Genomic DNA, 57,671 nt, shown 5'->3' with positions numbered 1-57,671 from the left:
GGCCTTGACATTGCAGCGGACGGAAGTCTAATTTCTTCTTTTGCAGCAACAAGTTTAACGGTAAGCTACCTTGTATTTAAAGCATTTACAAGTAACTTAATTATTTCAATTCCAATTCTTCTGGTAGTTATAGCTGGAACCTGGGTAGTTATGAGTAAATTAAGTAAAAAGAGAGCAGAAATATTAGCAGTAAGAGAACAGTAAAATAGATAGCAATAGGGGTTGTTACAAAACAAAGAATTCTATTTTTTGAAGAACTATATTTCAACATACAATATATAAACTATTTCTGAAATATAGTTACTTCATAAATATAATAATAGATTCAATGTATTTGGAGATAACCTCTTTTTTTATAGGAGGAATATTATGGTAAGAGCAATTGATAAATTAGAACCATTTCAAAAAGCCATATCCAAAGCACACTTAGCATCTGCCGGGATATCGATTGATTCCCTTGATCACAAACCATTAATCGCAATTGCAAATAGCTGGAATGAAATATGCCCTGGACATGAACCACTTAGACAATTAGCACAAGAAGTAAAAAAAGGTATCCTGGAGGCAGGGGGGGAACCAATAGAATTTAATACAATCGCTATGTGCGATGGTATTGCACAAGGACATTCCGGAATGAGATATTGCCTTCCACATCGTGAGATTATAACGGATTCCATTGAAGCCATGGTTGTTGGAGAAGGAGTATTCGATGGAATTGTATTTCTTGGTGCGTGTGATAAAATCATACCCGGCATGCTTAATGCGGCAGCAAGAATTAACCTTCCTTCCATCATAGTAACTTCAGGACCTTGCTACGCACAAATAAAACCAAATGATTCTAAGGATCTTCGTCAACAATTTTTAAAAGGAGAAATTACAGAAAGACAGCTAATAGAAGGTACATTGGAATATTATACCGGACCTGGTATTTGCCCATTTCTTGGAACGGCAAATACAATGGGTGCTCTTTGTGAGGCACTTGGTATGATGCTTCCTGGAGGCAGTCTGATTCCTTCCAGTACAAGTATGAGAAGATTTTCTGCAAGAGAATCAGGTAGTGCTTTAATGAAGATGGTACATAATAATATCACTCCAAGTAAAATCATGACAAAAGAAGCATTGGAGAATGCAATCATCTTATTAAGTGCAATTGGCGGTTCTTTAAACGCACTTATCCATCTTCCGGCACTTGCAGCAGAGCTTGGTCTGGATTTAAATTGGGATGATTTTTCTGAAATCACTTCTAAGACTCCTGTTCTATGTGAAATTACACCGAATGGAAATAAAACAGTGATGGATCTTCATTATGCAGGGGGAATTCCAGCAGTTCTAAAAGAACTTCTTTCAGTGATACATAAAGATACATTGACGGTATGTGGTGAGACAATGGGAGAAGTGCTGGAAAAGTCAGGAAAAGGCAATGCTGAAACAATTCGAAGTTTAGATAATCCATACTCACAGGCAGATGGAATTCAAGTATTATATGGCAATTTAGCACCAATGGGAGCACTTGTGAAAACATCAGCGGTACCTATGGATGTACGTGTATTTGAAGGTACAGCGAAGGTCTTTGAAGGCGAGGATGAGTGTTATGCTGCATTCCGTGACAAGAAGATTGTATCAGGAGATGCAGTTATAGTTCGTTATGAAGGACCAAAAGGCGGCCCTGGTATGAAAGAATTACATCGTATTACTGAGATAATTAAAAGTATTCCCAATACGGCTGTTATTACAGATGGCCGATTCTCAGGTGCCAGTGGTGGATTAAGTATTGGATATCTTTGCCCGGAAGCTGCGGATGGAGGTCCAATCGCTCTGATTCAAGATGGTGATAAAGTCAATGTTGATTTATATCAGGGATTAATTAATATTGAAGTCAGTGAAGCGGAGATTGAAAAGAGAAAGAAAAACTGGAAGCACCTTGAACGCCAAGCAGAAAAAGGCTTATTACGCAGATATGCAGAGACAGTAAATAGCGCACGCACTGGCGCAACTTTAAGATAAGCAGGTATATAAAACAATTGTATTGTATTTTGTACACAGTATTTTTAATTTTATAATTGAAAAACTAGCAGGAATCTGTTAGAGTAGTGAACTAGGTGACGAAAATTAAGAATTAAAAAGAAAGAAGTGTATAAGAATATGTTTACAAGTGACATAAATATCATGTCAGATTCCGCTGTTAAAAAATACGAATTATCCAAAAAGGAACCCGGAAAATATTTAATGCGTTCTATTGTAGCCGGCTTCTTTTTAGTGGTTGCTATTATACTCTCCAACGTAACATCAGCATTATTTTATAGTACGAATCCTGCTTTAGGTAAGTTTCTGAATGCATTATTATTTCCAACAGCTATTATACTTATCGTATTTGTTGGAGGTGAGTTATTTACTGGAAACAATATGACAATGGCATTTGGAGTATATGATAAAAAATGTACCTGGAGAATGGCGGCACGTGTTTGGATTATAAGCTATATTGGTAATTTTATAGGCTCCGTAATCTTATCATACATATTTGTAAAAGGTGGTGCATCTGCAGGAATCATGACAGAATATATGAGAAATGTTGTAGCTGCTAAACTTGAAATATCTCCATTACAGATGGTCTTACGCGGCATACTATGCAATTTTATGGTATGTATTGCAGTTTTAGTAGGGGTACGCATGAAAACAGAAATTGGTAAGCTCATAATTATGTTTCTTGTAATTATGTCCTTTGTAGTTGCTGGATTTGAGCATAGTATCGCCAATATGGGTACATTTTCTATTAGCTATTTTCTTCTTGGAGGACTTCCTATGCATCTGGTATTAAAGAGTATGTTCTTTGTAACAGTCGGAAATATTCTGGGGGGAGCAGTATTACTGGCATGGCCTATTAAAACAATGAGCATTGCTGATTAATTAAGTTAAAGAACTTTATAAAACATTATTATTTTAGAGAAACTATATATGAGAATATATAGTTTCTTTTTTATTGGAAATACTTTGGACTGCAATGTATTAAAGTGCATGAACTAAACAAAGTTGTCTAAAGTAAACCTATCAATGTGGATTTATTGACATCTATTATATTAGCAAATATAATGTAAATATAGCAAAAATAAATAATATATATGTGTAAAATAAACAAATAAATACAAAAAAGATTTAAAATAATGTATATTTATTTTTTGCTTTAAAAATTAAAAATTGTATTTTTTAAAACCAAGGAGGTAAATTATGGGAAAGAAAAAACTAATATCATTTATGTTAGCAATGGTACTATTAATGACTACTTTATCTGGGTGTACTGTTGATGGTGAAGGGAAAGATACATCAAGTAATTCAGATACGGAAGTAAGTTCTGACAATGGGGATGCAAAGAAAGAATCAGATAAAAAAATTAAAGTAGGTTTTGCTAATATTAATGAAAAGGGTTCATTTGGAAAGATGGTCCGTGATTCAGTAGAAAAAGAAGCAGAAAAACGAGGTTACGAATTAATATGTGTTGATAATAATTCAGATGGAGCTACCGCTGTAAAGAATGCAGATGATCTATTAAATATGGGTATTGAATATTTTATTGAATTCAATGTAGATGACACAGTTGCTCCTGTAATAATGGAGAAAATGAATGCAGCTAACGTACCAGTAGTAGCTGTGGATATTGCTCATCCGGGTGCGTATTTCTTTGGCGCTGATAATTCTGAAGCAGGTAAAATTGCAGGAAGAGCAGCGGCTCAATATATCAAAGAAAAATGGAATGGAGAAATTGATTATGTTGTAAGAGGAATTCAACCAATCTCAGGACCTGTAACAGCACCACGTGTAATGGATTTTACCGTTGGAATGGAGGAAGAAGGATTAATTATTCCGGCAGATAAAATTATTGAGATAGATACACAAAATGATGCACAAATATCTCAACAAAGAATGAATGACTTTTTAATGGCACATCCTGATGCAAAGCGTATAGCAGTGGTAGCCATGAATGATGTTTTAGGAGCAGGTATATGGGCAGCTGTGGAGACGGCAGGCAGACAGGATAATGTGATCTTATATAGTCATAATAGTACAGCTGATTTTGTGGAACCTTTATATGCAACGAAAGGTATGACTGGATGGATTGGAAGTGTTGGATATTTCCCGGAAAGATATGGAGAGTGGATTTTGCCTATTATCGATGAATTAGTGGAAGGAAAGACTCCACCTGAAAAATCATATATAGATCATGAACTGGTAACATGGGAGAATATTACAGACCATTATCCAGAAGATAACTTCCCTTGGTCTAAATTCATGATAGACAAAAAGTAACAAGGAGGCGAAGCATTGAGCGCATGTGAAGTTAAGCAATTAAATAATAGAAGAATTGTATTAGAAGCAAAAAATATAACCAAAGTATTTCCGGGTGTAAAAGCATTATCCAATGTAAGCCTAAAACTTCGAGAAGGTGAAGTACTGGCACTATTAGGTGAGAATGGAGCAGGAAAATCCACTTTAATAAAAGTTTTATCCGGAGTTCATAACTGTGAAGAAGGAGACGTTTTTATAAATGGAGAAAAGGTAGTATTCAATAAACCATCCGATGCGACAGAAAAAGGAATTAGTATTATACATCAGGAATTAAATTATGTAGGTACAATATCAGTAGCAGAAAATATATTTATGGGTAATATTCCCAAGAAGGGCTTCATAATAGATTATCCTAAAATGTATGAAGAAGCTAGAAAAATTATGGCCAGAATTGGTGTTGATATTAATCCAAAAGAAATTATAGGAAGATTAACCGTTGCCCAAAAGCAGCTAATTGAAATAGCAAAAGTGGTAACAGATCAGACAAAAGTATTAATTATGGATGAACCAACATCTGCATTAAATGATGTAGAAACAGAAAATCTCATTAAATTCATCCATAATGTTGCTAAAAAAGGAATAGCAATTATCTATATATCCCATAGATTTGATGAAATATTCCGTATTGCTGACAGCGTAGTTGTACTCAGAGATGGATGTAATGTAGGCGGAATGGATATTCAAGATGCAAGTAGAGAAAAATTCGTTACAATGATGGCTGGAAGAAGTATATCTGATACTTATATTAAAAAAGAGGCAAACCCAGGTGATGTTGTATTAGAGGCAAGGCATCTGTCCACGACCCATATAAAAGATGTAACATTTCAGGCAAGGTATGGGGAAATTACAGGGGTATATGGATTGCTGGGATCTGGGCATAATGATCTGGGACCTGCCATTTTTGGACAGGAAAGAATTATATCAGGTGAAATTTTAGTTGATGGAAAGAATATCAAATTAGATACACCAATTACTGCAATTGAACATGGCATGGCGTATGTACCGGCGGAAAGAAAAACGGAAGGTCTGATATTAAATAGCAGTATTAAAATCAATATGACTACAGCCTATTATTCAAAACATAAAAATAAGAAATTTATAGATTTTGGGAAAGACAATTCCATTGCTAAGAAGTGGATTGAAAAATTCAGTATAAAAACTCCAAGTCCTGAAACAAAAGCAGAATCTTTGAGCGGAGGGAATCAACAGAAAGTTGTTTTGTCTAAATGGCTGGAATTAAACCCTAAAATTTTAATACTCAATGAGCCTACAAGAGGGATTGATGTAGGGGCCAAGATTGAAATCTATAAAATTTTAGATGAATTATGTCAACAAGGTCTGTGCGTAATTATGATCACTTCTGAGATGGAAGAACTTCTAACAATGTCTGATAGAGTAATGGTGATGCATGATGGATTAATTATGGCTGATCTATCAGGAGAAAAAATATCACAAAACAATATAATAAAATATGCGATGGGAGAACAAAATGAAAGAGATGAATAAACAAAGCACAACGTTGCGTATAATTGACAGATTAAAAAGTAGTAACTCATCAGACATTATGACTGTATTAGGCGCTTATTTAATATTAGTAATATTCTTTAGTATCAAATCTCCATATTTTTTAAGAGTAAATAATTTTTTAAATATAGGTCTTTATGCTGCTATTATGGGTGCTGTTGCATGCAGCATGACATTTATAAATGTATCCGGTTGCATCGATATTTCAGTGGGTTCACAAATAGCAGTAGTAGGTATGGTAGTTGCTACTTTATCAAGACTTGAGTTACCAATAGGAATTATCATACTGGGAGGACTTTTAGCAGGCGGTCTTTGTGGAGCTTTTAACGGATTCTTTATAACTAAAATAAAAATCAATCCCTTTATTACAACAATAGCAAGTATGCAGATTCTCAGGGGAATTGCGTATCTCATATCTAACGGTCAAACAATCGTAGTTACTAATGATGTATTGAAGTTTATTGGAAGAGGCCGTTTTTTCGGCATTCCTGTCACTCTTATCATACTTATAATAATGTATTTAATCTTTGGATTTGTGGGGAAATATACCGTATTCGGAAGAAGCATTTATATGATAGGCGGGAATGCACAATCAAGCTTCCTGTCAGGAATCAAAGTTCAAAAAACTAAATTTATTATCTATGCCATTAATGGTGTAATGGCAGGGGCAGCAGGCATAATGTTAACCGCACAAACAGGTGCAGGTCTGCCAATGGCTGCTGCGGAAACAAATATGCAGGCACTTTCTGCAGTTATTCTTGGCGGTGCAGGTCTTACCGGCGGCAAAGGAACGATTTTAGGAACATTCATAGGAGTGTTCGTATTATCTACATTAAATAATGGAATGGTCATGTTAAATATACAAACATTTTGGCAGCAGGTCATAGTCGGAACCGTATTATTAATAGCAGTTGCCATTGATGCAATTAAAGGTGGAAGCCTAAAAAGAAAGATATAACGGTGATTTATGTGTAAAAATACAAAATATAGAATTAGTTTTATCATTCATATAAAAGAAGAAAAAACAGAAGAATATAAAATAAGACATAAAAATATCAGTCAGGATATGAAAAATATGCTAAAAGAAGCAGGGATATTCAATTATACAATATGGCTCCATAACAATATGGTCTTTGGCTATTATGAAACAAATGATATTACTTTCACAAAAGAGTTTAAAAGCAAAAGTAAAGTCCAGCATCAATGGGATACTTATATGTCAGATATTTTTAAAACAGATTCAGATGGAGAAAGGACCATTATATATCCAGAACAGGTTTTTCTTTTGGAGTAGATGTTTTAGTTTCATAAGTCTATCTAATGGCGGCGAAAAGCCCTTGGAATTCTACCAGTTTTCTTTTTGAAATATTTGGAGAAATGGGATATATCTTTAAAACCTACTTGAAAAGCAATATCTGCAATTGAATCAGAAGTGGACTCAATTAGTTCAATAGCTTTTGAAATTCTATAATTTAAAAGATATTGATGTAAGGAGTTACCAGTATTTAAAACCATAAGTTTATTAATATAATTAGGATGAAAATTAAGTGCTTCTCCTATATTGGTGTTGGTTATATCATTCATGTAGTTATTGTGGATATATTCAATAATCAAATTAATACTTGTGGTCGTCGAATATTGACTTGGCAATACATAAGAGCGTGCGATATAACCAATGACAGATAACATCAAGCCATTCAGTCGAAGATTATAGTAATTTTTCTGTGTTTTAAATTCTTTGACCATTTCTAGCAGAAAGGATTCCAAATGATGCATATTCTTAATATAAATATGCTGATTTAGAAAATTAAAATTAGTAAATTGTATTATTTCATTCAGATTATCGGGATCATAACTTTCAATTCTTTCAGGTGGTTGTGGATATAGAATATGAGCATAGTTACGGGTAAAATCAAAATTAGAAGTTATCATGGTAAATGTTTGATTGTTGATATCTGGTTCCATATGATAGGGAGCATTTGGCTGCCATAATACTAAATCACCTGGTGATACGTAATACTCCTTATCTTCTATATATATGATACCATTACCTTTTTGAACATAGAACAACCTGCAGTCGTATGATTTAATCCAATGAGGAAATGAATTTTTACTGATATTAATGATTTGAACAAAACGAACAAAAGGATTTATTTCTTCAAAAGACATTCTTAACAATTTATGTTCCATAAAAACACTCTCCACAACAAAGTAATATAGAATCATTCTAGCATAATTCACTACACTTTACAACAAAACAGGCAAAACGGAGGTAATTAAGAAATGATACAAAGATTAAAAAAGAGGACAGCAAGGATAGGAGTCTTTGCTGTAGGGCACGAAACATATTGGGGGCAATTTGAAGGACTGCTTGATAGCTTAATGGGTTATCATGAAGAGTTTAAGAATATTGTAGATAAAAATGAAGTAGAAATTATAGATTTTGGTATGATTGATACCAGTGAAGCTTCTTATAAAGCATTAAACAGAATAAAAGAAAGCAATGTTGATATACTTCTTTGTAATATGGTGACTTATGCCATATCAGCAACATTTGCCCCTATTATCAGGGATGCTAATGTTCCAATAATTTTAGTTGCATTACAGCCACGCAAGGCGATGGACTATTCAAAAGCAAATACATATATGCAATTACAGAATGATAATATTTGTGCAGTTCCTGAGTTTACATCTGTTGCTGTCCGCCTTGGAAAAGAAGTAAATGATGTAATCATAGGTACTTTATATGATGATAAAGAAGTGGAAGAGGATATTAAAGTGTGGTGCGACATTGCTAAAGTGATGCACGACTTAAAGGGAGCCAGAATTGGTTTGATGGGTCATGTGATGGAAGCAATGTATGATATGCATGCTGATCCCACAGCAATATCCGGTGCCTTTGGAGTACATGTTCCTCTTATTGAAGTAGATGATGTTATAAAGCTATACAAAAAAGTAGATGAGGAAAGAATCCATGAAAAGATTAAGGTAATCGAAGAAAATTTCCATATGCCAGATCCTGTTAGTGATCCGGTAACGATAAAAGTAACATCAGAGGATTTATATCAGGCAGCCAAAACAGCAGTCACATTAGATGATTTAGTAAAAGAGTATAACCTTACTGGGCTTGCCTACTATTATGAAGGTGAAGAAAATTCTTTACATAGGCTTGTTTCCTCCTCTTTTATCGTAGGGAATTCACTTTTGAATGCACAAGGAGTTCCTATGTGTGGTGAATTTGATATAAAGACCTGCATAGCCATGTTGATTATGGATCGATTAAATATCGGAGGGAGTTTTGCAGAATTTCATCCCTTTGATTTTGAAGAAGACTTTATTCTTGTCGGACACGATGGTCCACATCACATTGCAATTGCAGAGGGAATGCCTGTCTTAAGAAGTCTTACAAAATACCATGGTAAACCAGGAAGTGGAGCTTCTGTAGAGTTTAAAATAAAAGAAGGACCAATTACTATGTTGGGAATTACTCAAAATGATAAAGGCGGATTTAAATTTATAATAGGTGAGGGGATATCTAAAAAGGGACCGATTCCTCCTACAGGTAACACTAATACAAGAGGTTTCTTTGAACCAACAACAAAAGAATTTATTAAGAAGTGGGTAATGGAAGGGCCGACTCATCATTACGCATTAGGAATCGGTCATAATGGAAAGGTAATTGAGAAGATTGCAAAAATTTTAGATATTGAATGTGTCATTGTTAAATAAGGCGCTTAACAAAAGGCTGTCAAAAACTATTATTCAATAGTTTTCTGACAGCCTTTTTTCAGTATGAGCTTTATTATTATCTTGCGAGAATTTCCCCACCAGTTTCAGTGATCAGAATAGTATATTCCCACTGGGCTGAATCTTTCTCATCTTTCGTATATATTGTCCAGCCATTGCTTTTATCCTCATATACGTCAGGCAGACCTGCATTTACCATAGGTTCTATTGTAAAAATCATTCCAGGAACCAGCAGCATTCCGGTTCCTCTTCTGCCAATATGGCCTACCCAGGGTTCTTCATGAAAATCAATACCCACACCATGGCCTCCAATTTCACGAACAATAGAATATCCATTTTTCTCAGCATGTTCATTAATTGCTTCTCCAATATCCCCTAAGTAGCCATAAGGTTTTGCCTGTTCAAAACCAAGGTCAAGGCATTCTTTTGCAACTTGGATTAATTTCTTTCTATCTTCAGAAATGTCACCGATGGAAAACATTCTTGAAGAATCTGCATAAAATCCTTCTACAATTGTAGTAACGTCTATATTGATAATATCTCCATTTTTAAGGATGGTATTTTTCTCAGGAATGCCGTGGCATACTTGGTTATTTATAGAAGCACATACACTTTTGGGATAACCTTCAAAGCCTAATGGAGCTGGAATGCCGCCTAAATTAATAGTAGTATTATGGACAAAAGTATTAATATCTTCTGTTGTCATACCTTCTTTGATATAGTCTGCTACCATATCCAGTATTTTTGTATTAATGATTCCCGCTTTTCGAACTCCTTCAATTTGACTTTGTGTTTTTATCATTTTATGGGATGGCACTAATACACCATTTCTCCCATAGTCATCTAATTTTTCATCAAAAGCCAGATGACAGCTTTTATATTTTTTGTGACTGCCGCACCAGCATAAATCATTCCTGTTTAATTTCATTTTTATCCTCCAAGCTAAATAAAATTATGCGAACTCTTTTTTATGACATTTGAGTATATTGCATTATTCTTACTAACATAATATATTACTCTTTTGAAACAATAAATACAAGGTGTAAGGTTAAAAGAAATCTTTTAACCTTGATTTGAGACTCAAATGGACAGGCAGGCATGTCCGCTTGAGTCATGTTAACAAATATATCAATCAGACTATTGACATATATATTGTAGTTAAATATAATATATAACACAAGATATAGTGTTTTTGAAAAAATACATAGGGTTAATCAGCTTTGATAGGGAATCACTATTTAGAGAAATTGGAGGGATTCAAATGGAACGTTTATTAGCAGATGAATTCTTAGATAAATATAAAACTGCAGAAAATCCACTTAGCCACATTGGAGAATTTGTTTATCTAAGGACATATTCAAGGTATTTAGAGGATAAGAAAAGAAGAGAGAACTGGTTTGAAACAGTTCTTAGAACAGTAGAATATAATATAGGCCTGGGTGTAGCTTATAAGAAAAAGAATAATATAGAAATTGATTTAGAAGAAGAAAGACTGGAGGCAGAGAAATTATTTGATAATCTTTTTCATTTAAGAACTTTTACTTCCGGAAGAACATTGTATATGGGAGGGACAGAGATTGTAAAGAAATATCCGCTCTCCAATTATAACTGCTGTTTCACCGAGATTTCAGATATGCATGATTTTGTGGATGTTTTCTATCTTTTGATGGTCGGCTGTGGAGTAGGGATACGAATCGATAAGGAATTAATAAAACATATTTCACCTGTTCGTATGGTTTCCTTAGACGGAGTATATAAAGAAGATATAAGAAAATTTACTCCAAAAGAGGATATGGAAGATACAAAATTAATTCCGGATAAGAATGATAAATCCATCATCACTATCAAAGTAGGAGATAGTAAAGAAGGCTGGTGCAGTGCACTGGATGCTTACTTTAAGATGGTGACATTAAAGGAATATGGTAATATATCAAAAATTATTATTGATTATAGCTATGTGAGACCGGAAGGAGAGAGATTAAAACGTTTTGGCGGAAGAGCATCCGGCCATAAATCACTTAAGAGGATGTTTGAAAAGATTAATCTCGTAATGTCAAGGCTTAATGGCAGCCAGCTGGAATCAATCGATATTCTGGATATAGCAACGATCATCAGTGAAAATGTGGTTTCCGGTGGTGTCAGACGCAGTGCCATGATGGTCATTTGTGATGAAGATGATGATGAGGTAATTAATGCAAAGAAAAATATATATAAAGTAATAAATGGGAATTGGATCGAAGATGAGAATATATCCCATCGAAAAATGAGCAATAATTCAGTTCTTTATACCCATAAACCATCACTTGAGAGAATTGAAGAAATTATAAATTCTATTAAAATTAATGGAGAGCCAGGTTTTATCAATGGATTAGAAGCTTATAGAAGAAAAGGTTCATTTAAAGGATGCAATCCCTGTGGAGAGATTTTATTAAGATCGAAACAGTGCTGTAATCTGACTACAAATAATCTTGTTGGGTTTGTGAATGATAAAAATGAATTAGAAACTGATCGATTACAGGAAATCATTAAACTTTCTACAAGAGTTGCAATCCGAATGACTTTGGTGGATGTTGAATTAGATGACTGGAATAAAGTGATGCAGGAAGACCGTATTGTTGGAATTTCCTTAACCGGTATGATGGATATGGTTAACCGCACTGGTATGAATTATGAAGAGTTAGCTTCTTTACTTAGCAATTTAAGAAAAGTGGTTCATGAGGAAGGACACAGATATAGTAAAGAACTTGGTATCACACCTCCGGAATTAATGACGACGATCAAACCGGAAGGCTCCATATCCACACTTCCCTGTGTAAGTTCAGGAATACATTATCCTCATTCCAATTACTATATTCGAAGAATTCGTATTTCAACAACGGATCCTTTATATAAAATGATTGCGGACCAGGGATGCTATCCAATTTATAATGAGGTTGGACAGACTGATGACAACTGTACCATTAAAGTAATTGAGTTTCCAATTAAAGCACCACAAGGCAAAACCAAGTATGATGTAAGTGCCATAGATCAATTAGAATTATATAAGCTGTCAATGGAAAACTGGACAGATCATAATACATCAATTACAGTTTCTGTGAAAGACCATGAATGGAATGATGTGGTTAACTGGGTATATAATAATTTTGAATATGTTGTGGGTATTACTTTTTTACCTCTTTTAGAGGAAACGTATCCCTTACTTCCATTTGAATGTACTACCAGGGAAGATTATGAAGAACGTATCAGGAAAATCAAACCAATTGATTATAACATATTAGCAGAATTTGACGATGACGAAGAACATGATATAATAGACCAAGAGTGTTCCACCGGTGCTTGTCCAATTCGATAGTTTTTAGGGACGGGGTAAGTTCATTTATCCCCGTCCCTAAAATAATAGAGGAAAACAAATGAATGTAAATCTTGAGTATTATAAAATATTTTATTATGTAGCTAAATTAAATGGGATTACGAATGCAGCAGAAGAATTATGCATTTCCCAGCCGGCAGTCAGCCAGGCTATAAAACAATTAGAGAAGACTCTTGGAAGTAAATTATTTATCCGTACTCCCAAAGGGGCCAGATTAACTCCAGAGGGAGAAGTTCTATATTCTTATATAAAAAGAGGATATGAATATATTAAACTGGGAGAAAATACATTTCAGAAGATGCTGGATCTTGAACAAGGAGAAATCCGTATTGGTGCCAGTGATATGACATTGGAATTTTATCTTCTTCCATACTTAGAGAAGTTTCATGAGTCATATCCTAAGATAAAAGTTACGGTAACGAATGCGCCTACTCCCGAGACGATAGAATATCTTTATGCAGGTAAGATAGATTTTGGTATTGTTAGTACACCCTTTGATGTAAAACCGGAAATTACAGTAACAAAAGTAAAAGAGATTGAAGATATCTTTATTGGCGGCAGCAAGTTTGGTGAATTAAAGAAGAGGATTGTTGAATATAAAGAATTAGAGAATTTACCAATTATTTGCCTGGAACATAATACGAGTACCAGAAAATATATTGATGAATACCTTTTAGAAAACAAAGTTATATTGAAGCCGGAATTTGAATTAGCAACCAGTGATATGATTGTGCAGTTTGCAATGAGAAATTTAGGTCTTGGCTGTGTTGTGAAGGATTTTGCATCAAAATATTTAGAAACAGGAGAAGTATTTGAAATAGAATTTACGAAAAAGATACCGAAACGCCATATATGTACGATTATGAGTACGAAAAATCCAATTTCTACAGCTGCTAAGATTCTACTGGATATGATGGAATAAAAAATGTCTTTATTCACATTTTAAATTCACTGCACATATAATAGTAAAAAAAAGGTAGCTCAATGTGAAAAGAAATTTCACATTAGAAGTTTCTGCCAAATAAAATCAAGGGGATTTGATTTGTGTAGTTTGGAGGACGATATATGGATATTCATGTGGTACAATCAGGGGATACACCGGCTTCGATTGCCAGAAGATACGGTGTTACTGATGAACAAATAATAAGGGATAATGAAATAGAAGATCCAAGCAGATTAGTTGTAGGGCAAACTCTTGTGATTATGTATCCTGACGAAGTTTATACAGTAGAGCCGGGAGACAGCTTATATACCATTGCAATAGAACATGATGTTAGTATACAAAACATACTTCAAAATAACCCAAGCATTATTGGAAGAGATGTTATGCCGGGGGAAGAACTTGTAATTAGTTATGAAGGAGAAAAATTAGGTGATATAACAGTTAATGGTTATGCATATCCATACATCGACAGGGAAGTATTAATAAGAACCCTTCCATACCTTACGTACATCTCTATATTTACCTATGGATTTACTCCAGAAGGGGAACTTATTGATATTGACGATGAAGAAATAATAGCATTGGCGAGAGAATACGGGGTGGCTCCGCTTATGCAGGTTTCTACCTATTCAGAAGCAGGTGAATTTGATAGTGAACTGGCAAGTGGATTACTTAATAATGAAGAGGCTCAAAATAATTTGATTGAAAATATTATGGAAAATCTGGCAGCCAAAAATTATTACGGTCTGGATATTGATTTTGAGTACATTTTTCCGGAAGATAGAGAAGCGTTTATAAATTTTGTTGAAAAGGTGACAAACAGAGCTCATGAAGAAGGATATGAAGTTATGATTGCCTTGGCACCAAAGACATCTGCAGATCAACCGGGGTTATTATATGAAGCACATGATTATGCAAGACTTGGCCAGATTGTTGACTGGGCTCTGCTTATGACATATGAATGGGGCTATACTTACGGGCCGCCAATGGCTGTGGCACCATATAATGAAGTAAGAGAAGTTCTTGATTATGCAATCACAGACATAGAACCTAGAATAATAAGACTGGGTATTCCTAATTATGGTTATGATTGGACATTACCATTTGTCCAGGGAGAATCAAGAGCAATTGTAGTAGGCAACGTGGGAGCAGTAGATCTGGCAAGAGAAGAAAATGTAGCCATTGAATTTGATGAAGAGGCAAGAGCTCCGTTCTTTACTTATTACGATGATGAACGCAGAGAGCATATTGTCTGGTTTGAAGATGCCAGAAGCATTGATGCAAAATTAAGATTAATTGATGAATATGGTCTGAACGGAGCAAGTTATTGGACAATAATGAGACCTTTTCCACAAAACTGGCTCGTTATGATATCTTTATACGATATTATTAAATTAATATAAGACATAAGTTAAGGGACTGTCTCGCAACAGTCCCTTGCTTTTATTGTTCAGGTATTACTTTATTAATTTTGTATTGTGAATTTATAACGAGCCACAACTGAGCAAAATAACTCATGATATTCCATATACTTATACCCTGGATACCATATTCAGGAACAAAGCTTGCCAATGCATTTACACTTCGTGCATCCTTAAACCATACAATATGCTGTACTGGGGTATCGGAACTATAATCTACATATTCAAAATAAGGCGCTTGAGAATTTTCATCATAGTAAATAGTAGCACCAACCTGTCTTGCTAATAAGATGGCTGCATCAGTATTAAGAGAGTTCGCTCTGGAAACACCTATTATATATGGGAGCTGCCAGTCATATCCAATTGTTGATAAACCTATAAAAATTTTTTCGGGTGGTATCAATGGAACTGTGTGGTCTAAAATCATCCGTACCATATAAGCAGGAGTTGCAGCGGAAGGAGGTCCGGAAGAATATCCCCATCCATATGAGAGAAGTAATATACTATCTGCCATCTGGCCAAGGTTAGTATAGTCCAGTCTTTCAAGAGTAAGCTGATTATTAACGATAACCGTCCTTGGTGTTATTGTAAGGAACAATAAATATCCGTCCTCTCTTAACCGGCTATATAATTTTGTGATATAATTCTCATAAAGTTTTTGATTTTCCGGATTCAGATGTACTATGGAAACATTTAATCCATAATAATCTTTAGTTTCCAGAATGTTCAGAATATTGTTAATATGATGCTCCTGAAGAACTTCGCTATTTAATATACTATTCACAACGTCTACATTGCCTTCTCCCTGATATGTCAAAGTAGACAAGGACATAATTGGAGCTACACTGTATTCTTTGGCTAATTGAATGATTTCAGTTTCATCTTCTCCAATTATTTCCCCGCCTCCAATTGACCTATAATTAAATATTGTCAAATAAGTTAAAAAAGGTAAGGTTTTTCTCAGGATATCCATATCTATAAATGGATAGGCATAACCATTGGTTGATATTTCACTCTCAGTATTGTAACTGACTACAATGGATTCACCAGGTAAAAGAAATTCTCTATCAGACAGATAAGGGTTATTCCTCAATAATTGCAGTATAGTAACATCATGAGCGCTTGCGATACTTGCTAACGAATCTCCTTCTCTGACTATATAAGTCTGTTCTGGATAAGTTAATACAATGGTCTGCCCAACTACCAAATTATTTATATCAATTAGTCCATTTTCATTTATCAATCTGGTAACCGGTATATTATATTTTTCTGCTATTTGATAGATTGCTTCACCTGGTTGTACCACATGTATTATCATAGACAGCTCCGCTTAATTGACTTATTTTTATTATATGATGAAAGGATTTAAGTGTGATAATAGGGAAAACTTCCGGTGCTTATATAGTAATGGAGATCAATAGAGAAGCATAAGCTTCTCTATTGATCTCCATGGGCACCTCTTCCCGGTACCTCTATTGGGATATCATTTGTGGCATTGGATGGTTTCGGAATATGGATTTCCGGACTGTCATTGCCAGCAGGTTTTGGATTTACTTCAGAATCTGAGCTTATATTACTGTGGAATCCAGTTCTTTTTGACGGAGTACTTTTACTATTATTAAAATTATTTAATTCCATTTATAAATCTCCTTTCATAGGCGTATTGTTTGTAGATATCAGCTATTTATTCATTTTATAATGCATTTTATAAGAAAACTGGCAATATAGACAAGCTATGCATCATACATATATAAGGAATAATTTGAAAGCTGACAAGTTATAATCGAATTCGTTTTCGTAATCAGGGAAGGAAGGTGTAAATGATGAATTATGATGCTATTACAATTCAAGATTGCCTAGATATGTATGAATTCATGGATAAGATAACAGTTATTGAGAATGGGCGAGTTACTGGATTTGAAAAGGAGAAAAAGGATGAGGAATCTAACACTATTGGAATTAGATGAACTTTATAGTTTATTAGAAAAATTACAAAAGGACGATAGGCTTCCAAAATATACGGATGAAGCAAGAGCAGTTGAGTTATTAAAAAGATATATTAAATTTATGTCTTTAAGAAGTGATACTATATAGTACTGTAAAATTCCATAATTTTCAGTAAAGAAAATTATGGATATCATTTACAGAGAAATGGTCAGACAGATTTATTTAAACTACATAACATAAGATTATATACATCATAATTAATATTAATTTTACTTATGGAAATTGCTATAGTATACTTAGAAAGTAATAGGGCAATCTTGACTAATACAAATAATTATGGATATTACTATTCATGAATACTTAACTTTTTAGGAGGAAGATACTATGGTAAAAGCAATTGTAGGAGCTAACTGGGGAGATGAAGGAAAAGGCAAGATTACAGATATGCTTGGGCAGGAATCCGATATCATTGTAAGATTTCAAGGTGGAAGCAATGCTGGGCATACTATTATCAATAACTATGGAAAATTCGCTCTTCATTTATTACCATCAGGTGTATTCTATGATCATACAACAAGTATCATAGGTAATGGAGTGGCATTAAATATACCCTATTTATTTAATGAGATTAAAAGTATTGTTGAAAAAGGTGTACCAACACCAAAGATATTAGTATCTGACCGTGCTCAAATATTAATGCCTTATCATATTCTGTTCGATCAATATGAAGAAGAAAGATTGGGTGGCAAATCTTTTGGTTCTACAAAATCAGGGATTGCTCCATTTTATTCTGATAAATATGCTAAAATTGGTTTCCAGGTATCTGAATTATTTGATGAAGTAACTTTAAAAGATAAGATTTCAAGAGTTTGCGAGCAAAAAAATGTTATATTGGAACATCTATATCATAAACCAAAGATCAACGAAGAAGAATTATTTAACTTATTATTAGAATATAAGCAGATGGTTGAACCATATGTATGTGATACTTCAGCATTCTTAAATGATGCAATAAAAGCTGGTAAGAATATTCTGTTAGAAGGCCAATTAGGTTCTCTCAAAGACCCTGACTTTGGAATTTATCCGATGGTAACATCCTCTTCAACTTTAGCAGCATATGGTGCTATTGGAGCGGGTATCCCTCCATATGAAATTAAAAATATCATCACTGTTGTAAAAGCATATTCAAGTGCTGTGGGTGCCGGTGAATTTGTCAGCGAAATTTTTGGTGAAGAAGCGGATGAACTTAGAAGACGTGGCGGTGATGGTGGTGAATATGGTGCAACTACAGGACGACCAAGAAGAATGGGATGGTTTGATGCAGTTGCTTCCAGATATGGCTGCAGAATTCAAGGTGCAACAGAAGTTGCATTGACAGTTCTTGATGTATTAGGCTATCTTGATGAACTTTCTATCTGTATTGGTTATGAAATCGATGGTAAAGTAACAAGAGATTTTCCAACAACTGTACAATTAGCAAAAGCAAAACCTGTATATACGAAGTTACCAGGATGGAAACAAGAGATCCGGGGAATTAAGAATTATGAAGAACTGCCTGAAAATTGCAGGAAATATATTGAATTCATTGAAAAAGAGCTTGAAGTACCAGTTACATTAGTATCCAATGGTCCTGGCAGAGACGAAATAATTCGCAGATAATCATATAAAGGTGTTAATATGGGCAAGGTAACTTAACCATGTTAATGCCTTTTATTATTAAAATTACCATTATAAATAATGTGGAATTCTATGAATTAATATATTATACTATATATCAAGTGAAACTTAACTCAAAAGATGGATGGAAATGAGAGAGATGAGCATGAGAATAGCAGTATTAAGTGATATTCATAGCAATAATGTAGCCTTAAATGCCTGCATTGAGTATATAGATGATAATGAAGTTGATGGTATTATATTCCTGGGAGATAACATTAGTGATTGTCCTGACCCTCAAGATACTTTATCCCTGATAAAACAGTTGGATGAAAGATACCAAACCTGGCATATTAATGGAAATCGTGAAGAATATTTTATAAAACATGCGGATGGTGAGGAACCGTTTAACAGGTGGACCTATTCTTCTGAAAAAGGTAGTCTTTTATATACTTATGAGAATCTGACCAAGGAAGATATTGAATGTTTCAGAACCCGAAATAATAAGGAAATCGTTTTCATTAATGGGACGCTCCCTATTACGATAGCACATGGTTCTCCTGGTTTAACAAGAGAATTATTATATGCCAATCAGGAGAATACGGATAAATATCTTGAATCATTAGATACAGATTATCTGTTATGCGGCCATAGTCATAAACAGTTTGCATATTCAAAATATGGTAAGTTGCTCATTAACCCAGGGTCTGTAGGTGTTGCGATTGGTGTGAAAGAACAGGCACACATGGCAATGCTGGAGTGGAATAATGAGGAATCCGTCTGGAAATACCAATTACTTAGTATCCCTTATGACTTTGAAAAATTGTGTGAAATATTTTATCAAAGTGAAATTATGGAGAAAGCTAAGTTATGGCCTAAACTAATCATGAAATCAATAGAGACGGGTATTAATTATGCACCAATTTGTGCTAAAGCTGCTTATGACCTTGCGGTTCAAGCCGGTGAAACGGTGGGGTGGTTCGGTATTCCTGAAAAATATTGGCAGGAAGCTGCAAGAACAATACTATTTTAAACTTTCAAGCAAAATTTTTAAAAGTTCATCATTTTTCTCAGGAGACATAAAACAAAAACGAATATATTGCTGATCTAAAAAGGGAAAGGTGGAACAATCTCTTATCATCAGCCCTTTTTTTATTGCATTATCAAATAAATCCCTGGCAGTGATATTCTCCTTTAATATTTTTATGAGAACAAAATTAGCAACAGGTGGAAACACTTTGATATTATCACATTTATTTAAGGTGTTACAGATTCTTGTTCTTTCTGAAGAAATCAATTCTTTCGTTCTTAGGATATACTCCTCGTCAGAAAACATAATTTCTCCTGCAATTACTGCCAGACTGTTAATGGTCCAAGGATTTTTTCTCTTGTTAATTTCTTTTAATAAATCTTCATTACCACAAATTGCATAGCCAAGGCGCAATCCCGGAGCAGCAAAAAATTTGCTGATGCCCCGGAGTATTAATATATTATTATAATATTCAGTAAGAGGAATAGAGGTAATTAGATTCATATCCTCTGCAAATTCAACATATGTCTCATCTACCATTACGAAGATATCTCTCTGCTTGCAGATATCAAGGATTTTTCTCATATCTTCATTTTTAATAGCCGATGAGGTGGGATTGTTGGGGTTGCAAATGATTAATAAATCAACATCCGGTTTTAATTCATTATCCAGGGATTTCATATCCAGGTTAAAGTCACTCTCTTCATCCAGACGATAATACAGAGAACTGCCGCCGCCAAGAGATATTTCTCGTTCATATTCAGAATAAGTAGGTCCTATCATGATAGCTTTTTTTGGATGCTTAATCTGTATAAATAGAGAAATCAGCTCTGTAGAACCATTTCCTACAATAATGTGATTAAAATCAGTATTCACATAATTGCCAATACATTTTCTCAAAGATGTATATTCCCGGTCAGGATAACTGGTGATTGCATCTATTTTATCAGCCAGGGTTTTCCTAAGTTCTGGTGATATGCCCAGAGGATTTACGTTAGCGCTAAAGCTGGTAATATCCTCTTTTTTTATACGATATATCTGTTCTATTTTCTCTAAATCACTTCCATGAAAATGATCACTATGCTTTATCATAAAATCCCTCTTTCTTTATTACTGGCTTATTGCTAATTTTTGACGATTAGTTTATAATTATTATAGCTTATTATAACGAAAGTGCAAGAAAAAAGAACATTAATAGTGGGTGAACAGGTTGAGAGATACGATAGAACAATTATCAAGATGTAAATTTGATTATGAAACACCGGAAATTATTTTATCTGTAGATCATATTGAGATTAATCTCGAGGAAGGTAAGGAGTCTTCAGGTTCTTTTATAATTACCAATAGTAATCATTCTGCCATAAAAGGGATTGTATATTCCTCTAAAAAAATAATCACTTTTACGGATAACCAGTTTAGTGATGTTGAGAATGAAATACAATTTAAGATTGATGGGCAGGAATTGGTTTCTGGAGAATCTTATCATGTGGAAATCTCAATTATCAGTAATTGCAAAGAGGTTGTGCTGCCTGTTTCAATTCAGGTGATAGCTCCATTTTATGTTACATCTTTTGGTAAAATGAAAGATTTATTTCAATTTGCTGATCTTGCGAAAGAGAATTGGACAGGTGCGTTGGAACTGTTCAGATCGACGGAGTTTGAAAGGGTATTTTTACATAATGATCATAAAAATAAAATGATATATGATAATCTTATGAAAAGTACCAATCTTAATACAGCTTTAGAAGAATTTCTAATTGCTGTTCATAAAAAAATCCCAATTAATCTTCAAATTGATAAACAGAACCTTGAGTATAAAATTGATTCCGTGGAATCATTTATGGACAGAATTACATTAACAAAAGATCAATGGGGTTACCTTGAAGTAGATATTAGTACAGATACCTCCTTTATATCATTAGAGCATACGACTGTCAGACCGGAAAATTTTATTGGAAATTCTTATGGTCTTGAGTTTATCATAAATCCATCTTATCTAAGAGATGGCAGAAATTTCGGACGAATATTTATCACTACATACAATCAGGTATTTGTAGTTAATATTATATGTCATTATATAAAAGAAACCAGGATCAGGGAAGAACATAACCGTTTAAATAAAAGATGCCAATTAGAATTAACAAAATCATATCTTAAATTTAGACTGGGAACTATCAAGCTAAACGAGTATATACAGGAAGCGGAAGGTATCCTCCATAAGATATCAGGCAGTCCGAATCAAATTCTTTATACGATGCTTACAGCACATTTGTATATTATAACGGAACAGGAGGAAAAAGCAGGTCAGTTATTAGATACTCTAAATGATTATGAAAATGAATTCAAGCAATCTGCAGGGTTAAAATATTGTGCCTATTTATATTTAAAAGCCTTATATCATAAAGAACAAAATATTATCGATCATGCAGTAAGGGAAATTAGATATATTTATGAAAATGGGCATAAAGATCATAGAATTCTCTGGTTTTTATTATATTTAGATAAAAACTATGAGGAAAATATTATGTATAAGCTTGCTCAGATAAAAGAACAAGTTTTATCAGGGACCCATAGTCCGATTCTATATTTTGAAGCTCTTAATATTCTAAACAAGGAACCTTCCTTATTACATGAAATAGGGATATTTGAATTCCATATAATAAACTTTGGGATTAAATATGAAGCCATTGGAAAAGATATGGCGGCTCAGTTTACATATCTGGCAGGCAGGGAAAAGACATATCGTTATAATATATTTAAAAATTTAGTGATTTTATATGATAAATATTACTCAGAAGAAATACTTACCGGGATTTGCTCCCTGTTAATCAAAGGCCAGAAGACAGATAAGAAGTATTTTCAGTGGTATCGTTTGGGAGTAGAAGCTCAGTTAAAAATCACCGGATTACATGAAAGTTATATGTATTCCATTGATGAAGAGAGTAATATTATTTTATCTTCACCAATTCTTTTGTATTTTATATATAATAGTAATTTATCGGATAATAAGAAAGCATATTTATATGCATATATTATTAGGAATAAAGCACAGAATGCATCTATTTACCGGACTTATTTGAAACAGATGGAGAATTTCTGTATGAAACAGATTGGATCTCATAACATAAACCGCAATTTATCAATTATTTATGAGGATCTTTTAACAAAAGACATGATTACTGAGAGCGTTGCATATGACTTGCCTTATATTATGTTTCGTCATGTTATTAAATGTGACAATCATAAGATAAAGGGAGTTGTGGTAGTACATAAAGAATTAAAGACAGAAAGTTATGTACCACTCGTAGAAGGAGAAGCCCAGATTAATATCTTTACGGAGAATGCAGAAGTTTTTTTTGTTGACCATAATGAAAACCGCCACTTATCTGCTATAGATTATAAGATTACGAAATTGATGAATTCAGATCGCTTCATTGATATTTGTTATAATTATCAAATTGATAATTACATGCTTTTATTATCTTTAGCTGAGAAGATTAATAAATATCAGAAATTTGATGATAATGCAGTATTAGTCAGAGAAAAAGTGATACATTTATCAGATCTTAGAGAAGAATATTTTAAGATGTATTTCTGGGATTTGATCCAATACCATCATGACAGCCTTGATGGGAATTATTTATTTAATCATCTTCTCCATTTAAATATAAAATGTCTAAATAAATTCGAACGGGCGCAAGTTTTAGAATATGCAATCGTAGCCGGCATGTATATGGAGGTCTTTTCGTTTATTATAGAATATGGGTTTGAACAAATTTCAGTGAAAAGATTATTAAAATTATGCAGAGAGCTGATTGCCAGATATGATAAAGAGGTAAATGAGGAATTTAAAGAGGAGTTTATCACAATATGTTTTTACGTATTTCATTCAGGGAAATATGATGATACTATTTTACAGTTTCTGGTGAAATATTATAATGGAACCACCAAAGATATGTATGAGCTATGGAAGATTTCCAAGGAATTTAATCTTACAACTACAGAATTGGAAGAAAGATTACTTGGCCAGATGCTATTTGCAAAAAGTTATGTGGGAAACCCTTTGGAGATATTTGCATCCTATTATGGTTTAGGGCACAATAGTAAGTTAATCAAAGGATTTTTATCTTTTTATGCATATCGATATCTGGTTCATGACAGAGTTGTAGATGAAGAACTTTTTTCTATTATCCAAAAAGAACTTGTAATAGCGGAAAATGATGTTTGTATGCTTGCAGTTCTAAAGTATTTCAGTATAAAAAATGAATTAAGTGAAGAGGAGATTAAATTTGCTAAATTCCATGTTTTTGAATATATTAAAAAGGGATTTTCACTTCCATTTTTTCAAAAGTTTCAAAAAAGTTTTCAGCTTCCTTCCTATATCAGCGATAAATACTATGTGGAATATATTACTGATCCAAAAAAGAAAGTTGTAATACATTATCGTATTAATAAAGATAGTAATGAAGAATTTATTTCCCAAACAATGAATAATGTGTATTTAGGTATCCATGTGAAAGAATTTATAATTTTTTATGATGAAGAATTGCAATATTACATTACGGAAAAAGATGAGAATGGGGAAAGCATTACAGAAAGTATTAGTGTCAAAATTGATAAAACTATGGACGAGGAAGATAATTCCAAGTATAATCTGATTAATTTAATGCTGATGGCGAAAGAGCTAAAAGATGATAAAACGTTGGTACAATTAATGGAGAATTATATGAGAAGTGAATTTATTAAAAATGGATTAATTAAGATGAAATAGAAGAAAGGGAGGAGATAACAATGGAGGATGAACAAAAACTACTTGTAGGTTTTGACTTATGTAATGATTATTCACAAATCGCTTGCTATAACTATAAGACTTTTGAACCAGAATCCATTTGTGAAGAAAAAAATAAGGAACAATATCTTATCCCTACCGTATTAGGAGTTACCAATAAAGAAAAAGAGTGGGTTTATGGTCAGGAGGCCATTAAACTTGCAAACTTAAATGGAGCATATCTGGTTACTGATATCATTGAATTAATTGAAAAAAATGAAGAGATAACAATATATGATGTTAATTTTACTGGTACAGATTTGCTAGAGAGATTTTTAAGAAAATGTTTAATCATATTGAAAAAGATTTACCCTAATGAATCGATTTTAAAAATAGTATTTACATTGAAAGCTCCTAATTCTTTATTAAGAGAAGCACTGCATATTGCCCTTTCGAATTTGGGAATCAATGAAGACAGATTCTATATACAGAGCCATACACAAAGTTATCTTTATTATGCTCTTAGCCAAAGGAAGGAACTATGGACGAATGATATCGGATTGTTTGATTTTGATGAATCAGGAATGAATTATATTCAAATTAGTATAAACCGTAATTCAAATCCAATAATAGTGGGAACAAAGTATAAAGATTTTTCAAATCAACTAACTTATCATATGTTAACAGAAAGCTCCAATCTGGATGAAATAAGGTATATTTTTGAAGATATTACAAAAACTGCATTAAACAAGCAGATAATATCAACCATCTATATGACAGGAAAAGGTTTTGAAGATAATTGGGCGGATGATTTAATCGCCAGTTTATGTGTAGGAAGAAGAATCTTTAAAGGTCAGAATTTATATGTAAAAGGTGCATGTTATACTGCAAGGGAACTTGCAATTGAAAGCAAATTAAAAAACTTTCTCTTTTTAACAGATGAGATGGTAGATAGTGATATTCTTATGAGAGTATATTATGATGCAGGTATAGTGGAGGTTACATTGGCAAGTGCAGGGAATCCATGGTATAACATTGAAAGTTGTTTTGACATTATTTTGGATGACGAACAAGAAATTGAGGTTATTATCAGAAATATTTTAAATGGAAATGAGACGAGTCAAATCATTGCGCTGGAAGGAATCGTCAATGAACCGAATAAAACAGCAAGAGTTCAGCTAAGAACAAAATTTGAAGATAATAAAACCTGCATTATTGCTGTAAAAGACCAGGGATTTGGAGAATTTTATCCTTCTTCCAATCGAATATGGGAACAAATGATTTACCTTTAGGATAGTTTAGGGGATAAAGATAATCTATAAAAAAGACAGGGAGGTATCACATTGGGAAAACTAATTTTATGTCACGGCAATCTGGCTTTAAAACCGTATCAATTTGCTTTAACAAATACTAATATTTACTCAATTGAAGAAATTGCATATTATATATTTCATAATATATATGCAATTTGTGAAGATACCTTTACGAAAGAATTAGCACTGTGGATAGAGGAGGAATTAAAACTTCCTGAGACAGCTCAAAAATTAAAAAGTCTAATTGATAATAAAAACTCTCTTAAAGATATTGTGGTCACCCTGTTGTGTGCATCTGATTATTATGGAGAGGCTGAAATAAAAGAAATAATACAGATTATAGATGAGACCAGAGATCTGGAACCAATAAGAAGAAGAAAGATTAAGGCAGACCATCTTTTGAAATATAAGAATTACCAGTTAGCAGAGGCAGAATATATGGAAATACTAAATTCTGATGATGCCAATCTGTTAAGGGAAGAAGAAATCGGAGATATTCTCCATAACCAGGCTATTATTAAACTACATACAGCTTCTATAAAAGAAGCTTCTAGTATGTTTAAAGAAGCATACGATCATAATCATGATGAAGAAACGTTAAAGGAGTATTTTTATACTTTAAAACTAGGTAATTATGAAGAGGATTATCAGAAAGAAATCATAAACTATAATCTGGATTCAGAAATTCTTTTTGAAATGAATGGAGAATGGAATGAATGTTTAAGCACTATGACAGAGTCATCGTCTTATCAAAAATTTAAGCAGATCATGGAGCGGAAAGAAGAAGGAAATTTTACAATATTCTATAAGGAAATAGATAATATGATTAATATATGGAAAAAAGAATTCAGAGGAAACTAAGGAGAAGAGAATGGGATTTTTCAATTGGTTTAAGAGGGACAAGTCAGATAGAGATGAGAATGAAGACAGAGATAATATAGTGGATGAAACTCAGGTTGAAATAGAAAAAGTAAATTTTGAGAAAGAAGCAGATAACTATGATTCCACACCCAAGCGAAAAAAGTATATCCAAGATAGTTGTGAGAGTATTGTAGAGGCCTCCAGGCAAATTGACGAAGCAAAAGTAGAATATCAGGCAGTGACCTCCTACCTAACTGATATGCAGAAAATTGATGCTATTCCAGTGGAAGAGAGAGCAGATCTTGAAGATTCTGCAAGAAAAATAATTACTTTAACAAGGGACCGCACCGGCTATCAGAACCGAAAAGACATTAAGATAACGGATGTTCAATATCAGCATATGGAACAATACGAAGAAGAGATACCGGAAGAGATTATTAAAATTAAAAAGAATGAAGAATATTTAATCATTGTTAAAAATGATATGAGAGCATTAGAGGGAGAGAAAGGATCTCTCCACTTTAATAAAGAGGAAATTTTAAAACAGCAACAATATCTGAAAGGAATTGCAATTATAATAAGTTTTCTCGTTGTAGGCCTTTTGTCTTTATTTGCTACAATTGCAAGTGTATTTTACAAAAATATGATGATACCGTATATTCTTACAATTATTATGGCTGTGATCAGTGCAGTTTATGTATTCTATGAAGCGAGAAGGAATATCTATGAAACGAAACTTACGGAACAAAAACTTAACCGGGCAATTGGTCTATTAAATAAAGTAAAAATAAAATATGTGAATACAACAAATTTATTAGATTATTCCTATAATAAGCATAGAGTGAATTCTTCCAGTGAATTAAAATACCTGTGGGAACAATATATGAAAGCAAAGGATGAAGAAAGAAGATATAAGAATAATACGGAATTGCTTAATTATTATAATGAAGTATTGGTAAAAAATTTAAGGAAGTTTAAAATTGCAGATCCAGATATCTGGATTTATCAAGCAATTGCCATTATCGACAATAGGGAGATGGTAGAAGTAAGACATCGTCTAAATGTTAGAAGGGCCAAGTTAAGAGAAAGAATTGATTACAATACGAAATTAAAACAGGATGGTATGGAAAAGATTCAGAAGTTAATTTCAAAGGATCCGGACTGGAAGAAAGAAGTAGTTGAATCATTAAAGAAATATGATATAAACATATAAATTCATATTATTAAATTCAGTAAGTCACCAGATGACATATTTGCCATCTGGTGACTTACTTTTTATAATGAATTAATTAATATATATAGGGCAGAGCAGGTTGTATTATGAATTATTGCATATAAAAGTAGAAATTTGTCGAATATTTGCGACTTTTGTCCTACTTTTTATTGACAAATTAATATCAAGAGATTAAAATCAAGTTATGTAAGCGATTGATTACTTACTTAAGGAGATGGGTCATGAAATATAGTATATTGCACAGAAAAGAAAGGCTTATTATTACAACGATAGAAATTATTGATGAGCTTGGTATTCAGGGACTGTCTACAAGAGAAATTGCAAGAAGACAGGATATTTCTGAAGGTGCATTATTTAGGCACTTCAGAAGTAAAAATGAGCTGCTATTGGCGGTCTTAGAATATTTTTCTGAGTTTGATAACGATATTTTTCAATCAACAAAACTTAAGAACCTAAGACCGAGAGATGCAATAATATACCTTATTAATTCCCATGTTGAATATTATGAGAATTATCCGGCGATTACTTCTATTTTATTAAATCTTGATGTATTAAGGTATGAAACTGAACTTACAGATAAAGTGGATAATATCATAGAGAAACGTACCGGATATTTAAAGGAATTAGTAGATCTTGCACAGCAGGAGGGTGAAATTCGGCCAGATGTTAATGGTGATAACATACCGGATATAATATTTGGATTTTTTATTATGATCTGTTTGGAGTGGAAAATTTCTAAGAGAAAATTCTCATTGAAAGAGAAAATTTTATCTACACTTATCCAAGTGATGGATTCATTTGGTTAGGCTTATATGAATAAAAAAACAAGGAGGGTAAAGTATGAAAAAAGTTCTGATTGTCGACGATGCTCAATTTATGAGATTGGCGATAAGAAACATTCTGGAGAAAAATCAATTTGAGGTTGCAGGGGAGGCGGCAAATGGTATTGAGGCGATACAAAAATATAAGGAATTGAAACCGGATATTGTAACTATGGATCTGACAATGCCTGAAATGACGGGGATCGAAGCCCTAAAAGCTATTATGGAGTATGACAGAGGGGCTAAAGTAGTAGTTGTATCTGCATTAGGACAGGAAGTACAGATTAAAGAAGCAGTTATAAATGGGGCAAGATCATTTATCGTAAAACCAATTAAGGAAGAACATTTAGTTAATACCCTAAATAAAATACTAGATATTAATAAAAGTATATAGGAGGGGATAATGTGTCAGAAGAATATATAAATGAACCAATGCTTGAGATGTTTTTATTTGAGAGTACCCAACTTATTGAACAGTTGGAACAAAGTATTTTAGATAGTGACAAGGAAAAGTGTTATACAAAAACTGCAATTAATGAAATATTCAGAATTATGCATACAATAAAAGGGTCTTCCGCAATGATGATGTTTAGCGAAATATCAGGACTTGCACATTCAATTGAAGATTTATTTTATTATATTCGTGAAGAGAATCCACAGAATATAGATTGTTCGGCTCTTTCTGATTTAATATTAGAAGGTATCGATTTTATTAAGATAGAGCTGGAAAAAATTAAGAATAAGGATAGCGCAGACGGCAAAGCTACCACTTTGATTGGGACGATAAAAGAATTCCTATATGGTCTGCAGCAAGCAAATAATTATAAAAACATTGATAAAACAAAGCAAAAAGTGGAAGAGTCAAAGAAGCAATATTACATAAGCCAGGATAAGGTAATAACTACTGTATATAAAAATGCCTTTAAAGCAACCATTTATTTTGAAGATGGATGTGAAATGGAAAATATAAGGGCATATACAATTATACACAATCTCAATGACATAACCAAAGAAATATATCATATTCCGGAAGATATCATTGAGGATGAAGAAAGCGTTGATATTATAAAGAGAGATGGATTCATCGTCTATCTAAAGTCGGATCTGTCATATGAAAAAATGTTTGAGTTTTTTAAACAAACAATATTTTTAAAAGAATTAGAGTTAACTCAGCTGGAGAATGAGGACGAGTTTAAACAGTTCTTATCAGAAGAACCATCAGAAATTCAGAAGAAAGATTATCAAATTCCAAAAGAACAAGGGAAAATCAAAACCAATGTTACTCAATCAATCTCCCAACAAAGCATTATAAGCGTAAATGTTTCAAAATTGGACAAACTTATGGATCTGGTTGGTGAAATGGTGATTGCGGAAGCTATGGTGATACAAAATCCTGATTTAAGAGGATTAGAATTAGATAATTTTCAAAAAGCTGCTGTACAATTAAGTAAGATAACCAGTGAAATACAAGATATGGTAATGTCAGTTCGAATGGTTCCTCTTTCTGCCACATTTCACAAGATGAACCGAATTGTACGTGATATGTGTAAAAAGTTAGGAAAAGAAGTTGAACTAAAAATTATCGGTGAGGAAACAGAAGTTGATAAAAATATTATTGAACATATTTCAGATCCATTAATGCATCTGGTAAGGAACGCCATTGATCATGGATTTGAATCAGTAAAAAATAGAGAATTGAAAGGAAAATCAAAATCTGGAACCCTTACATTAGAAGCAAAGAACTCTGGCAGCGATGTACTTATTATTGTGAAAGACGATGGGAAAGGTCTTAATAAAGAACAGATTCTTAAGAAAGCAAGAGAGAATGATCTGCTTTATAAGAATGCAGAAGATATGTCTGATCGAGAGATTTATAACCTGATCTTATTGCCGGGATTCTCCACGAAAGAAAAAGTGAGTGAATTTTCGGGACGTGGAGTAGGGATGGATGTTGTTTCTAAAAATATTGAAACAATCGGGGGCACCTTATCTATTGAAAGTGCTTTGGATAAAGGAACAATGATTACACTTAAGATACCGCTGACCCTTGCAATTATTGATGGCATGAATATTAAAGTGGGAAATTCTACTTACACCATTCCTACCATATCCATTCGTGAATCTTTTAGACCAAAAGAAAAGGATATCATAATTGATCCGGACAATAATGAAATGATTATGGTAAGAGGACAGTGTTACCCAATCTTAAGAATTCATGAGATATATAAGGTGGATACAAAGGTTACCAATTTCACAGAGGGAATCATTATTATGGTAGAACAGGATGATAAGTTACTTTGCATCTTTGCAGATGAATTGATTGGCCAGCAGCAGGTAGTTGTTAAGGCCTTGCCGGAGTACATACGTAATTTTAAGAAAATTAAGGGGATCGCAGGATGCACCCTTTTGGGTGATGGAAGAATCAGCCTGATTCTCGATATAGGAGGCCTAATCGATAAGAGATAAGATTATCCGAAAGAATTATAATTGAGAGGAGAGATTCATATGGAAGAGATATTAAGTAACGAAGTGGACCTGGAAGAAGATACTCAAAGAGGAAGATTTTTAACCTTCTCTTTAGAAAGAGAAAGTTATGGGATAGAAATACGATATGTTACAGAAATTATTGGAATACAAAGTATCACACAGGTGCCGGAACTTCCTGATTATGTAAAAGGAATCATAAACCTAAGAGGGAAAATTATACCTGTAATGGATGTAAGGCTGCGGTTTAAGAAGGAACCAAGAGATTATAATGACCGGACCTGTATTATTGTAGTGGATATTAAGAATATATCAATTGGCCTGATTGTTGATAGTGTGACGGAAGTCATCACCATTCCAGAGGAAGAGATAGTGGATCCGCCTCAGATAAATAAGGGATCACAGAATCGTTATATCAATAAAATAGGCAAAGTAGGAAATGACGTTAAGCTATTACTGGATTGTGAAAAGTTATTTACAGAAGATGAATTAGAAGATTTACATGATGCACTATAAGGATAAAATACATCACGGAGGATGATATTATGAAATGGTTTAATAATATGAAGATTAGAGCAAAACTTATTAGTTGTTTTATTATACTATCTGTTTTTATGGGAATTGTGGGAGTCGTTGGAATCACCAATATGAATACAATTAATAAAAGAAGTGAAGATATGTACTATGATAATTTTATACCGGTAGAAGAACTTAAGAATCTTCAAATAGCACTACAAAGTGTGCGTGCTAATCAACTTTTAGCTATTTACGAACAAAATCCGGAAACATATCAGACGAGAGTGGATGAAATTAATAAATTAGTGGAACAAACCGGGGTTATTCTGGAAAACTATGAAAAAACAATTCACGATGATGAAAATAGGACTTTATTTGATAATTTTAAAAGCAGTTTGTCAGCTTATCGCCAGGTACGCGATGAAAATCTTGAATATGTAAAAAATCAACAATATGATAAAGCGTTAGAAACCATGGATTCAGTAACTCAGGCAAGGGTAAAATGTGATGAAAATGCCCAGGTATTGGTTGACTATAACACGAATTTAGCAGAAACAGCAGTAAAAGAAAATGCAGATAATTTTGCGGGGCAATCTATTATTATGATAGTTGTAATAATAGCTGGCGTTGTAATTGCAATTATCCTCGGTTTAGTAATCTCTAATATTATAAGTAAGCAGCTTAACAAATTAGTTAGTGTTGCCAATCAGATCGCAGATGGGAATCTTGATGTAGTAATAGATATTCATACAAAGGATGAAGTAGGAATCCTTAGCAAAGCATTTCGTAAGATGTCAGATAATCTTAATAATGTAATGTCAAATATTAACTCAGCTGCAGAACAAGTAGCAACGGGAGCAAGACAGGTATCTGACTCTAGTATGGCTCTTTCTCAGGGATCTACGGAGCAGGCAAGTTCAGTTGAAGAGTTAACTGCATCATTGGAAGAGATATCTTCCCAGACACAATTAAATGCAGAGAATGCCAAGAAAGCCAATGGCCTGTCAGTCACAGCAAAAGAGGATGCACTTCAAGGGGATTCCCAGATGAAAGATATGCTCAAGTCAATGGAAGAGATCAATGAATCATCTGCCAATATCTATAAAATTATAAAAGTCATTGATGATATCGCATTCCAGACTAATATTCTGGCACTGAATGCAGCAGTTGAAGCTGCAAGAGCAGGGCAGCATGGAAAAGGATTTGCAGTAGTGGCAGAAGAAGTCAGAACTTTAGCAGCACGTTCTGCTAATGCTGCCAAAGAAACAACTGATTTAATTGAGGATTCCATTAAAAAAGCGGAAAATGGTACCGTCATAGCCAAAGATACGGCTGGTGCCCTGAATAAGATAGTAGATGGAATAGAAGAAGTGGCAGCGATTGTGAAGAATATTGCTATTGCTTCCGAAGAACAGGCAACTGGTATTGCACAGATCAACCAAGGAATTATCCAGGTATCAGAGGTGGTACAGAATAACTCGGCAACTTCAGAAGAAAGTGCCGCAGCAAGTGAAGAACTATCTAGCCAGGCTGTTCTTTTAAAAGAACTGGTAGGTAATTTTAAATTAAAGCAAAGTAAAAGGTTAAATAGTAATATAGAGGAGATAAGTCCGGATGTACTGCAGATGCTAGAAAATATGACCAACAAAAAAGATAATATTACCACAGGCAATGAATCAAGTGAGAGAAAAGCAACAAAACCAACCATCACTTTAAGTGATACAGAATACGGAAAATATTAAAGTAAGTGCTGTCGCAAAATTAACCTATCTTAAGATATATATCTAGATTTTGCGGCAGCTTTTTTAACAGGCAGGGATAGAATGATAACGATTACAGAAAAAGAGTTCATACAATTAGCAGAATATATTAAATCACAATATGGTATAAATTTAAAAAAAGAAAAAATGGCGTTAGTAACTGGGAGACTTCAAAATGTTCTTGTTCAAAAAGGTTTTGAAAATTTCACAGAATATTATAATCACATCATTTCAGATAAATCAGGGATTGAAGCATCTACTTTAGTTGATAAGATCACAACGAATCATACTTTTTTTATGAGAGAATCAGATCATTTTATTTATTTTAAGGATAGCGTATTACCTTATTTAAAAAGTAAAATTAGAGATAAAGATTTAAGAGTATGGAGTGCCGGCTGTTCCACAGGAGAAGAACCATATACTTTAGCCATGCTGGTCGACGAATTCTTTGGGAAAGAAAAGACTCTGTGGGATACAAAAATATTAGCGACAGATATATCAAACCGTGTATTAGAAGTGGCAAAAGACGGAATATATAATAGTGAAAATATTGCTATGATACCACCACAATGGAAATTAAATTATTTTAAGAAAATTGATAATGAAAAAAGTGTTGTTGCAGACCATATTAAAAATGAAATTATTTTTCGAAAGTTTAATTTAATGCAGGAGATATTTCCGTTTAAACGTAAATTTCATGTAATATATTGCAGGAATGTAATGATTTATTTTGATACAAAAACGAAAAATGAACTAATCAATAAATACTATGATTCATTAGAATATGGAGGATATCTATTCATAGGACATTCTGAATCTTTAAATCGTTCTGATACAAGATTTCGTTATGTAATGCCCTCTGTTTATAGAAAAGAATTATAAATAAAGGGGTGATCGTGTGGAATTGAAAAAAATAAAAGTATTGGTAGTTGACGATAGTCTGCTTTTTAGAGAAATCATATCCCGTGGAATATCATCGGATGTTAATATAGAAGTAGTTGCTGTAGCAATGGATCCATATGATGCCAGAGATAAAATTATAGAATTCAGACCGGATGTCATGACTTGTGATGTGGAAATGCCAAGGATGAATGGAATAGAATTCATCAGAAAACTTCTTCCACAATATTCATTACCGGTTATTGTTGTCAGTTCTGTCAGCAATGGGGTGTTTGAGGCTATGAATGCAGGGGCAGTCGATTTTGTTGCTAAACCAGATGCTACCTCGGTAATTAGCGTAGAAAATTTCATACTTGAAATGATCGAAAAAATTAAAATAGCAGCGAATGCCAGCGTTATACAGAGTTATCAAGAAAATCAATCGGATAAAATCATTAAAAATACAAATTTTAATCCAGGCAAAGTAATTGCTATTGGTGCATCAACAGGGGGAACGGAGGCTATTTATAATATTATAAAATCATTGCCAGGTAATGTACCGGGTATAGTAATTGTACAACATATTCCGCCTGTGTTTTCTAATATGTTTGCAAACAGGTTAAATGCATCAACAGATTTTATCGTGAAAGAGGCAAGAACCGGTGATTATGTTGAATCAGGCCATGTATTAATTGCCCCCGGAGATTATCATATGAGACTGAAAAAGCTAAATGACAGATATAGAGTGGAATGTTTTAAAGGGGAGAAAGTGAATGGCCACTGTCCATCCATAGATATCTTATTTGAATCTGTTGCAAAAGAGGCAGGACAGAATGCAGTTGGAGTAATCCTTACAGGTATGGGTTATGATGGGGCAAAAGGCTTATTGGCTATGAGGCGAAAAGGTGCCAGAACTATTGGACAAGATGAAAAGTCCAGTGTTGTTTATGGAATGCCAAAAGTAGCTTATAATATTGGAGCGGTAGAGAAACAAGTATCATTAAATAATATTGCTTCAACCATCAATACGATGCTCACTTAATTTAGGGAGGTATATTATGGGGAAAAAGATATTTGATGAAAGAGGGCACCAGTTGGCAGATGGAATATTATCGTGTATTGGAGATGGAGTTATTTCAACGGATCTTAATGGTAAGATAATATACATTAATAATATAGCGGAAGAAATTCTGGGATATAATAAATCTGAAGTAATTGGATTGGATTTTGAAGAAGTTTTTATGATTATAAACCGTGATACTAAAAAGCCTATAAATAATCCGATACTGGATGTTATCAGAACAAGGAATACAAGAGGGCTTGAAAATAATTCAGTGGTTGTTACGAAAGAGAGAGAAGAAAAATTTGTTTCAGCTACTTGTTCACCTGTGAAATCAACAGATGGTGACATATGTGGCGTTGTAATTGTTTTTCGTGACATCACAAGGCTTAAGACATTAGAACTGGAACATATTAACAACGAGAATAATTTAAAAATAATCTTTGATAATGCTCCGGTAGGAATGATTACACTAAATGAAAATTCTATCATCACCCAGGTTAATGACGCTGCATTAAATTATATGAACCAAGTCAGAGAACAGGTGGAAGGTAAGTATTTTGGAGATGCATTTCATTGTACAATAAGAGCCAACGGGAATTTCATCTGTGGCACTGGTAAGGAATGCTCTCATTGTGAAATTAGAAAGGCTACGAAATTAGCAATTGATGATGGGCGTGCCACAAGTAATGTTGAATTTAACAAAAGTTTTCTTATAAATGACAGGGAACGAGAATTTTGGTTTTGCCTAAGTGTGACCCCCATATTGCTTGAAAACAAAAGGAATGGAGTTATTACATTAATGGATATTACTGATCGTAAGCAGCAGGAGATAACCATTGCCAGGTCAAGAGATTATAGTAATAACTTATTGGATCAGGTACCATCGATGGTATGGATGTCAGACAAGAATGTAAGATGTAATTATGTAAACAAAACATGGAAGGAATTCATAGGTACAACGTCTGAAGATTCTTTTGGCCTGGGCTGGACCAAAGTAATTCATCCAGAAGACTTAAATCATTATATTCAGACGAGAAATCTTGCAATGGAATCCCTAGATCCTTTTCAAGTTGAGGTCAGGTACTTGCGCCACGATGGAGAATATCGATGGTGCTTAGTTGGAGGCAGACCATACTATGACCTGGATGAAGAATATGGTGGATATATTGGCTCGACTTATGATATCAATGAGAGAAAAGAAGCAGAGGAAGATTTGAAGCTATATCGTAAAGTTATAGAGAAAGCAAGTGACATTATTCTTATTTTTGATATAGAAGGCTGGATTATAGATGCCAATAAGGCAGCCAGTACAGCCCATGGATATACAAATGAAGAATTATGTTCCATGAATATACGCAGTATAAGAGAAGATTGGATTTTTTCAGAACAGCAGTTATTAAATGAAAATGGTATTATTTTTGAAACAATTCACAGACGTAAAGATGGCACCACTTTTCAGGTAGAGGTTAGTTCTCAGGAGATTTATGTTGGAGAGAGACGAATTATTATAAGTATCATACGTGACATTACAGAACGTAAAAAAACAGCGAAAAAAATATTCGAGAGTCAGACAAAGTATCGCTCCCTTTTTATGAATATGCAAAACGGATACGTCTGCTATGAATTATTAAATGAGCCAGAAAATGGTTTTGTCGATTTAAAATTCATTGAAGTAAATGAAGCATTTGAAAAAATAGTTGGAATGACTAAGAAACACCTTATTAATAAAATGCATTCTAAGATATTCCCTCAAAGCAGAGAATTTATTTCAGATTATGTTGTTTCAAACAAATATAAGCTTTCAAGGGGAGAAAGTGTAAATATACCAGAGCTTTATTCAGTTATATATAATAAATGGTTTTCTATTTCAATATATAGTCCTCAGGAAGATATTATTGTAATGATTGTTACAGATATTACAGATTTAAAACAGTATGAAATGAATTTAATAGAGGCAAAAGATGCAGCAGAAGCGGCCAATAAATCCAAAAGTGAATTCTTAGCAAATATGAGTCATGAGATTCGTACGCCGATTAATGGGATTGTAGGAATGATAGACCTTACGTTACTTACAGAATTAAATGAGGAACAAAAAGATAATCTCTTTACAGCGAAAGCATGTGCCCATTCCCTGTTAAATATTATCAATGATATCCTGGACTTTTCTAAAATGGAAGCAGGAAAAATGTCAATTGAAAATGTAAATTTCAATATTAGACAGCTTATAGAAGAAATAGTAAAAATGCATTCACCCCGGGTAGTAGAAAAAGGACTTGAACTAAATTACACTTTTTCATCAACAATCCCTGAATTTTTAGTGGGTGATCCAAACCGGTTGCGTCAGGTCCTTGATAATCTGATCAGTAATGCTATGAAGTTTACTATGAGTGGAGATATTGAACTTTTAGTGAAAAAGGTCAGTGCCACAGATGATGAAATAGTATTAAAATTTTCAGTATGTGACACAGGAATTGGGATTGCACCTCATGACATAAAAAAATTATTCCAAAGTTTTAGCCAGATCGAAGATATGAATACAAAAAAGTATGGCGGCACAGGGCTTGGACTTGCAATCTCAAAGCAGCTTGTAGAGATTATGGGAGGGAATATTTGTGTTGAAAGTGAAAAAGGGAGAGGAAGCACATTTTTTTTCTCTTTAAAGTTTAAAATAGGAACTCAGGTGGAAGAAAAAATAAAAATAACACCTTTTATTGAAAAATCAGGTAAAGCACTTAATGTTCTTCTGGTAGAAGATGATTTAATAAATCAAAAGGTGATTGTTAAAATTCTGAAGAAAAAAGGTTACAAGGTAACAACAGCAAATAATGGAAAAGAAGCAGTGAATTTATTCGAACCATGGAAATATGATATTATATTAATGGATATTCAAATGCCTGAAATGGATGGAATTGAAGCAGCCAGGAGAATAAAACAGATAGAGGGAACATCATATTTTAAAACTCCTATCATTGCATTAACTGCTTATGCATTGCAAGGGGATAAAGAGAAATTTCTTTCACTTGGTATGGATGGTTATGTGTCAAAGCCTATACAGATGAACGAATTATTTTATACTATTGATAAAATGACAATTTCTGCCGATAAAAATAAAGGGATTCAACTTAATAAGGTTGTGCTGACAGAAGATGGAGAAATTCAATTTACTAATTCTAAAATTGAAAAAGACAATAGAAATATATTACCATCTTTAAATGAGATTTCGGAAAATATAAAATCAATTGAAGCAGCCATTACAAATAATGATTTAATGGCGACAGAAAATATAGCACATATAATAAAAGTTATATCCAATGAAATTGATGCATGGGAAATGAAGGATACAGCATTCAAAATTGAACTTTCTGCAAGACGAGGGAATTTAAAAGAAGCAATGCTCCATGTAAATAATCTGAAATCAGAAATAAAGACTTTGTTTGAAACTAATCTATAATTTAATAGGGGGCTAATAGTAAATATTGAGGTGGGTAAAAATTATATAGTAGGAAGACGAAATAAAAGATTTTTAGGAGAAGGAGGATAACAATGAGAATACTAATAGCAGAAGATGACTTAATCAGCAGAAAATTTTTGTATAAGTTTCTTTCAAGGTATGGAGAATGTGATTTAGTAGTGGATGGCTTGGAAACATTAGATGCATTCTTAATATCTATTAAAGAAGGAAGATATTATGATCTAATATGCCTTGATATTATGATGCCTAAAGTAGATGGTGTTAAAGTATTAAAATCTATTCGGGATCTGGAGAATCAGAAGGGAATTCCAATAGATCAACGTTCCAAGATTATAATGACTACTGCTCTTGCAGAAACCGAACTTGTGCAGAATGCATTTGAGATAGGTTGCGATGCATACGCTGCAAAACCAATTGATACGGTGAAGTTTGTTGAAGTGATGTCTAAATTAGGATTAATTCAAAAAGAATAAATGTATATATATTACTAAAAATGAATAAATATTACTCGAGGTGTATAAATAGCCGTTAAATGGGATAAGTAATCCAAATCGTGGATACTTATCCCATTTATTGTTTTTTAATGGAAGTAGTGGTATATATTACCAATAAAATATTATGTTTTATGGGGCTTTAGTCCTATATTTTAATTGACAAAATACTTTGTAGCAACTTATAATTATTCGCATAAGTAATCGATTGCTTACACAAAGATTTATAAATATTAATTTACCAATCATATAACCAAGTAAATATATAATATTAGGAGGTGAATTTATGTCAGAGTATTTAAATGAACCTATGTTAGAAGTTTTTTTATTTGAATCTGCTCAACTTATTGAGCAGCTGGAGCTGGATATTTTAAGCAGTGATAATAAAAAATGCTACACAGAAGCTGCAATTAATGAAATTTTTAGAATAATGCATACAATTAAAGGTTCCTCAGCCATGATGATGTTTCATGAAATATCCGGGCTTGCACATTCGATTGAAGATTTGTTTTATTATCTTCGCGAGGATAAACCGGAATGCATAGATTGTTCTGCACTTTCTGATCTGATTTTAGAAGGAATAGACTTTATTAAGATAGAGTTAGAGAAAATCAGGAATGAAAATGAAGCAGATGGAAAAGCAACTTCATTAATTGAAGAGATAAAAAAGTTTTTGTCAAGTCTGAAGAAAGAGAATAGTTCTAAAAATTCCATTAAGACAAAACAGCAGCCTGATTCTGGAGAAAAGCAATACAGAGCAACCATTTATTTTGAGGATGGGTGTGAAATGGAGAATATACGTGGGTATACCATAATACACAATCTGAATGATTTGGCTAAGGAAATCTATCATATTCCAAAAGATCTTATTGAGGATGAAGATAGTATTGAGCTCATAAGACGGGATGGATTTATTATCTATCTAAAGACAGAACTATCCTATGAGAAGATGTTTGAATTTTTTAACCAGACAGTATTTTTAAAAGATTTAGAACTGATCCAATTAGAAAAGGATGATGAGTTTTTACCGGTTCAATCAGTCGAAAAAGTGGAACGTAATGTTCAGCTATTATCGGAAGAAAGGTCAAATGCTAAGGAAAGAATCAATGATAAAGAAATACAATCAAATTCCCATCAAAGTATAATAAGTGTAAATGTTGCAAAACTGGACAAACTTATGGATCTGGTAGGAGAGATGGTGATTGCAGAAGCTATGGTAATTCAAAATCCAGATTTAAAAGGGTTAGAGCTCAATGACTTTTATAAGGCAACGGCACAATTAAGCAAGATTACCAGTGAGATACAGGATATGGTAATGTCAGTACGAATGGTTCCTCTTTCTACAACATTCCACAAGATGAACCGAATTGTACGGGATATGTGCAAGAGGCTGGAAAAGAAAGTAGAGCTTAAGATCATTGGTGAGGAAACAGAGGTTGATAAGAATATTATAGAACATATCTCAGATCCACTTATGCATCTGGTCCGAAATGCAATTGATCATGGCATTGAATCAGTGAAGGAGAGAGAGAAGAAAGGAAAAACAAAGTCAGGGGTCCTCACTCTGGAAGCAAAAAATTCCGGGAGCGACGTACTTATCATTGTAAAGGATGATGGGAAAGGTCTTAGGAAAGAGAAAATCCTTAAAAAGGCCAGAGAGAATAATCTTCTCTATAAAAAGGAAGAAGATATGTCTGACCGTGAGATTTTTAATCTGATTTTGCTGCCGGGATTTTCAACCAAGGAAAAAGTCACGGAATTTTCCGGACGTGGAGTAGGAATGGATGTTGTTTCAAAAAATATTGAAACCATTGGAGGTACACTGACCGTGGAAAGTGGAGTAGATCAGGGGACAACCATTACTCTTAAGCTTCCATTGACCCTTGCAATCATTGATGGAATGAATATTAAAGTAGGGGAATCCATATATACGATTCCTACCATATCCATCCGTGAGTCATTTAGACCAAGAGAAGAAGATATCATTATTGATCCGGATCATAATGAAATGCTCATGGTACGGGGACAATGCTATCCAATCCTTAGAATCCATAAGATGCATAAGATAGATACAAAGGTTACCAGGTTTACCGATGGAATCATTATTATGGTGGAGCAGGATGATAAGATCCTTTGTATTTTTGCAGATGAATTAATTGGGCAGCAGCAGGTAGTTGTCAAAGGACTGCCGGAATATATCCGAAACTTTAAAAAGATTAAGGGACTTGCCGGCTGTACCCTTCTTGGAGATGGAAGAATCAGCTTGATCCTTGATATTGCAGGTATCCTCAATGTGAAATAGATTCGTGAAATAACCATGATGGAAAGGAAATGTGTCTATGAAAGAAATAATAAATGATAGTACGGCCTTAGAGGAAGATACGCAAAAAGGGAGATTCTTAACATTTTCTTTGGATAAAGAAAGTTATGGGCTTGAGATAAGATATGTTACGGAAATCATAGGGATACAGAGTATCACCCAGGTACCGGAACTTCCTGAATATGTAAAGGGAATCATAAACTTAAGAGGGAAGATTATACCCGTAATGGATGTAAGACTGCGATTTAAGAAGGAACCAAGAGGGTATAATGATCGGACATGTGTCATTGTAGTGGACATTAACAATATATCCATTGGACTTATCGTAGATAGTGTGACGGAAGTTATTACCATTTTGGAGGAAGAGATAGTAGATCCTCCTCAGATGAATAAGGGAGTGCAGAACCGTTATATTAACAAAATAGGCAAAGTAGGTAATGACGTTAAGTTATTACTGGATTGTGAAAAATTACTTACAGAAGATGAATTAGAAGATTTACATGATGCACTATAACAATGTAGAATACGGAGGAAGTACATATGAAATGGTATTATAATTTAAAAATAGCTGCAAAGCTTATAATTGGATTTATTATCGTTGCAATGATAGCAGGAATAGTAGGAGTAGTAGGGATTATTAATATTAATAAAATTAATAATTTAGATACAGAGATGTATGAAAGACATACTGCGACAATGCCGGCTCTGGCAGATATTGCGAGAAATTACCAAAGACAACGTGTAGTTTTGCACAAGTTATATATTGTAAAGGACGGGAGTAATAGCCAGATTTATATCGATGAATATGAAGAATGCAGGATAATGATTTCTGATAGCATTACTAAATTTCAGGCAGGTATAAAAAACCCCGATGTTCAAGAAAGTTTTGATTTGTTGACCCAGACAATAAACGATTTTGAACAATTTGGTGATGAAATTATAGAATTAATCCAGTCAAATAAAACAGACGAAGCTTATGAACATTTAACTGGAAGCTATGCATCGGAAATAGCAAATACAGCTCAAAAAGAGACAGATAACCTTATGAAATTAAAAACAGATGATGCCAAAGAAAGTTCTGATTTTAATAATGCTACAGCAAAAACAGCCTCCTTTACTATGATTACTGTTATTGGAGCTGGGGTATTAATTTCAATCTTTCTTGGAGTATTAATTTCACGTATTATAAGCAAACCAGTCAATCAAATGGTAGAGTCAGCGGATAAGCTTGCACTGGGGGATGTGAATGTAAGCGTGGCAGCTGATACGAAAGATGAGATCGGCAGTCTTGCCAGAGCCTTTGACAGAATGATCGAGAATATCCGTGGACAGGCATTGGTAGCAGAGAAGATTGCAGAAGGAGACCTGACTGTTGAAGTTGCCATCCGTTCTGAAAAAGATCTCTTAGGTAAAATGTTGGCAAGGATGGTCGACAATAATAATGAAGTTCTAAGCAATATCGCAACGGCGTCAGAACAAGTAGCTGTTGGCTCAAAACAGGTATCAGATTCAAGTATTTCTCTTTCTCAGGGGGCTACAGAACAGGCTAGTTCCGTAGAGGAATTAACAGCCTCCTTAGAAGAAATATCATCACAAACACAATTAAATGCCGGAAATGCAAGGAAAGCAAATGATTTATCGGAAAATGCGAAAGTAAATGCTATGCAGGGAAATACTCAAATGCAGGATATGCTTAAATCCATGGAAGAAATCAATGAATCCTCTGCAAATATTTATAAGATCATAAAAGTAATAGATGATATAGCATTTCAAACAAATATCTTAGCCTTAAATGCTGCTGTGGAAGCTGCAAGAGCAGGTCAGCATGGAAAAGGATTTGCAGTGGTTGCAGAAGAAGTCAGGACACTTGCTGCAAGGTCTGCCAGTGCTGCAAAAGAAACTACCGATATGATCGAAGATTCTATAAAGAAAGCAGAAAACGGTACGAAAATTGCCAAAGAAACAGCAGAAGCATTAAATAAAATTGTTTCAGGAATTGAAGAAGTAGCTGATATTGTTAACAATATATCAATTGCATCAGAGGAGCAAGCTACAGGAATTGAACAGATAAATCAAGGAATCATGCAGGTTTCAGAAGTTGTTCAAAATAATTCTGCTACTTCTGAGGAAAGTGCTGCCGCAAGCGAAGAACTTTCAAGTCAGGCTGCACTGTTAAAAGATTTAGTAAGCAGATTCAAAATTAAACAAAATGTAAAATATAATGGAACATTTAATGATATTAATCCGGATGTGCTGTTAATGCTTGAAAGTATGGCTAACAAAAAAGAGAATATAAGCCAGGAAGGCAAAATCAGTGAAGTTCCATCTGTTTCAAAGCCAAAGATCGTATTAAGTGATAAAGATTTTGGTAAGTATTAAAGTTTAAGAGACTATTGAAAAATTATTTCTCTGTGAACTAAAAGAAACTATATATTTCTGGCAATTTATAAGACAATCGGTGAAAACAGCTACATTTCTTTTCTTACTGTTGTTCACATATATGACTTATAAGTTATCTTTGAAATATATAGTTTCTTTTTACATATATAGCAGATATTTATATTTGATAATAATCTTTTAAATTAAAATTTTTCAATTGATGCTATACCTATTACATCATCAATTGGCAGTGAAAAAGATATACCGCTTGCTTTCGTATTTAGACCAGCTGCATTGCACACTGCATGCATAATATCTTTTTTAATATCTTTTTTCACGACGATAAGAACAACTTCTTTCTCTGGTTGTATGGAGATACCAAAGAATTTTTCTGCTTCTTTTGAACCTAAACCACGTGCAGTTAAGACAGTACCGCCAGTTGCACCAGCCCCTTTTGCTGCCTCCATTACAATATCAGAATCACCATGGTTTATAATTGTAACAATCAAATCATATTTTCTATCTATACTCATGCTCTTAATGCTCCCTTCGTAATAAGCCGGTTAAGACCTTTAAAGTAATTGGTCCACCTACACTGTTAATTGGAATTGTAAAAGCGATACCATTTCCATCTTTTGAAAAATGTAGTTTATTATCCAACGTATCTAATGCCAATGGTATCTTATCGTTTTCTATTACGCTTAAAACGATATCTTTATCTGTTTCACCAAGACCCAGATAGTCAAGAATATCAGAATCAGCAGTACCGTGACCTAGACATATCAAATGATATGTGATCTCCATTGACTGTAATAATTCTTCTACTTTTTCACCTTTTCCTCGATTTACAATACTGACCAATAGCTTTACTGGTCTTGTGTTTTCATCCATTTAGTTATCCTCCTCAAAGTCGATAATTTCTTCACTTTCATTTGGTAATAATACAACTTCATCAGAAGAAATTCTATTCTTTATATTATATACTAATCCTAGAATTTGTATAGTCACAAGTGGAGTCATGGCAACCATAGCAACGATACCAAAGGCATCTGATAAAACGTTTCCGCCTAATTGCTCACAAGCACCCATAGCAAAAGGAAGTAAGAAAGTTGCGGTCATTGGGCCTGAGGCGACCCCTCCTGAGTCGAAAGCAATTGCAGTAAATATTTTAGGTACAAAAAAAGTAAGAATAAGTGCAATTCCATAACCAGGAAGGATCATGTACCATATACTGATACCGGTGAGTACCCGAAGCATTGCTAAGCCTACAGAGATTGCAATACCAATAGAAAGACTTGCAAGTATTGATTTTCGCGATATACTTCCACCAGTTATATTTTCCACCTGTTTCGTAAGAACATGTACAGCAGGTTCTGCTGTTACAATGAAAAAGCCCATTACCATGCCAAGAGGTATCAGTATCTGGTTATAAGGCAGGCTGGCTATTTTACTTCCAAGATATTTACCAACCGGTAAAAATCCCAGATTAACACCTGTAAGAAATATTACTAATCCCATGTAAGTGTATAGAACTCCTATAATGATTTTTGCTATTTTTCTATGATTTAGTTTAAGGGAAAAAACTTGGAACAATCCAAAAAATCCTACAATAGGAGATAATGCGATTGCTACTTCTTTCATATAATGAGGTATTTCTTCTATGAACAAATGAAATAATTCCTTGATAGAATGTACTTCTATCTTACTTAAAGCTTCATATGTCCCAGAAGTGGGATTATAGAAAAGTGCCATCAAAAGTACTGCTAAAATAGGTCCAACAGAGCATAAGGCTACCAGTCCAAAACTATCATCATGGGATGCTTTGTCTCCACGCACTGTTGAGATACCAAGACCTAATGCCATAATAAAAGGAACTGTAATAGGTCCTGTCGTAACCCCTCCTGAATCAAAGGCTACAGAAAGAAAATCTACTGATGTAAAAGCAGCAATAATAAATAAACCAATATAAAATATCAATAATAGATAGGATAATCTTAGCTGAAAAACAATACGAAGTAAGGCTATTACTAAAAATACACCAACTCCAATGGCTACCGACCATATAATGATAGGGTCTGGTACCGAAGGAACTTGTCTTGCCAAAACCTGAAGATCGGGTTCTGCGACTGTTATTATAATACCAAAAATTAATGATACAATAACCATAAAGATTAATTTTTTAGATTTGGCAATCCCCGCACCTACAAGTTCTCCCATAGGCATCATAGCTAAATCAGCACCTAAAGTAAACAGACCCATTCCAATAATGAGAAAGACTGTACCAACTAAAAATAATGCTAAAGTACCTTTTGGTATTGGAGATATTGTCATATGTAAGATTAAGACAATAACTGTAATTGGAAGAACAGAAGTGAGGGACTCTTTAATTTTAAGCAATAAATTCTTGTTCATTAAGACCTCCTTTGAAGACTAAAATCAATTGACAGTTGCTTTGTTCATGAAAAATAGAGTGAAATCCCCTGATTCTCATAGATCAATTATAGATAGAATAGAATAAATAATTCGAGGAAAAACAGCAATTGTATATATTATATCATAAATTAACAGAATTTTGAATAAAAAGTTTCATTTTTTAAATATAAAAGTTCACTTTATATTTTAGTGAATTATTTTATTCATTTTCTGGCATTATATTAAAGAAAAAAATACTTGACATAAATACTATCTATAGAATACTATATTTATTAGTTAACTTAATAGAACATTATTATACTATTGAGAAATATATTAAAATGTATTGATAGAGAAGAGTAGATTAGCAACCCTAATAGAGAGGATGATTCATCGGCTGAAAAGTCATCTTAGGAAGTGCATATTGAAGGTAGCTCTTGAACAGTATCTTTGAGAACAGGAATTGCAGATTAATTCTTATTAGAAGATAACGAATCAGTCCCGTTAAAGACTTAGAGATTATGATATTTAAAATCATAAATAAAGGTGGTACCGCGGTCCTTCGCCCTTTTTAGGGGAAGGACCGCTTCTTTTCGTGATGGCAACGAGCCGAGCAGCAGAATACTCACTCCCCAGCCTCATGTTTACATGAAGGCTGGGGAGTGAGTATTCTGATAGTGGGCGACTGCCCACGAACTTTAGAAAACGAAGTTTTCTAAAGTCTTCTAGGCTTAAGAATGAAACAAGGCGACTGCCCACGAACTTTAGAAAACGAAGTTTTCTAAAGTCTTCTAGGCTTAAGAATGAAACAAGGCGACTGCCCACGAACTTTAGAAAAACGAAGTTTTTCTAAAGTCTGCTTGGCTCAAGAATGAACCGAGGCGACTGCCCATGAACTTTAGAAAACAAAGTTTTCTAAAGTCTGCAAGGCCAATGAATAAAAGTCTGCAAGGCCGCATACAGAATCTATTAATTTGATCAGTAAATAAATATCAGAAAGGAAGATATTATGTCTCAAAATTTAGAAAAAACTTATAATCCAAAAGATATTGAAGAAAGACTATATGAAAAGTGGATAAACAAGAATTATTTTCATGCAAAGGTGGATAGAAGCAAAAAGCCATTCACTATTGTGATGCCGCCTCCAAACATTACTGGTAAACTTCATATGGGGCATGCATTAGATAACACTATGCAGGACATTTTAATTCGTTTTAAAAGAATGCAAGGATTCAATGCCCTATGGCAGCCAGGTACAGATCATGCAAGTATCGCAACAGAAGTTAAAATTATTGAACAATTAAAATCCAGAGGCATTGACAAAGATGATCTTGGACGAGAGGGTTTTCTTGAAAAAGCCTGGGAGTGGAAAGAAGAATATGGCGGAACAATTATCTCACAGTTAAAGAAGTTAGGCAGTTCCTGCGATTGGGAGAGAGAAAGATTTACTATGGATGAAGGCTGCTCTAAAGCAGTTACTGAAGTATTTATTAAATTATATGAAAAAGGCTATATTTATAAAGGTTCAAGAATCATTAACTGGTGCCCGGTTTGTCATACTTCTATCTCTGATGCGGAAGTAGAACATGTGGAACAACAAGGGCATTTTTGGCATATTAAATATCCTGTTGTTGGAAGTGATGAATTCGTTGAGATTGCAACAACAAGACCTGAAACCATGCTTGGAGATACTGCGGTTGCTGTACATCCAGAAGATGAAAGATATACTCATTTAATTGGAAAAATGGTGATACTGCCTCTAATGAACAAAGAGATTCCAGTTGTTGCAGATGCTTATGTTGATAAAGAATTTGGTACAGGTGTTGTTAAGATTACTCCGGCTCATGACCCAAACGATTTTGAAGTTGGAAAAAGACATAATCTGGAAGAAATCAATGTTATGAATGATGATGCTACGATTAACGAAAAAGGTGGAAGATATGCAGGAATGGATCGTTATGAGGCAAGAAAGCAGATCATTAAAGAATTAGATGAATTAGGCTTGTTAGTTAAAATTCAAGAGCATGTTCATAATGTAGGGACACATGATAGATGTAAAACAACAGTAGAACCACTAATTAAACAGCAATGGTTTGTAAAGATGGAAGAACTGGCAAAGCCTGCTATCAACGCAATTAAAAATGGAGAACTTGAATTTGTACCGGAACATTTTGATAAAACATACCTCCATTGGTTAGAGAATATCAGAGACTGGTGTATCTCAAGACAACTTTGGTGGGGTCATAGAATCCCTGCTTATTATTGTGATAAATGTGGAGAAGTTATTGTTTCAAAAGAAGTTGTGGATACCTGTCCAAAATGTGGTCATGATCATTTGACTCAGGATGAAGATACATTAGATACCTGGTTCAGTTCAGCACTATGGCCATTTTCAACACTTGGCTGGCCGGAGAAAACAGAAGAATTAGATTATTTCTATCCAACGAATGTTCTGGTAACCGGATACGATATTATCTTCTTCTGGGTCGTAAGAATGGTATTCTCAGGTTATGAACACACCGGCAGGTCACCATTTGAAAAAGTATTAATCCATGGTCTTGTAAGAGATTCTCAGGGAAGGAAGATGAGTAAATCCCTTGGTAATGGGATTGATCCGTTAGAAATTATCGATCAATACGGTGCGGATGCACTTAGACTTACTTTGATTACAGGTAATGCACCTGGTAACGATATGAGATTCTATTTAGAGAGAGTAGAAGCAAGCAGGAATTTTGCCAATAAGGTATGGAATGCATCAAGATTTATCATGATGAATTTTGAAAAAGCGGAAATTCCAGATGCCATTGATACAAATTCCTTAACAGGGGCAGACAGATGGATTTTATCTAAAGTAAATACACTGAATAAAGAAGTTACTGAGAACATGGAAAAATATGAGCTTGGTATTGCAGTACAAAAAATCTATGACTTTATTTGGGAAGAATTCTGTGATTGGTATATCGAGATGGTAAAACCTAGATTATATAATGAAGAAGATGAAACGAAAGCAGCAGCCCTTTGGACATTAAAGACTGTTTTAATTGATTCTTTAAAATTATTACATCCTTATATGCCATTTATCACTGAAGAAATCTTTTGCACCCTTCAGGAAAAAGAAGAGTCAGTTATGACTTCAGAATGGCCAATCTATAAAGATGCTTATAATTTTGCTAAGGAAGAAGAAGCAGTTGAAATGATCAAAGATGCTGTTAAGGGGATACGTAATGTTCGTTCCGAAATGAATGTTCCGCCTAGCAAAAAAGCAAGTGTGATTGTAGTATCTGAGGATCCAAAGATTCGTGATATCTTTAATAATAGTAAAGTTTTCTTTGCAACGCTGGGATATGCCAGTGAAGTAATAGTACAGGAGGATAAGTCAGGTATTGATACAGATGCGGTTTCAACTGTAATTCCAAAAGCTTCAATCTATATTCCATTTGCAGAATTAGTGGATGTGGAGAAAGAGATTGAACGTCTTGAGAAAGAAAAAATGAAACTTGAAGGAGAATTAAAACGTGTAAATGGTATGTTAAATAATGCCAATTTCATAAGTAAAGCTCCGGAGAGTAAGTTAAATGAAGAAAAAGCAAAATTAGAGAAATATACAAATATGATGGGACAGATTACAGAAAGATTAGAACATTTTAAAGGAAATAAATAATTAAAATTTTTGCAATGGTATTATTTGTGACATAGTTTCATTGTAACTTTATAAAAGTAAATGTACTATAATTATAAAGGTGTTTATAAAGATTATATTTTAATGTAAAATATAATCGATATAGACACCTTTTCTCCTGGATAATTATACTAATGTGTCGTAAATTGCGACCTTAAAAGGTTGCATAATCATTTCTTTATATTATAATAAAGATAAAATTGGGATTCCTTAGAAAAATTAACAAAAACTATTGATTTTTGCCAATTATATAGGTATTATGTATTTAATATATGCAAATTTAATTATAATAAAAAATATTTCGATATTACTATTTGATAACCAAATTTAGGAGGGTGAAAATGATTAATTTTGATGAAGAATTAGCAAAATATCAACCTAGTCTTGAAGTTGAACAAGCAGAAGAAACTATTTATAAAAATGATTTAACAGACGTTACTGATATCATTAAAGATATTATTAATGAGATAAAGAATAAATAGAGATTGGATGGAGATATAGATGAATTGTCCAAAATGTGGGAGCCAGGTTGCGGTGAATAAAAGTCGCTGCGATAGATGCGGTGAGGATATTACTTATTATAGACGCATTATAAAAGCATCTAACATGTTTTATAATGCAGGTTTAGCAAAAGCAAAGGTAAGAGATTTATCAGGGGCGATTGCTGAATTAAAGAAAAGTTTAAAATTATTTAAAAAGAATACAGATGCAAGAAATTTACTGGGTTTAATATATTATGAGATGGGTGAAGTAGTAGATGCCTTAAGTGAATGGGTATTAAGTAAGCACTTTGAAGAAAAAGAAAATGAGGCAGATGTTTATATAAAGGCAGTGCAATCCAATCCAACAAAGCTGGATGCCATTAATCAGGCCATTAAGAAATATAATGGTGCTTTAATATATGCAAAACAGGGGAATGACGACTTAGCCATTATCCAGTTAAAGAAAGTAATTAGCTTAAATTCACATTTTATCAGAGCTTATCATCTTTTAGCACTTCTTTATATGAAGAATAATGAGAGTGACAAGGCAAGAAAGACCTTGCAAAAAGTTTGTAAGATCGATGTGAATAATACGACTAGTTTAAGATATTTAAAGGAATTAGGAATGAACATATCCAGTGATAATGGAAGTGAAAATGCCAGTGTGGCACGTCCGGTGGATAATTCTGCAATTATGCCTATATCAACATATAAAGAAGACAAGCCTAACATATTTGTATTTGTTAATTTAATTTTAGGTATTGCGATTGGCGTTGCTACCTGCTATTTCTTATTTGTTCCAACAATAAAGAAGAATATAGTGGATGATTATAATCAAAAAAATATTGATTATAGCCAGAAGATGTCAGTTCAAACTGCCACAATTGCTACTTTAGAAAGTGATAAAAAAGCTTTACAGGATCAAATTAAGGATATGCAAAAACAAATTGATGAGTTTGCAGTTGGAGAGTATGATGCAGCACAATATGATACTCTTTTTGAAGCAATTACCAAGTATATGAATGATGATAAGGAAGGAGCAGCTGAAATCTTAGTTGACGCTAAGATGGACAAGATCGAAAGTGAGCCTGCGAAACAGCTTTATAATAAAATTAAAGAAGAAACATTTAAAACATCCTCAGTGAAACTTTATAATACTGGTCATAGCCAATATACAGCAGGAAAATATGAAGATGCTATTGAGTCACTGAATGATGCACTTGCTATGGATGAAACAAATGTAGATGCACTTTACTTTTTAGGAAGATCTTATCATAGAATGGGAGACAATGAGAATGCCATTCTAAATTATAATAAAGTAATCTCGGATTTTCCTGATTCTGGAAGAGCTACTGAAGCAAAAGCAAAGATAAATGAGATAGATCAGTAAGATTAAATTGATATTAAAAGATGAACAGGAAGTACTACAATGTAGTATTTCTTGTAAGCGTCTTTTTTTATACAGATGTACTGTAAATAAAAGTAAAAAGAAGGGATAACATGGAAAAAAGAAATGTAAAACAAAATGAGCCTGCAACAGATTTTAAGAACAATGGCATAGGAGCACATTTTGAAGTGGTGGGGAAATGCCTTGTCATACGGTTAGATCAGGAACTAGATCATCATATTGCACTAAATTTGCGAGAAAAAGCGGACAAGTTAATTGAACGTGGGAATGTAAAGAACATAGTCTTTGACTTTGAGAGATCAGGGTTCATGGATAGCTCTGGTATTGGAGTTATAATGGGCAGATACAAGAAAGTGATATTTACAGGGGGAAAAGTATCTGTTACTAGCGTAAATTCTGCGGTCGACCGCATATTTCGATTATCAGGCCTTTATAAAATCATTGAAAAGTATGAAACAATTCAAGATGCATTAAAGGCAATGTAGTTTTATTTAAGGAGGATAAGCATGAATTATTCAAATGAAATGACATTAGAATTTGAAAGTATATCAAAGAATGAAAGCTTTGCAAGAATTGTAGTAACAGCATTTATAACAAGTTTAGATCCGACACTAGAAGAGTTATCAGATATTAAAACAGCTGTTTCAGAAGCAGTAACGAACTGTATTATTCATGGGTATGAGAATACAGTGGGAAAAATTAAATTGAACTGTGGTATTCTTGACAATACGGTATATATTGAAGTTTCTGACAGGGGTAAAGGAATTGAAGATATAAGCAAGGCAATGGAACCATTATATACTTCTAAACCTGAATTAGAGCGTTCCGGTATGGGATTTGCATTTATGGAAGCATTCATGGATGAGTTAGAAGTAAAGTCTAAAATTGGAGAAGGTACCACTGTCAAGATGCGTAAAAAGATCTATAGCACTGCTTCTAGATCATAATAAAGGGCGTGAATAAATGGATACATTGGAACTTATTAAACTAGCGGGACAGGGTGATAAAAAGGCAAGAGACTTATTAGTAACAGAGAATATAGGTCTCGTCTGGAGCATAGTACGAAGATTTGCGAACCGTGGACATGAATTAGATGATTTATTTCAAATAGGAAGCATTGGGCTGATTAAAGCAATTGATAAATTTGATACGACTTTTGAGGTAAAATTTTCAACATATGCAGTACCTATGATTACTGGAGAGATAAAAAGATTCCTAAGAGACGATGGTATGATCAAAGTGAGCCGGTCCCTGAAGGAAACGGCAAATAAAGTTCGGATAACCAGGGAAATTTTAAATAATAAACTAGGAAGAGAACCAACTTTGGAAGAAATCAGCAAAGAGATTGATATAGATACAGAAGACATTGTAATGGCTCTAGAGTCAAATGCAGAAGTGGAATCGTTATATAAAACTATTTACCAGGGTGATGGTAATGCAATCTACTTAATAGATAAGTTAGAGCAATCCAAAGATGAAAGTGAAAATATGATTGATAAATTTGCTTTAAAGGAAATTATTGCATCACTGGAGCCAAAAGACCAGGATATTATACGACTCAGATATTTCTGTGATAAGACGCAAACAGATATTGCAAAAGAACTTGGAATATCTCAGGTACAAGTTTCAAGATTAGAGAAAAAAATATTAAAAACAATGAGGGAAAAGTTAGTGTAAGATACAAAATTTTCCAGAATATTAAACATAATTATTCAGATAATAATATTATTACTAGATAAAGGAGCATTTGTTAGATTTAAACTAATAAATGCTCTTTTTGTACAGAGGAGATTGTTGTGGATATGAAAACGAAAAGTGCATATATTGTAAGTGTTTTTTTATTACTAATTATTGTTATTTCTATTTTATATTATATTTTCTATCATTCAGATTCGAACACTGCTTTTGATGGTACTCTTGTAAAAAATATGCAAAATGTATATAAAAGGTTGGATTCCTGCTATCTATGAAAAATGACATAGTATATATGAAAATACCTCAAAATATTGAAATTCAACATCAAAAGGTCCTGTTATCAGATTTAGCCAAATTAGTTGGTGTTGATAAAAGAAAAGTGAACAATATTGGTAATATTGAGGTGTTCAATATAAAAAGCAAGAAAGACTGCAAATATATATTTTCAGTGATGAAGATCATTGAGTTCATTAATAAATCAAATCCTGAGATTGAAATTGTAAATCTGGGAGAAAAAGATTTTGTTGTGGAATACAAGATTCCCACCAAGACAAAAGTTATGTTCGAATATATAAAATCTTTTTTTGTAGCTCTGATCATATTTTTTGGTGCTGCTTTTACGATTATGACATTTAATACAGATGTAAGTGTTGATAAAGTTTTTGCAATCGTTTATGAATTAGTTATGGGAGAGGCAAAAAAAGGAGGGACTATCTTAGAGATTTCTTACTCAATTGGCCTGCCAATTGGAATTATTATATTTTTTAATCATTTCTCCAGATTAAAAGTAAGGGATGACCCTACACCGATACAGATTGAAATGCGTTTGTATGAAGATGATTTAAACAACGCTCTAATTCAGGATGCCAGCAGGGAGGGAACAACAATTGATGCTGATTAAATATAGCCTGCTGGTATTCATAGGATTATCCGGTGGGATCACTATTGCCGGAGCAGTTTTTACATTTATTACGAAAATTGGCCTGGTAACCAGGTTGGCCAGCCGAACGAATACTGCCAGACACATTCTTTTCTTTGAGGACTGTGTAACACTGGGAGGCACAGTTGGTAATTTAATGACTATCTGGAGATTTGAAGTTCCTTTTGGTATTATAGGCATCACAGTTTTTGGGCTATTTGCAGGCATGTTTACCGGCTGTCTTGCGATGGCATTGACGGAGGTATTAGATACGATACCTATATTTGCCAAACGAATCAACTTAAGAAAGGGGATACCATTTGCAGTACTTAGTCTGGCAATAGGGAAAGGTATTGGAAGTTTCATTCAATTATATATTTTTGCAAAATAGCAGATAATATTTTAAGACTATCTTGATTACTTAAATTAATAGTCAAAAACATAGATAGGAGTAATTTAAATGAAAGAAAAACCAAATCAGAACAATAACAAAAACAAAGGTCCATCCATTAAACAGGTTATTAATGAAAGCGATACGAACAGAAGAGATCAGATTTATAATCAATATGTAAAAAGTGTAACTCCCAAACATAGCTTAGTAGTAAATATACTAAATGCATTTTGGATTGGAGGACTTATCTGTACCATAGGGCAAGGTCTTATTAATTTTTATCAGTATCTGGGAGCAAATATAGATTTTGCAATGCTATATAATACGATTTCTTTAGTATTTTTAAGTATTTTATTAACAGGTTTAAATATCTACGGTAAGATAGCTAAATACGGAGGAGCAGGTACCCTTGTTCCAATCACGGGTTTCGCCAATTCCGTTGCTGCACCTGCAATTGAATTCAAGAAGGAAGGTCAGGTTTTTGGTATAGGCTGTCAAATATTCACCATATGTGGTCCGGTTATCTTATATGGTATCTTTTCTTCATGGGTATTTGGAATCATATATTATATTATTTTAAAATTACAATCTTAATAAGTATTGGAATAGGAGTATTAGTATGGCTGGAAAACAGACAAAAATAGTTGGCAAACAAAGTATTCAATTTGAAAACCCACCTTATGTTATAGGTTATTCTTCCATAGCGGGTAAGAAAGAGAGTGAGGGACCACTTGGAACTTGTTTTGATAAAATAGAAGAAGATCCAATGGTAGGAGAAAATACCTGGGAAGAAGCAGAAAGTAAATTACAAAAAGAAGCAGCAGACCTAGCCATTTCTAAAGCAGGTTTAACGAATTCAGATATACGTTATTTAATAGCGGGTGATTTATTAGGACAATTAATAGCGACTTCATTTGGTATCATTGATCTTGAAATTCCCATGTTTGGTGTATATGGAGCATGTTCTACTATGGGTGAGAGTTTGAGTATTGGCTCGATGATTGTAGATGGTGGATACGCAGATAAAGTAATGGCGCTTACATCCAGTCATTTTGCAGGGGCAGAAAAACAATTTCGTTTTCCTCTTGATTATGGGAATCAAAGGCCTCTTGCCGCAAGCTGGACTGTTACAGGCAGTGGTGCAGTTGTTCTGGGAAATATGCCAAATGATTCAAATAAAAATATAAGAATTGCTGGTATTACCACAGGCAAGGTAACTGACTATGGAATTAAAGATTCCATGAATATGGGAGCGTGCATGGCACCTGCAGCTGCAGATGTCATTTATCAGAACCTGGTTGATTTTAACATTCAACCAGATCAATATGATAAAATAATAACAGGTGATTTGGGATATGTTGGTTCTGATATTTTGAAGGATATTATGAAAGAAAAAGGATATGATATAAGTAAGAACCATATGGATTGCGGTATTGAAATATTTAATAAAGAGGAACAGGATACCCATTCCGGAGGTAGTGGCTGTGCATGCAGCGCAATTACTTTAACAGGGCATGTATTTAAAAAATTAGAAAATAAAGAGTGGAAAAAAGTATTATTTGTACCAACAGGAGCACTATTATCCAAAGTAAGCTTTAATGAAGGAAATACAGTACCAGGAATTGCTCATGGAGTTATCATTGAGGCATGTTAATAATTGATGGAGGTGAATGTAAATGGACTATGTTAAAGCTTTTCTGGTAGGTGGAGCAATTTGCGCGTTAGTTCAGATTCTAATGGATCAAACAAAACTTATGCCTGGTAGAATCATGGTAATCCTTGTAGTATTAGGTGCTTTCCTGGGAGCAATTGGTGTCTATGAACCATTTGTAGAATTTGCTGGGGCTGGTGCAAGTGTCCCCCTCACTGGTTTTGGGAATGTACTATTTAAAGGTGTAAAAGAAGCAATACTAAAGGATGGATGGGTCGGTATATTTGAGGGAGGTCTTACTTCCTCTTCAGTAGGCATTTCAGCAGCATTGATTTTTAGTTATATCGCATCCTGGATTTTTGATTCAAAGATGAAAGAGTAATATTTCAAGCAGAAGTATAAGGCAATCATTTGAAGTAAATCAATATATATTTAATAATTAAACATTAATAATTGGCTATATCTGATGTAATATCAAAAGAATCCGGCTTTATATTTCTGCTTTTAATATAGATAAGGGGCTGTAAAAAAACGGCCATAAAGAACGGCCATAGTAACACCAGACGGTGAAGCTATGGCTGTTCTCGATTTATTTATAAGAGTATATCTAAAATTGGGGTCACTAAATGCACCTGGTCAAATGCAGGCAGAATAATATTTATCGATTGTCAAATATTTATGCTGTCAATTGAATTCG

At 33.6% G+C, this 57,671-nt stretch carries 50 protein-coding genes and 1 other annotated feature (1 of these 51 running past the window's edge); of the genes, 42 read left to right on the top strand and 8 right to left on the bottom strand.

What is annotated here, in order from left to right:
- The 7 genes from EDD66_RS10845 to EDD66_RS10815 all read left to right on the top strand — a co-directional run.
- Nucleotides 1–204, top strand: partial view of a PTS galactitol transporter subunit IIC gene (locus tag EDD66_RS10845; RefSeq protein WP_123609608.1) — the final stretch only. Its footprint begins 1,161 nt before the window's first position; only the last 204 of its 1,365 coding nucleotides appear in the window; its start codon lies beyond the left edge, outside the window; it ends in the stop codon at nucleotides 202–204.
- Between the two features lie 165 nt (nucleotides 205–369).
- Nucleotides 370–2,004 (top strand): dihydroxy-acid dehydratase, encoded by a 1,635-nt coding sequence (ilvD, locus tag EDD66_RS10840; protein ID WP_123609607.1) that lies wholly within the window; start codon nucleotides 370–372, stop codon nucleotides 2,002–2,004.
- A gap of 138 nt (nucleotides 2,005–2,142) precedes the next feature.
- A complete protein-coding gene (locus tag EDD66_RS10835) occupies nucleotides 2,143–2,904 on the top strand; it encodes a formate/nitrite transporter family protein (protein WP_123609606.1) in 762 nt (253 codons plus the stop codon).
- A 318-nt stretch (nucleotides 2,905–3,222) separates the two neighbouring features.
- Nucleotides 3,223–4,299, top strand: a complete 1,077-nt coding sequence (locus EDD66_RS10830) for a sugar ABC transporter substrate-binding protein (RefSeq protein ID WP_123609605.1) — start codon at nucleotides 3,223–3,225, stop codon at nucleotides 4,297–4,299.
- A 15-nt stretch (nucleotides 4,300–4,314) separates the two neighbouring features.
- Nucleotides 4,315–5,844: a sugar ABC transporter ATP-binding protein gene (locus tag EDD66_RS10825; RefSeq protein ID WP_123609604.1), complete on the top strand. Its 1,530-nt coding sequence runs from the start codon at nucleotides 4,315–4,317 to the stop codon at nucleotides 5,842–5,844.
- A complete protein-coding gene (locus EDD66_RS10820; protein WP_170164327.1) occupies nucleotides 5,828–6,820 on the top strand; it encodes an ABC transporter permease in 993 nt (330 codons plus the stop codon). Before EDD66_RS10825 ends, EDD66_RS10820 begins: the two co-directional genes overlap by 17 nt.
- Before the next feature lie 9 nt (nucleotides 6,821–6,829).
- The gene (locus tag EDD66_RS10815; protein ID WP_123609602.1) at nucleotides 6,830–7,156 is read left to right on the top strand and encodes an L-rhamnose mutarotase; all 327 of its coding nucleotides are present in this window, start codon (nucleotides 6,830–6,832) and stop codon (nucleotides 7,154–7,156) included.
- 23 nt (nucleotides 7,157–7,179) lie between these two features.
- Here EDD66_RS10815 and EDD66_RS10810 read toward each other — a convergent pair whose 3' ends face one another.
- Nucleotides 7,180–8,052, bottom strand: coding sequence for an AraC family transcriptional regulator (locus EDD66_RS10810; RefSeq protein ID WP_170164326.1), 873 nt, complete (start codon nucleotides 8,050–8,052; stop codon nucleotides 7,180–7,182).
- A gap of 93 nt (nucleotides 8,053–8,145) precedes the next feature.
- On the opposite strand from EDD66_RS10810, the gene EDD66_RS10805 reads away from it, so the two are divergent.
- Nucleotides 8,146–9,591, top strand: a complete 1,446-nt coding sequence (locus tag EDD66_RS10805) for an L-fucose/L-arabinose isomerase family protein (protein WP_123609600.1) — start codon at nucleotides 8,146–8,148, stop codon at nucleotides 9,589–9,591.
- 76 nt (nucleotides 9,592–9,667) lie between these two features.
- Here the strand turns inward: EDD66_RS10805 and EDD66_RS10800 are convergent, their stop codons facing one another.
- Complete coding sequence (locus tag EDD66_RS10800; protein ID WP_123609599.1) at nucleotides 9,668–10,537, bottom strand: methionyl aminopeptidase; 870 nt, start codon at nucleotides 10,535–10,537, stop codon at nucleotides 9,668–9,670.
- 333 nt (nucleotides 10,538–10,870) lie between these two features.
- On the opposite strand from EDD66_RS10800, the gene nrdJ reads away from it, so the two are divergent.
- The 3 genes from nrdJ (at nucleotide 10,871) to EDD66_RS10785 (ending at nucleotide 15,325) form a co-directional block, all read left to right on the top strand.
- Nucleotides 10,871–12,961 carry a ribonucleoside-triphosphate reductase, adenosylcobalamin-dependent gene (gene nrdJ, locus EDD66_RS10795; protein WP_123609598.1) on the top strand — a complete coding sequence of 697 codons (2,091 nt, stop codon included), beginning with the start codon at nucleotides 10,871–10,873 and terminating at the stop codon, nucleotides 12,959–12,961.
- A gap of 58 nt (nucleotides 12,962–13,019) precedes the next feature.
- Nucleotides 13,020–13,901: a LysR family transcriptional regulator gene (locus EDD66_RS10790; protein ID WP_123609597.1), complete on the top strand. Its 882-nt coding sequence runs from the start codon at nucleotides 13,020–13,022 to the stop codon at nucleotides 13,899–13,901.
- Nucleotides 13,902–14,044: 143 nt separating this feature from the next.
- The gene (locus EDD66_RS10785; protein ID WP_123609596.1) at nucleotides 14,045–15,325 is read left to right on the top strand and encodes a glycosyl hydrolase family 18 protein; all 1,281 of its coding nucleotides are present in this window, start codon (nucleotides 14,045–14,047) and stop codon (nucleotides 15,323–15,325) included.
- Nucleotides 15,326–15,365: 40 nt separating this feature from the next.
- Here the strand turns inward: EDD66_RS10785 and EDD66_RS10780 are convergent, their stop codons facing one another.
- Nucleotides 15,366–16,661 carry a LysM peptidoglycan-binding domain-containing protein gene (locus tag EDD66_RS10780; RefSeq protein ID WP_123609595.1) on the bottom strand — a complete coding sequence of 432 codons (1,296 nt, stop codon included), beginning with the start codon at nucleotides 16,659–16,661 and terminating at the stop codon, nucleotides 15,366–15,368.
- A gap of 119 nt (nucleotides 16,662–16,780) precedes the next feature.
- Entirely contained in the window at nucleotides 16,781–16,981 is a 201-nt protein-coding gene (locus tag EDD66_RS10775; RefSeq protein ID WP_123609594.1) for a hypothetical protein, read from the bottom strand.
- A 182-nt stretch (nucleotides 16,982–17,163) separates the two neighbouring features.
- Here EDD66_RS10775 and EDD66_RS18465 point away from each other — a divergent pair, with 182 nt between their 5' ends.
- From EDD66_RS18465 to EDD66_RS10765, 4 genes are all read left to right on the top strand, one after another.
- Nucleotides 17,164–17,310 carry a hypothetical protein gene (locus EDD66_RS18465; RefSeq protein ID WP_170164325.1) on the top strand — a complete coding sequence of 49 codons (147 nt, stop codon included), beginning with the start codon at nucleotides 17,164–17,166 and terminating at the stop codon, nucleotides 17,308–17,310.
- Nucleotides 17,279–17,437, top strand: a complete 159-nt coding sequence (locus EDD66_RS18460) for a hypothetical protein (RefSeq protein WP_170164324.1) — start codon at nucleotides 17,279–17,281, stop codon at nucleotides 17,435–17,437. The genes EDD66_RS18465 and EDD66_RS18460 overlap by 32 nt, the downstream gene beginning before the upstream one ends.
- Before the next feature lie 237 nt (nucleotides 17,438–17,674).
- Complete coding sequence (locus EDD66_RS10770) at nucleotides 17,675–18,949, top strand: adenylosuccinate synthase (protein WP_123609593.1); 1,275 nt, start codon at nucleotides 17,675–17,677, stop codon at nucleotides 18,947–18,949.
- A gap of 163 nt (nucleotides 18,950–19,112) precedes the next feature.
- Nucleotides 19,113–19,979, top strand: coding sequence for a metallophosphoesterase family protein (locus EDD66_RS10765; RefSeq protein ID WP_170164323.1), 867 nt, complete (start codon nucleotides 19,113–19,115; stop codon nucleotides 19,977–19,979).
- Here EDD66_RS10765 and EDD66_RS10760 read toward each other — a convergent pair.
- The gene (locus EDD66_RS10760; protein ID WP_123609591.1) at nucleotides 19,971–21,068 is read right to left on the bottom strand and encodes a pyridoxal phosphate-dependent aminotransferase; all 1,098 of its coding nucleotides are present in this window, start codon (nucleotides 21,066–21,068) and stop codon (nucleotides 19,971–19,973) included. The two genes, EDD66_RS10765 and EDD66_RS10760, sit on opposite strands and share 9 nt — an antisense overlap.
- A gap of 118 nt (nucleotides 21,069–21,186) precedes the next feature.
- On the opposite strand from EDD66_RS10760, the gene EDD66_RS10755 reads away from it, so the two are divergent.
- From EDD66_RS10755 to EDD66_RS10680, 16 genes are all read left to right on the top strand, one after another.
- Nucleotides 21,187–24,747 carry a DUF5717 family protein gene (locus tag EDD66_RS10755; RefSeq protein ID WP_123609590.1) on the top strand — a complete coding sequence of 1,187 codons (3,561 nt, stop codon included), beginning with the start codon at nucleotides 21,187–21,189 and terminating at the stop codon, nucleotides 24,745–24,747.
- A gap of 20 nt (nucleotides 24,748–24,767) precedes the next feature.
- A complete protein-coding gene (locus EDD66_RS10750; protein WP_123609589.1) occupies nucleotides 24,768–26,036 on the top strand; it encodes a DUF5716 family protein in 1,269 nt (422 codons plus the stop codon).
- Between the two features lie 51 nt (nucleotides 26,037–26,087).
- Nucleotides 26,088–26,918: a hypothetical protein gene (locus EDD66_RS10745; RefSeq protein ID WP_123609588.1), complete on the top strand. Its 831-nt coding sequence runs from the start codon at nucleotides 26,088–26,090 to the stop codon at nucleotides 26,916–26,918.
- Nucleotides 26,919–26,928: 10 nt separating this feature from the next.
- A complete protein-coding gene (locus EDD66_RS10740; RefSeq protein WP_123609587.1) occupies nucleotides 26,929–28,131 on the top strand; it encodes a hypothetical protein in 1,203 nt (400 codons plus the stop codon).
- Between the two features lie 242 nt (nucleotides 28,132–28,373).
- On the top strand, nucleotides 28,374–28,958 hold the full coding sequence (locus EDD66_RS10735) for a TetR/AcrR family transcriptional regulator (RefSeq protein WP_123609586.1): 585 nt from the start codon (nucleotides 28,374–28,376) through the stop codon (nucleotides 28,956–28,958).
- Nucleotides 28,959–28,992: 34 nt separating this feature from the next.
- On the top strand, nucleotides 28,993–29,367 hold the full coding sequence (locus EDD66_RS10730; RefSeq protein WP_123609585.1) for a response regulator: 375 nt from the start codon (nucleotides 28,993–28,995) through the stop codon (nucleotides 29,365–29,367).
- Nucleotides 29,368–29,378: 11 nt separating this feature from the next.
- Nucleotides 29,379–31,439 carry a chemotaxis protein CheA gene (locus tag EDD66_RS10725; protein ID WP_123609584.1) on the top strand — a complete coding sequence of 687 codons (2,061 nt, stop codon included), beginning with the start codon at nucleotides 29,379–29,381 and terminating at the stop codon, nucleotides 31,437–31,439.
- Nucleotides 31,440–31,478: 39 nt separating this feature from the next.
- Nucleotides 31,479–31,973: a chemotaxis protein CheW gene (locus EDD66_RS10720; RefSeq protein WP_123609583.1), complete on the top strand. Its 495-nt coding sequence runs from the start codon at nucleotides 31,479–31,481 to the stop codon at nucleotides 31,971–31,973.
- Nucleotides 31,974–32,002: 29 nt separating this feature from the next.
- The gene (locus tag EDD66_RS10715; protein WP_123609582.1) at nucleotides 32,003–33,715 is read left to right on the top strand and encodes a methyl-accepting chemotaxis protein; all 1,713 of its coding nucleotides are present in this window, start codon (nucleotides 32,003–32,005) and stop codon (nucleotides 33,713–33,715) included.
- Between the two features lie 81 nt (nucleotides 33,716–33,796).
- On the top strand, nucleotides 33,797–34,615 hold the full coding sequence (locus EDD66_RS10710; protein WP_123609581.1) for a CheR family methyltransferase: 819 nt from the start codon (nucleotides 33,797–33,799) through the stop codon (nucleotides 34,613–34,615).
- A 16-nt stretch (nucleotides 34,616–34,631) separates the two neighbouring features.
- Nucleotides 34,632–35,654, top strand: coding sequence for a protein-glutamate methylesterase/protein-glutamine glutaminase (locus EDD66_RS10705; RefSeq protein WP_123609580.1), 1,023 nt, complete (start codon nucleotides 34,632–34,634; stop codon nucleotides 35,652–35,654).
- Between the two features lie 16 nt (nucleotides 35,655–35,670).
- The gene (locus EDD66_RS10700) at nucleotides 35,671–39,126 is read left to right on the top strand and encodes a PAS domain-containing hybrid sensor histidine kinase/response regulator (RefSeq protein ID WP_123609579.1); all 3,456 of its coding nucleotides are present in this window, start codon (nucleotides 35,671–35,673) and stop codon (nucleotides 39,124–39,126) included.
- 92 nt (nucleotides 39,127–39,218) lie between these two features.
- Nucleotides 39,219–39,620, top strand: a complete 402-nt coding sequence (locus tag EDD66_RS10695; RefSeq protein WP_123609578.1) for a response regulator — start codon at nucleotides 39,219–39,221, stop codon at nucleotides 39,618–39,620.
- Nucleotides 39,621–39,924: 304 nt separating this feature from the next.
- Nucleotides 39,925–41,940 carry a chemotaxis protein CheA gene (locus EDD66_RS10690; RefSeq protein WP_123609577.1) on the top strand — a complete coding sequence of 672 codons (2,016 nt, stop codon included), beginning with the start codon at nucleotides 39,925–39,927 and terminating at the stop codon, nucleotides 41,938–41,940.
- A 37-nt stretch (nucleotides 41,941–41,977) separates the two neighbouring features.
- Entirely contained in the window at nucleotides 41,978–42,472 is a 495-nt protein-coding gene (locus tag EDD66_RS10685) for a chemotaxis protein CheW (protein WP_123609576.1), read from the top strand.
- 26 nt (nucleotides 42,473–42,498) lie between these two features.
- A complete protein-coding gene (locus EDD66_RS10680) occupies nucleotides 42,499–44,337 on the top strand; it encodes a methyl-accepting chemotaxis protein (protein ID WP_123609575.1) in 1,839 nt (612 codons plus the stop codon).
- Nucleotides 44,338–44,540: 203 nt separating this feature from the next.
- Here the strand turns inward: EDD66_RS10680 and EDD66_RS10675 are convergent, their stop codons facing one another.
- From EDD66_RS10675 to EDD66_RS10665, 3 genes are read right to left on the bottom strand one after another with little or no spacing between them, the layout of a single operon-like run.
- A complete protein-coding gene (locus tag EDD66_RS10675; protein WP_123609574.1) occupies nucleotides 44,541–44,870 on the bottom strand; it encodes a P-II family nitrogen regulator in 330 nt (109 codons plus the stop codon).
- A gap of 4 nt (nucleotides 44,871–44,874) precedes the next feature.
- Nucleotides 44,875–45,228, bottom strand: a complete 354-nt coding sequence (locus EDD66_RS10670; RefSeq protein WP_123609573.1) for a hypothetical protein — start codon at nucleotides 45,226–45,228, stop codon at nucleotides 44,875–44,877.
- A complete protein-coding gene (locus EDD66_RS10665) occupies nucleotides 45,229–46,749 on the bottom strand; it encodes a DUF1538 domain-containing protein (RefSeq protein WP_123609572.1) in 1,521 nt (506 codons plus the stop codon).
- A gap of 337 nt (nucleotides 46,750–47,086) precedes the next feature.
- Nucleotides 47,087–47,322: a binding site (T-box leader), on the top strand.
- A gap of 436 nt (nucleotides 47,323–47,758) precedes the next feature.
- Between EDD66_RS10665 and EDD66_RS10660 the strand changes: the two genes are divergently transcribed.
- The 11 genes from EDD66_RS10660 to spoVAE all read left to right on the top strand — a co-directional run bounded on the left by EDD66_RS10660 (nucleotide 47,759) and on the right by spoVAE (nucleotide 57,356).
- On the top strand, nucleotides 47,759–50,410 hold the full coding sequence (locus tag EDD66_RS10660) for a valine--tRNA ligase (RefSeq protein ID WP_123609571.1): 2,652 nt from the start codon (nucleotides 47,759–47,761) through the stop codon (nucleotides 50,408–50,410).
- A gap of 353 nt (nucleotides 50,411–50,763) precedes the next feature.
- Nucleotides 50,764–50,910, top strand: coding sequence for a hypothetical protein (locus tag EDD66_RS18455; protein WP_170164321.1), 147 nt, complete (start codon nucleotides 50,764–50,766; stop codon nucleotides 50,908–50,910).
- Between the two features lie 19 nt (nucleotides 50,911–50,929).
- Nucleotides 50,930–52,300, top strand: a complete 1,371-nt coding sequence (locus EDD66_RS10655) for a tetratricopeptide repeat protein (protein WP_123609570.1) — start codon at nucleotides 50,930–50,932, stop codon at nucleotides 52,298–52,300.
- A 110-nt stretch (nucleotides 52,301–52,410) separates the two neighbouring features.
- The gene (gene spoIIAA, locus EDD66_RS10650) at nucleotides 52,411–52,803 is read left to right on the top strand and encodes an anti-sigma F factor antagonist (RefSeq protein WP_123609569.1); all 393 of its coding nucleotides are present in this window, start codon (nucleotides 52,411–52,413) and stop codon (nucleotides 52,801–52,803) included.
- Nucleotides 52,804–52,824: 21 nt separating this feature from the next.
- Nucleotides 52,825–53,265: an anti-sigma F factor gene (gene spoIIAB / locus EDD66_RS10645; protein WP_123609568.1), complete on the top strand. Its 441-nt coding sequence runs from the start codon at nucleotides 52,825–52,827 to the stop codon at nucleotides 53,263–53,265.
- Between the two features lie 16 nt (nucleotides 53,266–53,281).
- On the top strand, nucleotides 53,282–53,995 hold the full coding sequence (gene sigF / locus EDD66_RS10640) for an RNA polymerase sporulation sigma factor SigF (RefSeq protein WP_123609567.1): 714 nt from the start codon (nucleotides 53,282–53,284) through the stop codon (nucleotides 53,993–53,995).
- Between the two features lie 289 nt (nucleotides 53,996–54,284).
- Nucleotides 54,285–54,914, top strand: a complete 630-nt coding sequence (locus EDD66_RS10635; RefSeq protein WP_123609566.1) for a stage V sporulation protein AA — start codon at nucleotides 54,285–54,287, stop codon at nucleotides 54,912–54,914.
- Nucleotides 54,904–55,323 (top strand): stage V sporulation protein AB, encoded by a 420-nt coding sequence (locus EDD66_RS10630; protein WP_170164322.1) that lies wholly within the window; start codon nucleotides 54,904–54,906, stop codon nucleotides 55,321–55,323. Before EDD66_RS10635 ends, EDD66_RS10630 begins: the two co-directional genes overlap by 11 nt.
- 69 nt (nucleotides 55,324–55,392) lie before the next feature.
- Nucleotides 55,393–55,917, top strand: coding sequence for a SpoVA/SpoVAEb family sporulation membrane protein (locus EDD66_RS10625; protein ID WP_123609564.1), 525 nt, complete (start codon nucleotides 55,393–55,395; stop codon nucleotides 55,915–55,917).
- A 25-nt stretch (nucleotides 55,918–55,942) separates the two neighbouring features.
- The gene (gene spoVAD, locus EDD66_RS10620) at nucleotides 55,943–56,977 is read left to right on the top strand and encodes a stage V sporulation protein AD (protein WP_123609563.1); all 1,035 of its coding nucleotides are present in this window, start codon (nucleotides 55,943–55,945) and stop codon (nucleotides 56,975–56,977) included.
- A gap of 22 nt (nucleotides 56,978–56,999) precedes the next feature.
- Nucleotides 57,000–57,356 (top strand): stage V sporulation protein AE, encoded by a 357-nt coding sequence (gene spoVAE / locus EDD66_RS10615; RefSeq protein ID WP_123609562.1) that lies wholly within the window; start codon nucleotides 57,000–57,002, stop codon nucleotides 57,354–57,356.
- The last annotated feature ends 315 nt before the right edge of the window (nucleotides 57,357–57,671 follow it).

This window comes from Mobilisporobacter senegalensis (assembly GCF_003752155.1).
Classification (GTDB): Bacteria; Bacillota; Clostridia; order Lachnospirales; family Lachnospiraceae; genus Mobilisporobacter; species Mobilisporobacter senegalensis.
The sequence above is the reverse complement of the archived record's forward strand: the minus strand, read 5'-3'. Positions and strand labels throughout refer to the sequence as shown.

Excerpts from the sequence above, each read along its gene's own strand:
- EDD66_RS10765 (WP_170164323.1), top strand. The coding sequence starts at position 19,113 with ATGAGAATAGCAGTATTAAGTGATATTCATAGCAATAATGTAGCCTTA.
- EDD66_RS10630 (WP_170164322.1), top strand. The coding sequence starts at position 54,904 with ATGCTGATTAAATATAGCCTGCTGGTATTCATAGGATTATCCGGTGGG.
- EDD66_RS10695 (WP_123609578.1), top strand. The coding sequence starts at position 39,219 with ATGAGAATACTAATAGCAGAAGATGACTTAATCAGCAGAAAATTTTTG.
- spoVAE (WP_123609562.1), top strand. The coding sequence starts at position 57,000 with ATGGACTATGTTAAAGCTTTTCTGGTAGGTGGAGCAATTTGCGCGTTA.
- EDD66_RS10760 (WP_123609591.1), bottom strand. The coding sequence starts at position 21,068 with ATGATAAAGCATAGTGATCATTTTCATGGAAGTGATTTAGAGAAAATA.
- EDD66_RS10625 (WP_123609564.1), top strand. The coding sequence starts at position 55,393 with ATGAAAGAAAAACCAAATCAGAACAATAACAAAAACAAAGGTCCATCC.
- EDD66_RS10685 (WP_123609576.1), top strand. The coding sequence starts at position 41,978 with ATGAAAGAAATAATAAATGATAGTACGGCCTTAGAGGAAGATACGCAA.
- EDD66_RS10670 (WP_123609573.1), bottom strand. The coding sequence starts at position 45,228 with ATGGATGAAAACACAAGACCAGTAAAGCTATTGGTCAGTATTGTAAAT.
- EDD66_RS10835 (WP_123609606.1), top strand. The coding sequence starts at position 2,143 with ATGTTTACAAGTGACATAAATATCATGTCAGATTCCGCTGTTAAAAAA.
- EDD66_RS10735 (WP_123609586.1), top strand. The coding sequence starts at position 28,374 with ATGAAATATAGTATATTGCACAGAAAAGAAAGGCTTATTATTACAACG.
- EDD66_RS10830 (WP_123609605.1), top strand. The coding sequence starts at position 3,223 with ATGGGAAAGAAAAAACTAATATCATTTATGTTAGCAATGGTACTATTA.
- EDD66_RS10715 (WP_123609582.1), top strand. The coding sequence starts at position 32,003 with ATGAAATGGTTTAATAATATGAAGATTAGAGCAAAACTTATTAGTTGT.
- EDD66_RS18460 (WP_170164324.1), top strand. The coding sequence starts at position 17,279 with ATGAGGAATCTAACACTATTGGAATTAGATGAACTTTATAGTTTATTA.
- EDD66_RS10770 (WP_123609593.1), top strand. The coding sequence starts at position 17,675 with ATGGTAAAAGCAATTGTAGGAGCTAACTGGGGAGATGAAGGAAAAGGC.
- EDD66_RS10665 (WP_123609572.1), bottom strand. The coding sequence starts at position 46,749 with ATGAACAAGAATTTATTGCTTAAAATTAAAGAGTCCCTCACTTCTGTT.
- EDD66_RS10820 (WP_170164327.1), top strand. The coding sequence starts at position 5,828 with ATGAAAGAGATGAATAAACAAAGCACAACGTTGCGTATAATTGACAGA.
- EDD66_RS10675 (WP_123609574.1), bottom strand. The coding sequence starts at position 44,870 with ATGAGTATAGATAGAAAATATGATTTGATTGTTACAATTATAAACCAT.
- EDD66_RS10775 (WP_123609594.1), bottom strand. The coding sequence starts at position 16,981 with ATGGAATTAAATAATTTTAATAATAGTAAAAGTACTCCGTCAAAAAGA.
- EDD66_RS10800 (WP_123609599.1), bottom strand. The coding sequence starts at position 10,537 with ATGAAATTAAACAGGAATGATTTATGCTGGTGCGGCAGTCACAAAAAA.
- EDD66_RS10635 (WP_123609566.1), top strand. The coding sequence starts at position 54,285 with ATGAAAAATGACATAGTATATATGAAAATACCTCAAAATATTGAAATT.
- spoVAD (WP_123609563.1), top strand. The coding sequence starts at position 55,943 with ATGGCTGGAAAACAGACAAAAATAGTTGGCAAACAAAGTATTCAATTT.
- EDD66_RS10660 (WP_123609571.1), top strand. The coding sequence starts at position 47,759 with ATGTCTCAAAATTTAGAAAAAACTTATAATCCAAAAGATATTGAAGAA.
- EDD66_RS10720 (WP_123609583.1), top strand. The coding sequence starts at position 31,479 with ATGGAAGAGATATTAAGTAACGAAGTGGACCTGGAAGAAGATACTCAA.
- EDD66_RS10785 (WP_123609596.1), top strand. The coding sequence starts at position 14,045 with ATGGATATTCATGTGGTACAATCAGGGGATACACCGGCTTCGATTGCC.
- sigF (WP_123609567.1), top strand. The coding sequence starts at position 53,282 with ATGGATACATTGGAACTTATTAAACTAGCGGGACAGGGTGATAAAAAG.
- EDD66_RS10790 (WP_123609597.1), top strand. The coding sequence starts at position 13,020 with ATGAATGTAAATCTTGAGTATTATAAAATATTTTATTATGTAGCTAAA.
- EDD66_RS10750 (WP_123609589.1), top strand. The coding sequence starts at position 24,768 with ATGGAGGATGAACAAAAACTACTTGTAGGTTTTGACTTATGTAATGAT.
- EDD66_RS10700 (WP_123609579.1), top strand. The coding sequence starts at position 35,671 with ATGGGGAAAAAGATATTTGATGAAAGAGGGCACCAGTTGGCAGATGGA.
- nrdJ (WP_123609598.1), top strand. The coding sequence starts at position 10,871 with ATGGAACGTTTATTAGCAGATGAATTCTTAGATAAATATAAAACTGCA.
- EDD66_RS18465 (WP_170164325.1), top strand. The coding sequence starts at position 17,164 with ATGATGAATTATGATGCTATTACAATTCAAGATTGCCTAGATATGTAT.
- EDD66_RS10690 (WP_123609577.1), top strand. The coding sequence starts at position 39,925 with ATGTCAGAGTATTTAAATGAACCTATGTTAGAAGTTTTTTTATTTGAA.
- EDD66_RS10740 (WP_123609587.1), top strand. The coding sequence starts at position 26,929 with ATGGGATTTTTCAATTGGTTTAAGAGGGACAAGTCAGATAGAGATGAG.
- EDD66_RS10805 (WP_123609600.1), top strand. The coding sequence starts at position 8,146 with ATGATACAAAGATTAAAAAAGAGGACAGCAAGGATAGGAGTCTTTGCT.
- spoIIAA (WP_123609569.1), top strand. The coding sequence starts at position 52,411 with ATGGAAAAAAGAAATGTAAAACAAAATGAGCCTGCAACAGATTTTAAG.
- EDD66_RS10815 (WP_123609602.1), top strand. The coding sequence starts at position 6,830 with ATGTGTAAAAATACAAAATATAGAATTAGTTTTATCATTCATATAAAA.
- EDD66_RS10810 (WP_170164326.1), bottom strand. The coding sequence starts at position 8,052 with ATGGAACATAAATTGTTAAGAATGTCTTTTGAAGAAATAAATCCTTTT.
- EDD66_RS10730 (WP_123609585.1), top strand. The coding sequence starts at position 28,993 with ATGAAAAAAGTTCTGATTGTCGACGATGCTCAATTTATGAGATTGGCG.
- EDD66_RS10655 (WP_123609570.1), top strand. The coding sequence starts at position 50,930 with ATGAATTGTCCAAAATGTGGGAGCCAGGTTGCGGTGAATAAAAGTCGC.
- EDD66_RS10710 (WP_123609581.1), top strand. The coding sequence starts at position 33,797 with ATGATAACGATTACAGAAAAAGAGTTCATACAATTAGCAGAATATATT.
- EDD66_RS10680 (WP_123609575.1), top strand. The coding sequence starts at position 42,499 with ATGAAATGGTATTATAATTTAAAAATAGCTGCAAAGCTTATAATTGGA.
- EDD66_RS10780 (WP_123609595.1), bottom strand. The coding sequence starts at position 16,661 with ATGATAATACATGTGGTACAACCAGGTGAAGCAATCTATCAAATAGCA.
- ilvD (WP_123609607.1), top strand. The coding sequence starts at position 370 with ATGGTAAGAGCAATTGATAAATTAGAACCATTTCAAAAAGCCATATCC.
- spoIIAB (WP_123609568.1), top strand. The coding sequence starts at position 52,825 with ATGAATTATTCAAATGAAATGACATTAGAATTTGAAAGTATATCAAAG.